The organism is Paenibacillus sp. CFBP 13594 (assembly GCF_014842675.1).
GTDB classification, from domain to species: domain Bacteria; phylum Bacillota; class Bacilli; order Paenibacillales; family Paenibacillaceae; genus Paenibacillus; species Paenibacillus amylolyticus_B.
This window is the reverse complement of sequence record NZ_JACYVQ010000001.1, coordinates 114,873-172,086: the sequence shown is the minus strand read 5'-3', so window position 1 is coordinate 172,086 and position 57,214 is coordinate 114,873. Positions and strand designations below refer to the sequence as shown.

Below are 57,214 nucleotides of genomic sequence, written 5' to 3'. Positions count from 1 at the left end.
TCTGCTCCGGCGTGAAGCCGGTAACACCCATGACAGGTCTGACTCCATGACGGATCGCGATCTCAGTATGTGCAAACGCAAATTGTGGTACTGTAAAATCAACCATAACCTGCGGTTTTGTTTCGGCAAAAGCCATTTCGATATCATCAGTCACCAGCACCCCACACTCTGGCAAACCAACAAGGGTTCCTGCATCCGTGCCTGCTCCGGAGCGGTTGACAGCCGCTGCAAGCTCCAATTCCGGGTCCTGAAGTACCAATTTCACAACTTCACGGCCCATACGGCCAGCCGCTCCGATCACGGCAACTCTGATTACTTCACTCATATTGACTGCATCTCCTCGCTATGTTGGATCATATCGTTGAATCCATTTCTACTCAAAAGAAATCTTTGCAAAATGAATTCTTATTGAATGGATTTCATACGTTGCTTGATTTCCTGTAACATCTGATGCAGTTGCCCATTCTGCGGATCCATCAAAATCGCCTCACGCAGCGCCTGAATTGCATATTCAAATTCATTCAAATCACTGTAAGCCAGCGCAAGCATAACATGAGCTTCCACTGAGAGCGGATCAAGTTGGACCGCTTCTTGCAGAAGCGTAGACGCTTCCACATAGCGCTCCTGTGTTGCAGTACCCGCCTGCTCCAACAGCAACTTCGCTCTGGAGGTCAATTGTTTTGCTTCCAACGTCTGCAGATGCAAAATATACTCTTCTGTTCCTGGCGACAATTCAACCGACTTGCGTGCATATTCAAGCGCCGGAACCAGATGTTTGCTGCGGGCGTGTGTAATGGAACAGCGATAATATAACTCCGCATGTTTTGGATAAGCGTGAATGGCTGACTCGAACCAACGAATCGCCTGCTCAAAATCATTTTGTAATATACAGCGATAAGCCTGCTGCATATATTCTTCCGGTTTCATCATTAAGCTGACCCTCCCCGATCGGGTGATGGTACAGCATATGTAATCTACGCCTAATCGGTGTTTTTGGGAGTCCACCGATTGGCATCGCGGGTGTTAAATTTATGCATGACTTTATCGTGCGCCTCAGCCAGATCAATTCCCAGTGAGTTCGCAAAACAAATCGTGATAAATAAAATATCTCCAAGCTCAAGTTCAATGGAATTGGCTGCTTCGGAAGATTTCTTCGGCTTCTCGCCGAATTCATGATTCACTTCTCTGGCGAGCTCCCCAACCTCTTCAGACATCCGGGCCAACATGGCCAGAGGACTGAAATACCCCTCCTTGAACTGGGAGATATACTGATCAACCTCACGCTGCATTTCTGCGATGCTTTTCTCCATGAGAACGGATTCTCCTTTTGAAATGATGTCGTATTTGTTCCTAATAATATCAGTTATTTAGATTCACTTCCACCATCATCATCTACAAATCATTTTTAAAGAATCAATAAACAGGTATACTAGATGGGAATGATTGCTTCTTCATTCTAATTTATCTACAGCGAGGGATCTTATGAGCACTGCCAAAACCTGGATTCAAGTTAAACTGGTTCTTCCCATCGTGCTGGGTACAACCTTATATGCCTTTGGGCTCCTCTATTTTATTATCCCCAATCAGCTTATGGAAGGCGGCCTTACTGGGGTTACGGTGCTGATCAATTACGCTTTTGGCATCTCACCTTCACTTACAACCTTGATTCTGAATGTTCCCCTCTTTCTGATCGGGCTCAAAATTTTGGGCGGCAGACAGATGATCTATACGGGTATCGGAATCGGGGCACTAACCGTTTTTCTATGGTTGTTTGAGAAGTTGATTCATCTGGGCTGGATTGAACCATTACATACCGAGAATGACTTACTGTTAGCTGCACTATATGCAGGTGTCACCCTTGGAGCCGGTCTTGGCATTGTATTCCGTTGGGGTGGAACGACGGGCGGTTCAGACATCATCGCTCGTATTCTCAACCGCAAGTATGGATGGAGTATGGGCCGAGTATTACTGGGCATCGACTTCGTCATTATCGGGCTCTCTCTCATCTACATCCCCAAAGAAAAAATTCTGTACACGCTCGTAGCTGTATTTATCGCCTCTAAAGTCATCGACTTTATTCAGGAAGGTGCATATTCTGCCCGGGCATTTATGATCATTAGTGACCATGCGCCCGAGATTGCTGAGCAGATCACACGGGATATGGATCGTGGCGTTACCCTCATTCCAGCCATTGGCGCGTACTCTAAACAGGCCAAACACATGGCCTACTGTGTGATCTCCAGGCAAGAGTTCAGGCGTCTGCAGACCATTGTACGTGCCATTGACCCCAGAGCTTTTGTCATCATCAGCGATGTTCACGATGTACATGGAGAAGGTTTCAAAGAAAGCTGATATAACACAGAAACTACAAGAAAACCTCTTTTTACATGAAGAGCCGTTAGCGTGGCTGTTCATGTGGAAAGAGGTCTTTTTTTATATACCACTTATAGACCAGGATCAAGTTCATATCCGATTAGCGCCGAAAAGGAAAAATCCCCTGCTGCTGCGCACGATATTTTCGATATCCGGCGTAACTTAACGTCGCCACAATGACCGAACTAATGAGCAGTCCGGCTGCCCTGCGATCAGGGCCTTGTACAAAAGGTACAAAGGCACTCTCGTCCTTCTCGCGACCAAATAACTGGTTTACCAGTTCCTCCCCATGGCCCACCATGCTCTTTAACTGAGCCAGATCAGGTTGCTTGGCAGCGGTAAGGCCTTTGGTATGAGATAACCAGGCGTCCATCTGAGCAATCTCATACGGTTCACGGCGAATCAGTGCGGCAGGACGAATCGTCTCATAATGCTCCTCCAGAACGGTGTAACGGTTTGCCAGTACGGCCGCAGTTTGCCCTTGATTTGTAGCAGCGGATAAAGCGTCCAGATCGTTTTTCACAATTTTATAATACTGAAGCCATAAAGGCTTGGTTGGATTCGCGAGACTATCTGCTGCAAGTCTGAGTTTGGCAGAGGACTGCTGAAGAGAAGCATCGTCATTTTTCACCTTCACAACGGCTTGTTTCACTTCAACAATGGTTTCGGACAAGGCGTGAATGCCCTCAACTGTCGTTTGTCCCTCAAAGGAAATATGCTCCAGACTTTTACTGATACGCAGAATGCTGCCTCGCACTTCTTCAATATTATTCTCGAGCGCCTGTCGATACAATATGGCTGCTTCCTCATTCAGTTGTGCAATTGAATTGCTTGTGGACACTTGCTGATCTGAATTCAAATTCAATGCTTCACTTTGCGCGGATACACGATATGCTAAGTTCGTCCAAAGCAACAGAGCCATGAACGATACCACCAGTAAGCCAGTTTTGATCCCAAACGTTCTCTTCATGGACATCCCTCCCACCACCAATGTATGGCGGGGGACAGTTCATTAGAACAAGCTCAAGATCGGATATTAGGTTCGTTTCGCTTGTCTTAAAGCCAGCCACGCGCACAGAATGCTTACCAGTGTCAGTCCGAATGTGAAATTACGCACACCATCTACATGATCATAGAGGGATGCGGGTAACCAAGGGTAAATATCATATGTATAATCCATCGTATCATTCAATAGTGTCCAGAGACCTGCAACGACAAGGGAAGCCCAGCGGAAGCCGAAAAAGCGTACATAAATAAGAGCTTCAATGGCCATCGCACTATGCGAAGCAATCAACATCCAGTCTTGCCAGTGCTGTGTACCACCTTGCATCCAGCCAGCGAAAATAATGGATACGGCCCACACGCCATATTTCACAGATGTGACCACGGCAAGCGCCTGAATCACATGTCCGATCCGTTTGATAATGATGGACCGTGGTGGGTACAAGACCCATAACAATGCTAAAGTAAAAAACAAACTCGCTGTTGGACTATCTGGCACAAATACGATCTGCCACACCGGCTGCTCCGCCAGCGTCAATTTCATTTGCTCCCCGTACCAGATGTATCCGTATACCGTTCCTACCGCATTACACCAAAATAATAGCCACAGGAAATAACGATTGGTCAGAAATTCCCTACTCCAGAAATACGATAAAGCCACATTCCCTGCCCCTTCCTTGATCATATATTGCGCACGATACAGTGCTGTCCAAAAAAACACTTCAAAAAAACCTGACCGCATAAACGATCAGGTTTCATTGGTTATTTCGATTTTACTGTTCTGCTTTCTGTTTCGCAAGCCATTCGGTCAGATGAGTAATCTCTTCATCCGTTACACCTTGAGCAATCGCTTGATCGTACATCGCAGGCATCTCGTTATAACCTTCTTTGATAATAGTCAGAATCTCTTCCTGACTGTGCTTGTCACCCACACCCCGAAGTGAAGGTCCACTTGCGCCCTTCATATCAGCCGCATGGCAGCCAATACAACCGGCCTTCTTGTACGTTTCCATTGCAGGATCATCCTGCTCCACGATCGCAACTTCCTCTTGCTGTCCGGGTGCGTTGGAAACTGGTGGGAGCCCCTGTTCACGCCTCTCCAGTGCTTCTTCTTCACGTTGAATATGCTCAGGCTTCTGTCCACTTGCTTCCAACTCATGCTCGTAATGTGTCCACGCTACATTCGTCAGATAGAATACAGAAATGACCGACAAAATCATCAGTGATGAAGCAATGGGGCGTTTATAGAAACGCCTCTCCTTACCTGTGTCCAGGAATGGTGCCAGCAGCAAAGCTCCAAAAGCGACTCCGCTGACTCCCAGTACCCCGAGCAGAACGTAATCGCCCGATGCGTATGGATACTTCAAGTACTGATACAGAAAAAGGAAGTACCAGTCCGGCATGGGTATAACGGATGCGCTTGGATTGGCCGGATACCCCAAAGGTGCAGGTTCTGAGATCGTTAGTACCAGAATCCCCACCAATACAACGACACCAACCATCCATTCTTTCAGCAGGAAGTTGGGAATAAAGGCTTCTGATTTGCCGGGATACGCCGTGTAATCAGGCGGGGTAATAAATCCCGCCCCTTTACGGACCCGTGAATCACCGACAAAGATAACCTTTTCCTCATCATCCTTCTTATGTCCGTGAGCCATTGCGATTCCTCCCTTCTCAGTTTATAGTGGTCCCGAAATGCCCTGTCTGCGGATCATGATAAAGTGTCCGACCAGAAGCACCAGAAGCACAGCGGGGAGGAAGAATACGTGCAGGGCAAAGAATCGGGTTAGTGTCTGTGCACCAACAATCGTACCGCCTTGCAGGAATTCTTTAATAATCGGTCCCAGCCAAGGAACCGTATTGGCAATCTCCAGTGTTACTTTTGTTGCAAAATAGGCTTTGTTATCCCATGGCAACAAGTACCCTGTCAGCCCCAGGCCCAACATGACGAAAAAGATCAGCATGCCGACAACCCAGTTCATTTCACGCGGTGCCTTGTAAGAGCCTGTAAAGAACACACGCATCGTATGTAAGAACATCATTACGATAACCAGACTGGCTCCCCAGTGGTGCATGCCGCGAACAATTTGGCCGAAGGCTACTTTGGTCTGCAGATACTCCACACTTGCGTAGGCATTGATAATATCAGGTACGTAATACATGGTCAGGAACATGCCTGACAAAATCTGAATAACAGTAATAAAGAACGTCAATCCACCAAAGCAGTACACGAATGCGGAAAAGTGATGAGCCGGATTTACATGCTCTGGAACTTCATGATCCGCAACGTCCCGCCAGATTGGCGTGATGTCGAGACGCTCGTCAATCCAGTCATAGACATTTTTAAACATCTGCGTTCACGCCTCCTAATTCACTCGGGTGTTCGGAACAATGTCGCCCAGATATACCCAACCCTGCTCTTCCTTGACTACGTACTCATCCAGCGGTTTGGGGGCTACGGCAAGATTCTTCCCTTCCTTGTCATAGTGCGCGCCATGGCAGGGGCAATGATACTCGTCAGGGTACTGCTTGTCACTATTCCAGCCTACTGTACATCCCAGATGTTTACAGATAGGTGAGAGTGCATAAATTTTACCCTGCTCGTCTTTGCGAATCCACGCCACTAACGATGCATTACTCAGATACCAACCATCCTGTTGTTTAAGTTCAAAGGTGAATTCTTGAGGCTCATTCGTAATTTTGCTGATTTCAGCTACTTTGACAGAGGTGCCTTCTCCCTTATGTTGCAAAATCGGGTCCACCGCAAAACGGACCATAGGAAGGATTGCACCGGCGGCCATGTAGGCTGTAGCTCCACCAAGCGTGTACGTCAAGAACTGCCTGCGTGACATCTCCATGCGGCTTGGCAATTTCAATGAAGCTTCGTGGTCATGCTCACTGCTCATACTGTCTCCAACCCCCTTTTTCAGCCAACTCTCTCAAACGTTTTCATTTTCATAAATTCCACGACTTACTAGAACATACATAATCATATAGTAGCCCTAGAACACCGTCAAGAATTTGTCACACATTTTTAAGGTTCAATTGTAAGCGTTATTAAAAAATTGTTGGTAAATTGTCACATTTGTCGCTAAAAACTATTTTTTCCACAACTCTCGTATCTTTTCCCCTACAAATCTCGCAATCCCTTCTTCTCCAACCTCATGAGTTAAGACGGACCGACTCAAAACCAGATCAGCAGCTGGAATGTCCATGCCATCTAAATGACCATCTGATGTCATAATAACCACATATTTGAATCCTGAAGATTTAAGCTGTGCGGACAAGGAATTTAATGTCATTGACAATTCCGAATTAGCATAATGAAAGGCTGGATAAGTCATGATTCTCCCTTTGAAAGGAATTTCGACCAGATCCAGAAAATCTCTCAGCCGCTCCAATGCCTCGGTAGCTTCAACTGGCGACTGCTCACCGCTAATAGCTGTGTATGGAATAAGGCATGTATCCAGATAGAGTTGCAGTTCAGCCCAGCTGTCTTGAGTCATCTCACTGAATTTCAATTCCCTATATCCCCTCTCTATCCATTTTATTCCCATATTATATATGACCATATCTTATAAATCCAGACATTCATTTCAGAGTTACACATATCAAAAAAGGAAATACGCCTCTGCGCATTCCCTTTTATCTCAGAAAGGATATATTTTGCCTATCAGTTTATGGCCCTCAGTTCATCCGTCAGACTCCGGAAAGCTACTTCGTCTCCGGTAGCTAACGCTTTATCGATTTCCAAATAGAGCTTCTCGCTGCGCTGTTTGCGAAGCGCTTCGTCCCAAACCATCTCAGCTGCCAGCCCCAACATGACTTCATACGTAACTTTCATTTTATCCAATAGGATGCACCTCCAAAACGGATTTAAGAGCTCCTATATTCTTTTCCTTTGGTAACATAACCCAGTGAAGTTCTGGACATCCGCTCCAGATCGGCATCAGTCAGCTCACGTATCACTTTGGCAGGTGTCCCCAAAGCAAGAGTATAGGGCGGAATTTTACTATTCTCAGTAACAACAGAACCGGCTCCAATCAGCGTATATTCGCCAATATCGGCTCCATTCAGCAGAATGGCGCCCATGCCGATTAATGATCCTGTTCCAATAGAACAACCATGAATGATCGCTGTATGTCCTACTGAGACATCATCTCCCACAATCAAAGGTTGATCAGTATTGACATGCCCGACAACGTTATCTTGAATATTACAGCGCTTTCCAATGATAATAGGAGCCAAATCAGCCCGCAGGACTGCATTGAACCAGACGGAAGACCCTTCTCCCATTCTCAAATCACCGATCAGTTTTGCACCTTCAGCCATATATACTGAAGGGTGTAACTGAGGTTGTAGACCTTTGTATGGAATTATCATTATTATCACTCCTTAATTTGGGAGTGATTTTAGCAACTTGTCCTTCACTTGTCAAACATAATAGGCGTAATGTCTCCTGAGATGGAGCGACAGGATGCAGCAAGACGTGTGCCCCAGGCTGTCATTTGTATCGTCCGGCCTTCCTCATGTTCCCCAATACGGACCATGCCAAGATGCAACATCATTTTAACAATTCTGTTATCATAAATGGCCTCGGCCGTATCATAGTAAAACGGCTGAATGAACGGACCGATCTGACGAAACAGCGACTCGGCGGTTGACCATTCCTGGGCACATTCGCCTGTCCAATACACAATAGAGGACAGATTGGGAATAGCACCTTTATACAATCTTAACCAAAACCTAAATAGCTGTATCATTTCGGCTGTTTTCTCAGCTGCCAGCTTGTCTTCTCCAGCTGGTGATAACTTCAGCGTGCCTTGCTCCTCACGAACCAGCCGATGGTGAAATGCATAGTCGTAGAGAAGTGCGAAACGGTCCGGGTAATCCTTGAAGGAACGGCCATATCCGAATCTCCATCCACCTTTGCCCACCAATTCCTCACTAATGTGAAGATGCTCCATAATCTGCTGTTGAGAGCGACGGTACATCATGCCTTCGGCGTTAAGGGCAATTTCGTGCTGCTGGACATACTGCAGGAACAACTTGAGATCATCCGCTAAGAGATGATATTCATCCCGATACATGGGTGGTTCCGTTGTTTTGGTAATCCCTGCTCGCAGATGTGTGGATAACACATCCCTGAATCTTAATTTCAGATCCTGGGGTACCTGATACAAATACCTGGTCTGCTGCGTTGTCCCATTGAACAACCATCCACTCTTATTAAAGCGAACGATGAGATCACGTGGACTCGCGCCAGCCTCACTCTCCTTTTTGTCCATCGATTGACGGGCTATGGCAATGAGTTCTTCCATACCATAATACTGGCGAGGATCAAACAACAAGTTGTTCAAAAAGCGCTGATCTGCTTGATTCAGTTGACGTACCTGCTGCTCAAAAAAGGGTCTGCTGCCCAATGTAGTGAGAATACTCTGGATGAGTTCATGTTTGGAATTGGGCTTGCATTCACATTGGTAATAGTCTGCTATTCGATTAAGCTGGCCAATATCGGCAAAAGTAAGCATATCCGCTAGATTCATGGGTCCATCGCCTCGCCCGTTAACTACTTCGACTGTTAATTCGGAGCCTGAAATAGTTTGGTTTTGTAAACATCGTTGACGGAATTCCCATAATCTAAACCTCTTTTTGGAAATCTTTTATGTTTTAAACCATACTATGCCCCGAGTTGGTCAATCAGAAGAAAAATGAGAGGTTTGAAATCATATAAAGTCTTTATTTCCCCATAAAACGCAAAAAAACAACCCAAGTTGGATTACTTAGGTTGTTTCGCTGTGTCCAAAGACAGATGTCGTGTGCAATTATACAACAGCGGACTCCAGTCATCACGTTCCTTTTCCAGGATCGTCAGTGACAGGTTTCCAATCCGTTCTGTATACCGATCTTTAAACAAGGCTGTTAACAGGTTGGCTAAGAAAGCTCCGTGAGTGACAATGAGTACGTTTTGGTCCGGATAGGCAGACCATAGATCTTCCAGAAACGCCAGTGCACGAATCTGGATATCCGCTATCTGCTCCTGTCCCAAGTCCAATGTCTCCCAGGCTTGGCCCCAACGGGCAACCCGTTCTTCTGAAGTCAGACCTTCAATCTGACCAAAAGCCCTTTCTTTCAACCGTGCGTCCGGCTCAAGCAAAGGTACATTCAACAGCTTGGAGATAATCTCCCCTGTTTCCTGTGCCCGCGATAATCCACTTGTGATGATATAGTCCCATTGGTATTCTTCCTTCAGCAGACGTCTTCCCAGGCGCTCTGCCTGTTCACGACCTTCTCCATTCAGAGGAATATCCGTCTGACCCTGTATACGGCCCGCCGCATTCCAGTCTGTAAGACCGTGACGAATAAGCCCGATTCGCACTTACATCCCTCATTTCTCCACACGGCGAATGAAAGGTTATTACCTATGCACTCGCACCTTGTTTGCGTTTATTCGTTGTTCGATGCATACGTCCAAGAGAAAATAACGCCATTCCTATTGCAAGTAAAGAGAGTGCCATCCAATACTGCGGATAAGCGGGTCCCATGCTCACAACAAAAGGTTCTATGATACTTCCTCTGTCCGCTCCAGTCATGTTGTAATGATACATTCCAGAGGACGATGGTCCGCTTCCGGCAACCCCTGTCTCCAGAATACCCGTAGTAACAACTTTGGTTTGCTCAGCTTCTGATACGTCTGGCTTAAACATTGCCATATACAGAAAGCTGCATAAAAAAATAGCCAGGAACGCGGCAATCCACAAAGACATATGCTTGCGGATCACAGCAGAGAAACGATTAACCTTTACCTCTTCCGGCAGTAACCATGGAGACTCCGCGTAGATCCGGTCCATCACGTTACGGTTCACTCTCTCTGCTTGTTGTTCTGTCACTGGAACCGGAATGCTGTGCAGCAAGATCTGAGCTTCTTCCCAGACCTCAAACTGCTCGGAGCACTCTTCACAACCAGCGAGATGAGCATGAAATGCAATCCGCTGAGGATGAGTTTCCGGCAAGTCCCAGACCAGTGCAAACAGTTCCTGGGCTTCATTGCAATTCATCGGTTCTTCATCCCTTCATATGGCTCGTACACCGGTTCGAAGAAATAAGGTTCCAATTGAGTTTTTACGCTTGATCTTGCTCTGAATAATAGCGATTTCACAGAACTGACGCTCTGCCCAAGAATATTCGCAATCTCTTGGTAGTCTAGTTGATCATACTCACGGAGTATAATCGCAGAACGCTGCTTCTCCGGTAAATTGTTAATCGCATCCCTAACCAGCATCACCCGCTCGCTGCGTAGTACAGCATACTCCGGTGTATTCTCCGAAGGAGCAACGGGAACAATCCCGCTCTCTTCAAGTGGGACATTTCCGCTGCGCTGTTTGCGAAGCTCACTCAGTACCGTATTTCTCGCAATGGTATATAACCAGGTTGAGAATGAGGCATCCACCTCACGGAAAGAGTGCAGACTGCGGAACGCCTTATAGAAAGTCTCAGAACAGAGATCTTCCGCAAGCAGCTCCATATTGGAACTTTTCAACATATGATATACGAAAGCCAGTATTTTACGCTGATAACGACTCATCAGCTCGGAATATAACTCCAGGTTACCTTCCTTGATCTCTCGAATCAACTGGGAATCCGTCATTTGAGTGCGACCCCTCCTCGCCCATCCATGTGCTTCTCCCCGTTCGACTCTATCCATGTATTACCGAACAGGCACAAAAAAGTTGCGGTTCTCACCGCATATAAAAAGCGTTCAGCGCCATAACTGGCCTTCCCGCCAAATTCCCCTATGTAATGGCAATTTCCCCAACGTTTCTACATTAACAGTATTTATTGTACAACGGTCTGCATCATCCTGGCAAATCCATTGGTATTCACAAAACCCGACCTGTCATTCATATGCGGTCATTTTCACGTTCATGACTTCATTTTGAGCCTTTTTGGTAAGCCTTGCTTATATAGACGGACAACATACCGAAAAGGTTACAAAAATGTGATATTTATTTGATCTAAGGTATCCTAACAGATTAAGGAGGGAGATGTAAATAGAGGATGTAAGTTTAAATGTAACTTTTAACATATCAATACCTTTCCCATAACTTTTTAAGACAAAAAAAAGACCGCTTACATAAGCGGCCATTGCTCACGTGGAGCAATACAGTTATTGGATAGGAGTGGAGAGAAACCATACTGTACCCTTATTATATGTATACGTTTTCATTTTGTCAACACTTTCAGTAAAATTGTTTGAATTAATTATATCTTTCGGTAATTCAGGATAATACATCCTTTTTTTCTGTGACTGAAAATCAAATAAGAACTCCTATATAACCTTACAAAAAAGAGGGCTTTCGCCCTCTTTCTCGTCTTATATCCACACTTGATAGCCTAAGGAATCCAATAACGTCTTGGCTCGTTCCATATCTTCTTCCTGACGGAAAGACAGACGCATAATGCCCGGCACATCCACCCGGTTTTCGATAATCTCCAAGTTGCTCAAGTTGATATCATTTGCTCCAAGCTCAGTTGCGATCTTACCGATCATACCCGGTGCATCCTGAACATCAGTATACAGATCAAATAACGGCGATATCATGCCTTTGCGTCGTTCTGGTAATATACTGCGGAACTCGCGGGCCTGACGGAATGCCTCCTCTATACCTTCACCGTTCTTATGCTCCAGCATATCCGTAAAGGCCGTCATCTGGCTATTCCAGTCCTTAAGCAAGCCCAGCAGTACATCACGGTTGCTAAGCAAGATATCTCTCCACACAATCGCATCACTGGACGCAATCCGGGTGATATCCCGGAAACCACCTGCAGCCAGCATTTTATACAGTGGATTCGACTCATTATATTCACGCACCTGATTCACCAGCGCAACAGCAATAACATGTGGCAGATGACTAATCGCCCCCACGATGTCATCGTGCAGCAGAGGCTCCACACGCACGATCTGTGCCCGCGTATACGCAAGCAGCTCAGACAACCTGCTATAGGCTTCCTCAGGTACATGTTCTGAAGGAGTCAAGACATAGTATGCATTCTCAAATAACACGGCTGAGGCCGCATCTACGCCTGCGCGCTCCGACCCCGCCATAGGGTGACCACCAATGAAGTAAGCGTCAGTCAACCTCACATGCTCGGCACAAGCGGCAATGGAAGCTTTAGTGCTTCCTACGTCCGTGATGATACATCCTTTTTTCAATGGCAGCTTGGAGAGCTTTTCGAAATAGGATTCAAGCAAACCTACGGGAACGCACAAAAAAATAAAGTCGGCATCCTCTACCGCTTCTTCCAGAGAGAGCGTAGCATCATCCACTACACCGCTCGCTATGTACTTGTCCTTCAGTTCATCCAAGTGGGCGTAGCCCATCACGGTTACACCTGGCTTGCCTTTGAAGCAGAGCGCCAGTGAACCGCCGATGAGTCCTACACCAATCATTGCAATTTTTAGTTTCATGGGTCCTCACTCTTTCATCGCCAGTATTAAGGGCGTGTTACCGCCTTCTCAGCCAGCGTGTTCTCCAGTGCCGTGACAAATGCACGGTTCTGTTCTGATGTTCCGACGGACACACGAATGTAAGTTGGATATACGTGGAATCCTGAGCGAACGATAATGCCTTGTTTGAGCAAAGATTGGAACGCAATTGCCGAAGGCATATTCAGATCAACCATAATGAAATTACCCTGTGAAGGGAAATACGACAATCCGAGCCGTGTAAATTCATTTTGCAGGTAATCCCGATCCGTTGCATTCCGCTTCGAGCACTCTTGAACAAAATCCTGATCCAGTAGTGCAGCGGTTGCAGCAACCTGTCCAAAACGTGAGGTGTTAAACGGTTCACGTACACGGTTAATCAAATCAATAATTTCGGGACGTGCAATACCATATCCGATCCGAAGCGAAGCCAAACCGTAAATTTTGGAGAATGTCCGCAGGATGACCAAGTTCGGATACCGTTCGATCAATGGTATACTTTGCGGGTATGCTTCATCGGTTACGAATTCATAATAAGCTTCGTCCAGTATGACCATCACATGAGCAGGCACACGGTCCATAAAGGCTGTAAGTTCCTGCTCGGAGATAATCGTACCTGTTGGATTATTTGGATTACACACCCATACTGCTTTGGTTTTGTCGTTAATTTGCGCGAGCATCGCGCTCAGATCATGCGTGCCATCTTTCAGAGGTACTTCGATGGACACGGCACCCTCAATATCTGCATTGCTTTTATATACAGAAAATGTCTGATCTGCCATGATGGTCTCGTCACCCGGCAAGAAGAAAGCTCTCGTGATCAAAGCAATAATCTCATCGGAACCACAACCAAATATTAAGTTGTTCCGTTCAACGCCAAGATGCTTGGCAAGAACTCCCGTCAGCTCAACTGAGCTACCGTCTGGGTATATGCTTATATTAGTCATTTCTTTCGTAATGGCTTCCAGGGCGGCAGGAGAACTGCCGTACGGGTTTTCGTTGGAGGCCAGCTTGATGACTTGTTCAAGCCCCAGTTCACGTTTCACTTCTTCAATCGGTTTGCCCGGCTGGTACACAGGCAGATTGACAATCTGGGATTTCGGTTTCAACCCGACCGCCTCCTGTTATTGAAATAATGTTAGACACGAATCAGCCTGCACCTCATGTGTCCAAAAGATGTCCTTCAGGACATCTCTATCCCTTTAATTGTGCCACAAAGTTGCGAATTTGCAACAGTCCCGTTGCACGCGTATCCGGATTTTCAAGCAGAGGAATCGCATCTTCCACTTGACGAACAATGGCACTACCTACAACAACGCCATCGCAGATGCGGGAGAAATGTGCCACCTGCTCATGACTGGAGATACCAAAACCTACCGCTACAGGGAGGTCTGTCAGACTTTTCACCGTCTCAATGAAGCTTTCAACGCCATCAAAGAAGGAAGCTCTCTCTCCGGTTACGCCAAGAGAAGATACACAATAGATAAAGCCACTCGCTCCCGTTACAATCCGCTCAATCCGGGCATTAGATGTAGGTGCAACAAGCGGCACCAGATGCACACCAGCACGATTTGCGCGTTCTCGCATCTCTTCCGCTTCCTCAATCGGCAGGTCCGGAATGATCATGCCACTAATATCGTGTTTGACCAATTCATCAAAGAATACATCCAGTCCTGTCTGCAATACCGGATTATAATAGGTGAACAGTACAAACGGCAGTTTCACACCTGCCTTACGAGCCTTTGCAGCGGTTTCCATAACAGTACGAATGGTAATCTGGCTTTTCAGCGCACGTTCGGAAGCACGCTGAATGACTGGGCCATCCGCAAGCGGATCGGAATAGGGAACGCCCAATTCCAAAATATCCGCTCCTGCCTGTTCAAGCTCCTTGATGATATCAATCGTTGTGTCCACATCCGGGTCTCCCACGGTTAAGAATGGAATAAGTGCCGTACGCTTCTGTTCCTTCAATTGCTGGAAGGTCTGGTCCATCAGATTCATCCCAAGTCACCTCCCGTGTATTTCATGATGGATTCAACATCCTTGTCTCCACGTCCCGACAGACAAATGACTACAATATCATCTGCTGTTAGTTCAGGCGCCAGTTTGACAACTTGGGCTACCGCATGTGCAGACTCCAGAGCAGGAATGATTCCCTCCGTCCGACATAGGAGTTGCAGGGCATCCAGTGCTTCCTGATCCGTGATCGGTACATATTTTGCCCGTTCAATATCCTTGAGATAGGAATGCTCCGGACCAACACCCGGATAATCAAGTCCGGCCGAGATGGAATGCGCTGGCTGAACCTGTCCATACTCATCCTGCAGCAGGTAACTCATAGATCCCTGGAATACACCATGCGTACCTTTGGTCATCGTCGCCGCATGATACTCGGTTTCGACCCCTTTGCCTGCGGCTTCAACACCAACAAGTTTCACATCCTCATCGCCGATAAATGGATAGAACATACCGATCGCATTACTTCCGCCACCGACAGCGGCTACAATCACATCCGGCAAACGTCCTTCGATCTCCTGAATCTGACGACGGGTCTCATCACCAATCACACGCTGGAAATTCCGCACCATCATCGGATATGGATGAGGACCAACCACTGATCCGAGCACATAGAACGTATCCTCCACATTGCTGACCCAGTAACGAAGAGCTTCATTACCAGCATCCTTCAGTGTCCGTGTTCCGGACGTCACCGGAATCACTTCTGCTCCGAGCAGTTTCATCCGAAATACGTTTAACTGCTGACGCTCTGTATCTTCTTCGCCCATAAATACTTTGCATTCCAGTCCAAGCAATGCGGCTACGGTTGCCGTTGCAACGCCATGTTGACCTGCACCTGTTTCGGCAATAACTTTCTTTTTGCCCATCCGTTTGGCTAACAAACCTTGTCCAATGGCGTTATTAATTTTGTGCGCGCCTGTATGATTGAGATCTTCACGTTTCAGATAAATTTTCGGTCCGCCCAATCGGCGTGACAATTGCTCTGCATGATACAATGGCGTTTCACGTCCAGAATACTCGCTTAGCAGATAGTTCAGTTCCTTGTTGAATTCCTCATCTTCAGAGAAGTGGCTATATGCCTCCTCCAACTCTATGAGTGCGTTCATTAGTGTCTCAGGTACAAAGCGGCCTCCGAAGTGACCGAAACGCCCGTGTTGATCCGGCAATTGATGTGTCATGCCTGCTTCACCCTTTCTACGAATGCTGTAATTTTGGCAATATCCTTCACACCTTCAGTCTCCACGCCGCTGGATACATCGACGCCGAAAGGTGCATATGTCTGTATTAGTTGTTGTACATTGTCTGGCTGCAAACCTCCTGCAACGAACAGAGCAATTTCGCGACTTTTTGCCCATTCAGCATAGGCAGGGATTCGCTCCCAGGCAAACGTCTTCCCGGAGCCCCCTCCATATAGAGGATCATGGGTATCAAGCAATATCGCATCCACGAATTTATCATAAGTATCAAGAGCCCTTATGGCTGCATCATCAGCTTCCGGTCCCGTTTCATCTTTGGGAAAAGAAAAAACTTTGAACACTTTGGCATTCCACCGTTGCTTCACCTGCTGGCAAAATTCCGCAGTCTCCTGTCCATGCAGCTGAATAACATCCAGGTGAGCAATGTCCATAATGTGTTCCAGTTCATCAAGCGTAGGATTCACAAATACACCCGCAAGCTTCGGCCGATCATAGGCAGACCATTCGAACAACACCGTTCTTAATGCAGCAGCCTGCTCGGGTTCGATTCGGCGGCGTGATTTGGCAAAAACAACACCAATGTAATCCACAGGCAAGTTTATCATCGATTTTAGCACTTCAACGTCCTGAAGTCCACATATTTTTACGGCCGCTGGCAGCGGGTTTCTCCGTTCTGACATACTGTCGCCTGTGCCATCGTGTATGGAAGTATTCATCATTTAGGTCCCATCAGATCATATACAGCCGCCTCGACATCATCCTTGCGCATGAGATGCTCACCTACGAGAATACCATGAACACCGGCCTGGATCAGAGGTACTGTTGATTCTGGTCCGTCAATACCACTTTCGCTAATCAAGGTAACGCCACTTGGAATCAATTCCATCAAATCCAGTGTCGTGTTCAGACTGGTTTCGAATGTTTTCAAATTCCGATTGTTGATGCCCACTAGTGTTGCCTGCGGAATCTCCAATACCTGCTCCAGTTCTGTTCGGTCGTGGACTTCAATCAAGGCATCCAGCCCCAAACTTTTGGCAAATTCCAGATATTGACGAATCTGTTCAGGTGTCAGAATACTGGCAATCAGCAGTATCGCATCCGCACCCAGTAATCTTGCCTCGGCAATCTGTCGTTCATCTATAATAAAATCCTTGCGTAATAGCGGAATATTCACCGCTTGATGGATCGCCTGCAAGTACTCATTGCTCCCTTGAAAATACGACACATCCGTTAATACGGAGATGCAATCTGCACCTGCTCGCTCATAAGCAGCAGCAATCTCTACCGGATGAAAATCCGGGCGAATCAACCCTTTGGATGGCGAAGCTTTCTTCACTTCAGCAATAAGGCCGAGTTTGCGATTGCGTCCACTTGATAGTGCTTGTTCAAACCCCCGGGTTGCGGGTAGTTGTTCGATTTTTTGGATAGCCTCATCCATACGAAATGTCTGTGCCAATACTTCAACTTCTTTATGTTTGGTTGCAACGATTCGATCAAGATACATGACTGTACGCCTCCGTTGTATGAATTAACTGTTCAAGCTTCCCGGCAGCTTTGCCCGAATCTACCGCTTCTGCGGCAAGTGTGACTCCTTCAGCAATGCTATCTGCAAGACCGGATACATAGATGCACGCTCCGGCGTTCAACAGAACAACATCGCGATAGGCACTCTGCTCACCCTGGAAGATCCTCTTAATAATTTCGGCATTCTGTGCCGCATCTCCTCCAAGCACCGCTTCGAGCGGATGCATGGACAAGCCCATATCACGTGGATCAATATCATAGGTATGCACTTCACCATTGCGAAGTTCAGATACCTGAGTCGGTGCCGAGATACTGATTTCATCCAGACCATCATGGCTGGCCACAACCAACGCTCTTTTGAGACCAAGGCGATTCAGTACTTCAGCAATCATCGGCGTCCGGGAACGATCATACAGGCCAAGCAATTGGCGATCTGCTCCCGCAGGATTGGTTAATGGTCCGAGCATATTGAAAATGGTACGAACACCCAGCTCTTTTCTTGGTCCTGCCGCATGTCGCATGGAAGGGTGATATACCTGGGCAAAACAGAAGCAGATTCCGATATCATCCAGACATTGTCTGGCCTGCTCCCCGTTCAGATGGATATTTACACCGAGTGCCTCTAATACATCTGCACTACCCGCTTTGCCTGAAGCTGAACGGTTGCCATGTTTGGCGACCCGAACCGAGACGGCCGAAGCAATAATGGCGGATGCTGTGGAAATATTGAATTTGTGAATACCCGATCCACCTGTTCCACACGTATCCAGCAAGCCGCTACCATCCGTTAGAATTCGTCCGCCCTGACCACGCATGGCTTCAGCAAAACCGGTGATCTCATCCACCGTTTCCCCCTTCATCCGCAGTGCCATCAGCAAACCTCCGATTTGAGCCGGCGTTGCTTCACCTCTCATAATCGAGTACATCAAATCTCTTGCTTCTGCTTGCTCCAGATGGCTGCCCTCTAGAATCTTCGCCAGGCCATTCTTCATGCCTTCCTCACGAGTGATCTCAGCAATGGGGGTTCCAGGGTTCTCATTCATTATTGGGTTTATGTTCATCTCCGGTCTCTCCTCTCTCAGTTCTTAGCGGCCGCTGGTGTGACAAAGTAGTCTGCATTGGCCAGTCTCAACGTGCTGTCCTTTTCTTTGGCAGGAAACATTGCTTCTGCTGTTCGAATCGCTTTGAGCAATGCTTTAGCTTTGTTAACCGTTTCCTCATATTCATTCTCAGGCACAGAATCCCATACGATTCCGGCTCCGGCCTGTACATATGCTTTTCCTTTTTTGAAAATAATCGTACGAATCGTAATACAGGAGTCCATGTTACCCGAGAAACCAAGGTATCCGATTGCTCCTGCATAAGCACCCCGTGCCTCTTTCTCCAGTTCCGCGATAATCTCCATTGCTCGCAGTTTCGGTGCACCGGATACGGTACCCGCTGGCAAGCAAGAGAGGAATGCATCGAAGAAATCCTTATCTTCTCTAAGCTCGCCCGTAACGTTGGATACCATGTGCATCACGTGAGAATACCGTTCAATCTCCATGAACATGTCACACTTCACACTGCCAAAGCTGGATACCCGGCCCAGATCGTTACGCCCCAGATCAACCAGCATCAGATGCTCCGCGCGTTCCTTCTCATCCTGGAGCAGATCAGCAGCGAGTGCACGATCTTCCGCTTCGGTTGCCCCCCTTGGACGTGTGCCTGCAATCGGTCGTGTCTCCACACGATTCCCGTCCACCTTGACCAGCGCTTCAGGCGAAGTACCCACGATAATCTCATCATCCATTTTGAGGTAGTACATATAAGGTGATGGATTCAGGGTCCGAAGCACACGATACACGTGAAGCGGAGAAACTTCCGTATCAATGTGGAAACGCTGGGATAATACCACTTGAAAAATATCACCTGCGCGAATGTAATCTTTGGCTTGCTCCACATTACCGATAAACTGCTCTTTCGTGAGGTTCGAGCGGATGTCACCCAGTTCAATGTCTCCCGGAATGGAACGCGGATTCAGGTTCTCCCCTGGTCCTTGCTGCTGCAAACGTTCTGCGGCCTGCTCCAGCTTCTCCGAAGTCACTGCATACGCTTGACGTATCTCGTCATCCGTTGCACCGTCCTTGACGTGTACATTACCAACGAGCAACATCTGCTGCTTCACATGGTCAAACACGATAATCTGGTCACAGAACATAAAACGGATGTCATCCATATTCAGATCATCCAGCGCGTGGGCTGGAAGCTTCTCATAATAGGACAGCAGATCATATCCGAAGAAACCAATTGCCCCACCTGTGAATGGTGGCAGTTCATCATCTTTTGGACTGCGGTACTTACGCAGCAGTGCTTTCAGTTCTTCGATCGGTTTGCCTGGCAATTCACGAGTCTTCCCTGCTTCTTCTACAACAATCCGGCCCTTCTTGGCCGAAATCATCAGGAACGGATCTGTACCGATGAACGAGTATCTCGCCCATTGAATACCACCCTCTACACTTTCCAGCAGGAATGCCCGGTCGTTGTCAGCATAACGGCGGAATATACGAATCGGAGTCTCCATATCTGCCAGAATCCGTTTGACTACCGGAATCAGATTATACTCATTCGACATTTTCAGTACTTGATTAACGTTTGGCGTTATCATCAAATCACGTCCTTTCAGATTTATATAAGTTCAACTAGAGAGGTTTACACTGAACACTCCGATGACAGAACAACCTTCCGATCGCTGTTATCCCCAGATTTTTTTGACTCCCTTTCTAAAGGGAAAATCCGGTGATAGCGTATGCTTCCGATGTAGCTTTCTTTCAGAAAGCTTTTAGGCGAACGCTCCGCTTCAACAGGTTATTTCTGTCCTCTCCGTTTGTGTAAAAAGTTTAGTTGAACCTATAAGGGTAGAAGAAAAGGTTATATGTAAAAAAAACCTCTACCATCAGGTAGAGGTTTGGTTATAAGCTGTATTCAACAGGGTGATGCTTCATAAATAACAAGTCCCTATACTTCGCCGTCGGATTATTCACAGGTCGCTGAATTAATGCATCTCACATCATCCAATTCGGGAAAATATATCAGTTATAACACTTCAACTACTCATTCCAATATTTCGTAAAATATAGGAAAGTGCATTGATTGTGTTTATACCAAAATAATATATCAAAATAAAGATGTCCAATGACACGTTTATTTTCCCTGTTCCTGTTACCTATTCCGTAGCACGACGTACCGTGAATCAGTTGACCGGTTTCTGTTGCCCCGGTTACCACCCACTGGACTCTGCTAATACTCCACTAGCTCAGCTGCTCTCAGCTCAATCTCTACTCTACTCAACTGGTTCTCACTATACATCATTATGATCGGTTTGACAACCCACTACTTAAGAGCCAGAAGGTGTTGCCAAATCCGGACGTAATGCCTGTGCACCGTTTAGATACACATGGTTGATTTCATTCTGAGCTTTGTTTGTATTGACATGCACCATGAAACGAATGCACTGCGCCAAGGCATCTTTAACAGGAACCTCCAGTGCACACATTAGTGGTACGAGTTCCCAGCCATCCAGTTGGCGAATAGCTTTTGCCGGGAATGCAGCATCCAGATCCCCAGTTAACGTAATCCACACACTGCAGATATCTTCCGGTTGGATCTCATTGCGATCCACGATCTCCTGCAACAATACAGCCGTTTCCTTCAAAATCTGTTCTTCGTTGTTCTGCGTGACCGTTGTAGCCCCGCGAATTCCCCGTGTGACCATTGCTGTCATTCTCCCTTCCTGAGCATTTCAATGACGTCCCGAACTGCCGACACAGGTACGTCCTTCACAATTCTTGCAGCCCCAATCCGATCAGGAATGATAAACACCATATGACCTTCACGGAACTTTTTGTCATGCATCATCGCTTCCATTAGTGCATCCGTGTCGAGATGCGCAGGCATCGTTGTTGGAAGGCGAAGTGAACGCAACATGCGGACTGTATCTTCATAGAGCCCTGCTGGCGCACCAAGCTTCTCACCAAGCAATGCTGATCCAGCCATACCGATCGAGATCGCTTCTCCGTGCAGGAATTCTCCATAACCGGCAATCGCTTCAATGGCATGACCAATCGTATGTCCCAGGTTCAACAGCGCACGTTCACCATTTTCCCGTTCGTCTCTGGATACAATCTCTGCCTTAATGCCACATCCACGCTCCAAGCCGTATCCAAGTGCTTCCGGATTAAGCGCAAGCAGTTCTTCCGCATGTTCCTCACACCAATGTGCAAAAGCCTCATCACGGATCAGTCCGTGCTTCAACATCTCTGACAACCCCGCCGATACATCTCGCGACGGCAAGGATTGAAGTGTGTCCACATCATAGAGTACAAGCTCGGGCTGGTGAAATGCACCGATCATATTTTTGGCCAGCGGATGATTGACAGCCACCTTGCCGCCTACACTGCTGTCATGCGCCAAAATCGTTGTAGGTACTTGAACAAACTTGATTCCACGCATATATGTAGCGGCAACAAAGCCAGCCAGATCACCTACGACACCACCACCTAGGGCCAGAATCGCAGAACTCCGATCCAGTTTGCCTTCGATCGCAACGGTCATCATATCCTGATACACCGAAAGGGATTTCGATGTTTCACCAGCGGGCACAACCGCCGATACGACTGTATAACCAGCCGTACGCAGCGTTTGCTCCAAACCTGACAAGTATTTGGGAGCCACATTTTCATCTGTAATGATGAGTAGAGGACTTTTTTTGGTCAAGCCATATTGCTCAAAATATTGAGGGGCTTGTGCCAATAGGCCGCTACCAATCAGAATCGGATATGAGCGTTCCTCCAACTGTACCGTCAGCTGACGCATATTAGTAATTCTCCAGTTGAGCGTTATAATTAGCAACATTGGCACGGATCTCTTCCATGGAATCCCCGCCGAATTTCTCCAGGAATGCCTTGGCAATTTCCCACGCTACAACATGCTCCATAACCACACTCGCTGCTGGTACAGCACAAGCATCCGAGCGCTCAACCTGAGCCGTAAATGCTTCTTTTGTATCAATATCGACACTTTGCAGTGGCTTATACAACGTTGGAATCGGCTTCATCACACCACGTACAACGACTGGCATACCGTTTGTCATACCACCTTCGAACCCACCCAGACGGTTGGTTGCCCGGTGGTAGCCGCGCTCGTCCGTATGCATGATTTCATCATGCACCTGTGATCCCCGAATGACTCCAGCTTCGAATCCGATACCAATCTCTACACCTTTGAATGCATTAATGGACATTACGCCTTGAGCGATTCGTGCATCCAGCTTGCGATCGTATTGAACATAACTACCAAGACCAATAGGTACACCTTCAACGATACATTCCACTATTCCTCCGATGGAATCGCCTTCTTGTTTAATCTGGTCGATGTAGGCTTCCATCTTCTTCTCTGTCTCAGCATCCGTAACACGTACAGAGGAAGCTTCTGTCACTGCGATCAGTTCATCAATCGGAAGGTCCTGATATGGAGCTTCGATCTCTCCAATACGAAGTACACGTCCAGCTACCTTGATTCCGAATTCAGCCAGGAATTGACGTGCAATGGCACCACATGCCACACGTACCGTTGTCTCACGTGCACTGGAGCGCTCCAGTACGTTACGCAAGTCTTTGAGATTATACTTGAGTCCACCGTTCAGATCAGCGTGCCCTGGACGTGGACGATGAACGCGACGTTTTTCTTCGTCACTGCCTTCAATCGGCTCAATATTCATAATATTCTGCCAATGTTTCCAGTCGTTATTTTGAACAACCAGCGCTACCGGAGCACCTGTTGTATATCCGTGACGGATACCACCAACGAAATTCGCCTGATCCTTCTCGATCTGCATCCGGCGTCCACGGCCATATCCCTTTTGGCGGCGGTGAAGCTGGAAATTCAGTTCTTCAAAATCAATCGTCAAATTACTTGGCAATCCTTCAATAATAGCGGTCAATTGGGGTCCGTGCGTCTCCCCTGCGGTTAAATAGCGTAAACTCATAATACGTTCCCCCTTTAAACTGTTAAACTTCACATTGCTAAAATCCCATAATTTCTTTGCTTATTATAGTATAGCTGACCGGCTTTGACAAGAAAGTCGGCTCTTTCTTGTACTTGGTATACAAATAACCGCCTGAACACATGTACATGTGCTTCAGACGGCTGAACAACCATTATCATTATTTTTTCCGATAGAAGAATGTCTCTGCTGTCTCCAGACCATATTGTCCCGGGGAGAAGATCTGCTCCGTACTACCCACAAACAAAATACCGCCTGGACGCAAACTTGCTGCAAATTTATGATACAACAGATTTTTGGCTTCCTCGGTAAAATAGATCATGACATTTCGGCACACAATCAGATCGTACCCATCGTCAAAACGGTCCACCAGCAAATTTTGTTTCATGAACTTGATCGAATTTTTGAGTTGCTCATCAATACGGTATACCAAGCCATCCTGCTTGAAGTAACGGTTCGCCGTTTCCTTTGGCACATCCTTAAGTGAGCGTTCCATATAACGCCCTTCCTTGGCTTTGGCCAATGCGCCTTCATCCAGATCACTTGCCGTAATGGAGCTGTCCTTCAAAAGGCCCATCGTGTCCAGAATCATGGCGAGTGTATAAGGTTCTTCACCTGTTGAACAGGCTGCACTCCAAACTTTAGCACGACGCTTGGACCCCAGCAGCTCAGGCAGAATTTCGTCCCGCAGCACTTCCCAACGATTGGGATTACGCCAGAATTCCGACACGTTAATCGTCATACGATCAAGGAACTCGTAGAACAATGATTTATCTTTCTGCATAGCTTCAAAAAAGTTAGAAAATGTATGAAACCCGTTTTTGTTGCGAAGTGTGGTCAGCCTTCTTTTCATCTGGCCTTCCTTGTATTGAGCAAGATCAATGCCTGTGCTCTCTTTGATTTTACGAATGAATCCGGTGTAATCCGGGTCTAGTAGTTGTTCTTGCTCCAGCATCGTGTATCACCCTTTTGGCTAATAATTACAACCAGGCTGCGATGCTCTTGTCGTATACCACCAGTTCATCTGAAGCAAAGAAATTTGCTGCTTCACGGGAAGCACTTTCCGGTGAATCTGCCCCATGAATCAGATTATGTGGTGTGTGGCTGGCGAAGTCTCCGCGAATGGTACCCGGAGCTGCTTCCTTCACATTGGTTTTTCCGATGACGATGCGCGCAAGCGCCACAATATCGTCGCCTTCCCACACCATGGCAAATACAGGCCCAGATGTGATAAAACGAACCAAATCATCGAAAAACGGTTTACCCTCATGTTCAGCATAATGGCGTTTTGCCTGATCCTCAGACATCTGTACCAATTTGCCTGCCACCAACTTAAATCCTTTGTCTTCCAGACGGCTAATAATTCGACCGATCAATCCACGCTGCACACCATCCGGCTTCACCATCAAAAATGTACGATCCATCAGCTCACTCCTCACTCACGGTTCAAAGTTAATCACTATGTAAACGCAATCCCTCTGATTGTAACATACATGTCCAAATCCTCCCAATGAGGAATCTCACAGTTCTGTTCATCTTTGGGTATGAGTAATACGAGAGTTGAAGGTCATACATTGTTTAATGCGTACGTTTAACCACAAAATGAGCGATATCACGCAGGTTTTTGGTCGTCTTGATGTTAGGTAGCTGATCGAGAGCATCGAGCGCTTTCTTCATATATCGGTCAGCAAGGGCTTCTGCTTTAGCAATTCCTTGACTTTGGCGAATCATTCCAATTGCATCCCATGCACTTGCCCGTCCTTCTTCATGCTGGACACGGGAAATCTCCTTAAGCAAAGGTTCCCGCAGATTGGATTCTTCTAGGGCATAAAGTACAGGAAGAGTGATATTTCCTTGCTTCATGTCACTGCCAGGTGGCTTGCCAAGTTGTTTCTCGGTACCTACCAGATCAAGTACATCATCTTGGATCTGGAAAGCCATCCCCACATTGTATCCGTACGTATACAGCAGGGAAGAAACATGCTCAGGCGCACGTGTAGCCAATGCCCCTAACTGACAGCTAACGGCAATCAGAAGTGCTGTTTTGCGGCGAATCCGCAGCAGATAGTTACGAACACTTTGTCCCGTATTGAAAAAATCGCGAATTTGCTCCATCTCACCAATGGACATCTGTACCATAGCTTTGGCAAGGATACGATGAATAGCTGGATCGGATAATCCGGCAGTCATTTCAAGTGCCTTACCGTAGATATAGTCTCCTGTGTACATGGCAATCCGATTATCCCATTTTGACTTCACCGTGGGTTTGCCACGGCGTGTCTCCGCATTATCAATGACATCATCGTGAACGAGGGATGCCGAATGAATGAGTTCCAGCGGAACCGCAACCAGCTTCAGACGTTCAATGTCGTATGTACCAAATTTCCCACCAAGTAACACAAAAACAGGCCGTAACCGTTTTCCTCCTGCTTTGAGCAAATGAAGTGACGTTTCACTCAGCAGCTTCTGTTCTCCTCGAACACTGCGATACAACTCTTTCTCAATGTAATCCATGTCCTTTTTTAACAACCCGAAAATATCCAATAGTTTCATTCGTTCACCCGTATCAGCGTATTGTCAGTCCATAAATTCATGCTTACCTTCCCCTCCAGCAAGTCGGGCCTGCAGGCATTACGAAAAACCCGGCTTACCGTTCTTGCTTGTGTTGTTCTATAAGGTAATCTAACGTGTTTTTCTTCTCCGAATGTCATAGCCGACACCCGAAAATTAAACTCTGCGACTTGTTCTGAAACAAAATACAGAAGTTGCCGGAGCATGGGTCAAGACTGTGGTTCATGAAGACTCACCATCAGTGCTCACCAATACCCCGGGATTCGGGGGACAAATAAACCGAGCAACACTTTGGCAAAAAACAGCCTTGTATCGAACTCAGTCGTTATCCCCGTTCATCCGGTTCTCCCCATCTTGTAAACAGTTGATGTGGGATGCGCAAGCTATCCAGCACTTTCCCCACCAAAAACAGAATCAACTCATCCATAGTCTGAGGTTTGTAATAAAAAGCAGGCATAGCCGGTATCATTCGCACACCAAGACGAGAAAGCTTCAGCATGTTCTCCAGATGGATTGCATGAAGAGGCGTCTCACGTGGTACGAGGATCAATGTTCTTCCCTCTTTCATCATAACATCGGCTGCGCGAGACATCAGATTATCCGACGATCCCTGCGCGATGGACGAAAGAGTTCCCATCGAACATGGCATGATAATCATGCCATCGGCCAGATAAGAACCACTTGCAATGGAGGCCCCTATATCACTCACAGGATGATAGATCAGAGAACCGGCACGGTTGCCGAATTTTTCTTCCAGCACTGCGTCCCGATTCGTCACATCCCAATCCAATTCTTCTTTCAGTACACGCCACCCTGCATTGGATATGACCAGATGAACGTTATATTCCAAATCAAGCAGCGTTTCAATTAATCGAATGCCATATATGCTGCCACTCGCTCCGGTAATTCCGACAACCAGTCGTTTATTGTCCGGCTGCTGTACCATTTATTTCACCGCCAGATCAATCAGAGTGAACGTAAATACGATTAAACTAAGCAAACTGTTCATGGTAAAAAACGCCGTTTGAACACGGCTCATATCATTAGGCGATACAATATAGTGTTGATAGAACAGAATTCCATACGTCACCAACATGCCTGCGCCATACCACCAGCTCAGATCTGTCATCAACAATAACGCAAGAAAACCAATTGCAGTAATCACATGGAAGAACTTGGCGATCTGCAAGGATTTAACCAGGCCAAAACGCGAAGGTATGGAGTGAAGACCCTCTCCCTGATCGAATTCCAGATCCTGACATGCATAGATAATATCAAAGCCCGCTGTCCAGAACACAATCGTAACGTACAGCACAATCGCTGTCCAATCCATCGTTCCTGTTACAGCTACCCAGCCACCAAGTGGTGCCAAACCAATCGTCATTCCGAGAACGACGTGGCATAACCATGTGAATCGTTTGGTGTACGAATACAATACCAACATAAACACAGCAATAGGCAACAGCTGCATGGATAATACATTAAGATTGGATGAGGCCCAGAATAACAATACAAATGAGATAATGACAAATATAACAACTTCCCCATTTTTCAACAGTCCTGCCGGGATGGCTCTCATCGCGGTACGCGGGTTTTTACCATCAATCGCTTGGTCAATAATTCGGTTCAAACCAAAAGCCGCACTACGTGCGCCGACCATCGCAAGCAATACCCACATGATCTGCATCCAGCTTGGGAAGGTATTATTCACTACCATGGAGCCGAGAATGGCCCCCATAAATGCAAAAGGTAAAGCAAAAAGCGTGTGTTCAATCTTGATCATTTCTAAAAAGATGCGAATTTTCCTAAACATGCTGATTCTCCTTGGTTCCAATATGCAGTGCCGCGATACCTCCGGTCAGAGGGTAGGCCTGCACTTGTTGTAATCCAGTTTCTGCAAAAATGTCTGCCAGTTCCTGCCTTCCTGGGAAAATGGCCAGTGAGTCCGGCAGCCATTTGTACTGCTCAAAACTTTTAGCAAACACTTTGGCAAGATTCGGTAAAACCTTCTCAAAATAAAAATAATAAATGCCTTTAAACGGCTGCCATGTTGGCTTGGACAATTCCAGGCACACAACCATACCGCCCGGTTTGACCACACGTTTCATTTCAGACAACACTTGCCTGAGATCAGGTACATTGCGCAGCCCGAACCCAATCGTCACATAATCAAATGAATTGTCTTCGAAAGGAAGTGACATGGCATTTCCCTGTGTCAGGGTAATCTGCTTCTGACGTTGCACCGCATTGATCTTTGTCTGGCCAACCTCCAGCATGTTGCTGCTAAAATCAAGTCCGTGCATGTGCCCCGTTTCACTTGCCTCTGCCATAGCAAGCGTCCAGTCACATGTGCCGCAGCACAAATCAAGACCGGTATCGCCTTTGGACATATTCATCTTTTTCATGGTGAATTTACGCCAAGCCTTATGCCTGCGGAAACTCAGAATATCATTCATGACATCATATTTTCCGGCTATACTCTGAAAAACCGAATGGACATATTCTTCTTTCGGTTTGGTCTCTCCGCTCCCCATTCGTCTGTCTCCCCCTCAATCTTCCCTTACTGCCGCATGTGAAGGCTGCAAATATGCCAAGTAAGGCTCTAGAATTGCATGTATCTCATGCAAGCCCATCCGCCCTTCCTCGTCTTGCAACAACAGTTGAATGCGGTGTGTACACTCGCGAAGCTTGTCCAGCAAAACCTCGCCAACCCTATGCTTCAGCACCATAGCGTTCCATGCACGTGCATCCGGTTCAGAGTGACGCAACACATTGCGCTCATCGTCATTACCATGCTCGTATATGTGCCAATATGCATAGCTATGAAGATATTGTTTTGCGTCATTCATCCGCTTCAGTTCTTCCACGATCGTTTCGCAGGAGCTGAATTCGGTCAACAGGCTGTTCCATAATGACTCTTCGTTATGTTGAATCATGCCTGTAAATGAAAGAAACAGCTGCATCCTCAGCTGTACCGTTTCACGCAAGTATTCATCAGCCGAAACGAGAAGCTTCTTCATCCGTTCATACAGCGTCATCTTGCGTGCGTTCACTCCGGATACAGCACCACTGAGTTTGCCAATCATTTCAATTCTGCCCGCTTGGGCAAGCAATTGATAAAAACGGCTACTTAAATAATCCCCGGCGAGTACATTCAACTGACGTGAACGCATCTCCTGCTCTTTCCGCTCACCGGAAATGGTATCGATTCGATCATGCGTATCCATGGCCAACTGAACGAGCGAAGTTGCAAGAGCATATAACTCTTGATGCACCTTTTCGTCTGTGCGGCCCACAAATACCTGCAACAGACGTGCCCGGCTATCCGGAAATGATGGGATTTCCGTATGTTGTCGAATCATGTCGTAATCCGTATATTTCTTTGCTAGTTGGGGTACGCGATATGAATTCATTCTCAGCCTCCGAGCCTTAACATTGTTAAACCATTTCTGCACTACAATCTTATATATTATAGCATATGTTGAACGGGCACGCACTGAATCCTGCTATTCTATTACCCCTGACTTGTCATTTCGAATTGCTTCTTCCAGAGTTCGGTCTCCATCAAATGAAACCAGTCCTTTAATTCATCTGAAAAGGCCGCACTTTTCCAGTTCCGTAATGTTTCAATCGCATACAGAGGCCACTCTCCACGCCGAATATCAGCAGCAAGCAACAGATGTCGTTTATGCATCCATTCATCTTCTGCCATCACACGCAGCAGCACCTGATCCACGTTATCCAGACTCCGAAAGCCCAGATCCGCCACAGTTGCCATGTTCTCATAGATTTCAGTGTAACTTGTACCCGTTCCTTTAACTTTGAGGTCCAGTGTCAAAATGGACTGTTTCCATTCCACTCTTGCAATGGGAGTTGATAGCTGCATGGAGCTTAGCACATCAACCAGATTGTCATTCGTTAGCTGAACTGGATGATGTGATGCAGAGGCAGTCTGTACGTTGTCCCCGCCCCATGTACGCATATGTAAGGTTTGTATCGCAACAAGCAGAAAGACCGCCGCAACCGTTGCCAGTATTGAAGCAGTAACAATCATCCGCGGTTTCATATACGCCTCCCTGCCTTTACCTGTTAGTGTAGTCTGTCCGGTAAAGGCTCATACCTCATTGTACAATGAAAAAAAGCAGGCTATGCCTGCAATCTTCATTTGAATGTATTCAATCTGTCATTACTCCGATTCAATCTGTCCATGCTTGGTAATCAGCGTGGCTTTGCCCCGGATTTTAATAGCTGAAGTATGGGTGGTAAATTGGGCAAACATCACTTCACCCTTGTCCAATTTCTCGGTGTGGTGAAAACGTGTATCCTGACCTCGGGTTAATCCGATCACCTGGACACCATTTTCCTCTGCCTTAATTACAATATAATCATTGCCGGTTGGATGATCCATCACGCATGTCCCCTTCTTTAGTTCGATAGCGTTAATGATGATTAAGATTGTTTCATTTGTCAACCTGCGCCTTATACGAATGACCGTAAGAATCGGCTACCCTCGGGTCATACTACAGTTGTACAGCCACAGAAAGGAGAATCTGTATGAAGTACACCCCTGCCGCACTTACAGACGAGCATATTCATCAGTTAAAAGAAATCGAACAGCATCTGTCTGCAGCTGCTGGCGAAGAACTCATTCTGGTTGCTTATACCGGGCAACCGGAGGATCCTGAGCACTCGGATAACCGCAAGAATCATCGTTAAAGGGCAAAAGAAAAGGCCGTGAACAAGTCACGGTCTTTTTGTCGACATATGGAATATGTAGAAATCTTATTTAATTCCGTCTTTGAGCGCTTTACCTGGTTTGAATGCAGGAATTTTGCTCGCAGGAATTTCGATTTCTTCACCTGTTTGCGGGTTGCGTCCTTTACGTGCAGAGCGCTCGCGAACTTCGAAGTTCCCAAAACCAACCAATTGTACTTTATCTCCGCTTTGAAGAGCCTCAGAGATTGCTTCGAATACGGCATCAACCGCTTTCGTTACATCTTTCTTGGACAATTCAGTCGCTTCAGATACGTGTGTAATCAAGTCTGATTTGTTCATTTGTTTTTCACCTCCTGTATCAATGTCCTGAATGTTATACTGTGTTTCCGTTTTATAGCGAAATATACGTTCATACGCAAAAAATCTACGTACATCTTGAGCGCTGAACACAAATCTCCGCCTGCGGTCAACAGTCATTTTCGGCAGAATGTCGCCTGAAACCACAGGGATTTCAGACGCCGAACAAATTTCATACTAATACAGACAGCCCACAATTTCAAGTCCGGTTGCGGTTTAAGACGTAAAATGTAACCGCCAGGGCAAGTACGAGTACCCCACCTTTTACAATATCATGTGTGAAATACTGTACGTTCATCATCGTCAACCCGTTCACAAGAACACCAATCAGAACCGACCCAATGAAGGTTCCGATGACATTTGGTTTACCCGCACCAAACACAGAGAAACCGACAAATACTGCAGCTACGGATTCCATTAACAACGGTGATCCCGCATCGATTTGCCCAGATCCTACTTTGGAAGCATAGATGATACCCCCGATTGCTGCAAACACTCCAGCGGCTACATAGGCGAGTGTACGCACCTTTTTCACCTTGATTCCAGACAACCGTGCAGCTTCCTCATTACCCCCTGTAATGTACATCTGGCGACCATATTTCGTATACGTCAAAAAGATATGCACACCTATTACCGCAATAAGTAGCATGATAACCGATATCGGCATACCAAGCCATTTACCCTGCCCAATAAGCAGGAATGTCGGGTCCATCTCTCCCGCAGCTTTGCTCCCGTCAGGGAACTGCATGTGATTGTAAATGGTATATCCCTGTGCATACGTTTTGTGAATACCTCCGATGATGTACATCGTGGCAAGGGTGGCGAGCAAATCCGGAATACGCAATTTTACAATGAGCAAAGCGTTCAGTAAACCAATAACAGCGCCAATGATTAGAGGCACAATAATTACAATTGCCAGTGGTTGTTGATACCAAATCATTAACGAAGCAGTAACGACGGTCGTCAATGAGACAGTCGCCCCTACCGAGAGATCAAATCCATCAACAATGAGAGATAACGTAACACCGATCGCTACAAACGTAACGATAGAGATCGAGCCCAAAATATCGGTCAAGTTACTGTACGTAAAGAAATAAGGCAATTTAATGCCGAAAAATGCAATAACACCTATGATGACTATAATCGCCCCGTAACGGAACGCAAAATCCAGTGATTTATCCTTCATGATTGCACCTCTTGTCCACCGCTTGCATAGTATAGCAGCTGTTCTTGGTTAGTCTCGCCTCGTTTGAACTCTTTTACGATAACACCTTCGCACATGACAGCGATTCGGTCACCAATTCCCATGCCTTCATCCAGTTCACAGGTGAAATAGATTACCCCCTTACCCGCCAAAGCCAGTTCATTGATGATGCGAAAAATGTCACTTTTTGCCCCAATATCTACGCCTTTGGTTGGCTCATCAAATATAAATACATCCGCTTCCGCATTAAGCCATTTACCAATGGCTACCTTTTGCTGATTACCACCGCTTAGATATTTCACTTCCTGTTTCACGGACGATGTTTTAATTCCAAGCTGTTTCACCAATGACTCTGCATTCAGACGTTCCCGCTTGCGGCTTACGAAACCTAATGTACTAAGACGACTAAGCAAAGGCAGGCTCAAATTCCGTTCCACGTTCTCCTGAATCAAGATTCCTTGTTTACGTCGCTCCTCCGGTACAGAAACAATCCCCAGAGCCGCCGCATCCGCAGGCTGAGACAGGCGGAGATTACGGTTGTTAAGCCGGATCTCGCCTCCCTCCAGCCGATCTGCACCAATCAGCAAACGAGAGCTTTCCGTTTTACCCGCGCCTACCAGACCCACCACAGCGAGGACTTCACCTCGGCTTACAGAGAGGTTAACACCTTTGACCTTCACTCCACGACGAAGCCCACGCGCCTCCAACAGCAGTTCCCCCACGGGCGCTTCCGTCTTCGGAAACTCTTCTTCGAATGGTTTGCCCAGCATCTGTGTAACCAAATCGTTGATCGTCAGTCCCTTTGCTTCACCGGTAAATACGTGTTGCCCATCTCTCATAACCGTAACGCGATCACAGTGACCCGTCACTTCAGCAAGACGATGGGTAATGAAAATGCAGGCTACGCCCCGATCCTTCAGGAGATGAACAATTCGGAAAAATGCATCCGTTTCTTCCTGGCTCAGCGGTGCAGTCGGTTCATCAAAAATGATGACTTTGGCATCCTGGATCAAAATCCGTGCCAGCAGTATCATCTGTTTCTCTGCAAGTGTCAGATCGGCCACTTTTTGGTGAACGGATATGTCCGTCCCTAATTGCTTCAACGCCTCAACCGCGCGCTGTTGCAGCTTCCGTGGACTTTTCCACCAACCTCCAGCAGATGAGGCCAACTGATCCAGCATAATGTTCTCCGCAGCCGTCAGCTGTGGTACCAGTGCCGCATCCACTTCCTGATAGACACAGTGAATCCCACTTGCCTTAGCGTCTCCCGGAGAACTTAAATGAAGCGCTTGTCCACTCAATTGAATCGTCCCCTGATCCAATGGATAGGCACCCGACAAAATCTTCATTAACGTGCTCTTCCCGGCACCATTGGCACCCAGCAGCGCATGAATCTCCCCGCCTTTTACAGAGAAATCCACATCCTTCAGTGCAGGTATACCTGAAAACTGCTTGTGGATGTGTTCCATTTGAAGCAGAATCGGTGCAGTGCTCATGATGTTAACCTCCAATCGTTCCCTTCCGGGAGCATCCCTTTTTTCATCCAGACCATACATATCTTCATTTGTTTGAAAAAAGCGCGCCTTGCGGCGCGCTTCCCATACGCTGCTTATTTAGCAGTAATTCCGTATTCGCTCATCCAGTCCTTGATTCCTTGTGTGCTGCCACCCCATCCTTCAACGAACTCTGACAGCTCCGAAGTGGAGATTTGTTTATCTGGCAGAGCTTCACGTTGAACATAGACCGGGTTAAGCACAACTGCATCTTCCGTCTCGTCCCCGTTCAGTTTTTGATAAGCATAACGTACCTGGACGCGACCAATATCCGTTGGATCAACAGCCGCAGAAGCAACCCAAGGATTTTTCGGGTCCTGAATCATTTGCAGATCCTCGTCACTCATATCGATACCATACACTTTGATCTCGTCACGTCCAGCTTGTTGAACCGCACGCGCTGCACCTTTGGCGAACTCATCCCATGCAGTCCATACAGCTGTAATCTCACCTTTTGGATATTGCTTGAGAATAGCTTCCATTTTGGCTTGAGTATCCAGCGCCGGGTTCTGTGCAGAACCGAATGTAGCTATTTCCTTGATGTCCGGATTTGCTTTCATGAATTCACCATATGCTATCTGACGGCGTTCCATCGGTGCAAAACCAGCTACCCATACTTTGACAATATTGCCTTGTCCATTGATATCTTTTTTCATTTGCTCCAGCGTCAGCTCAGCCATCTTCTGGTCATCCTGCGACAGGACTGTAGCTCCTGGAACACTGATAGCTGCGTCAAACACGACCACTGGTATTTTCTGTTCTACTGCCTTCTTCACGCCTGGCTCTAATAGGGAATCCCCATGATCCGTGAGAATGGCATCGAATTTTTGGTTAATAGCGCTATCAAGCAAGGATACCATCTTTGCTTTGTCATTATCGGCAACAAACGTTGTCAGTTCTCCACCGAATTTTTCGATTTCTTCTTTTACACCCTGCACATATTGCTGCGAGAAAGTACCTGTATTGAATTCCATAATAAGTGCAATCCGCTTGCCGCTAAGTGGGCCTGTGACCGCTTCCGTTTTTGGTTTATCATCTGATGCACCCGAAGCCGGAGTGGCTGCCGGTTCTTTTTTGATTCCGCAAGCGGACAGCGCCAATGTAAATACTAATAACACACTCAACCATACCCATTTTGTCTCTTTTCTTTTCATCTCTGTATCCCCCTGTCCACTCTCTGTGATCTCAATCACAATAGTTGAATATTAATATAACGGCTAATCCCTAGTATGTAAATGGGTTTTAGCAATTTAAAGCTAAAACTCGCTAAGTTTTTTCGAAAGTACTATTCTTCCTATCCATTTCATCCAAAATAAAGAAATCACATAAAAAAGACCGCGAGGGGATGCCCCCTTACGGTCTTTTGATGTTTTACAGAATGATAGCGATCAAGCCGCCCGAACCTTCGTTAATGATTCTTCCCAGCGTCTCTTGCAATTTGTATCTTGCATTATCCGGCATCATGGCAATCTTGCCCTGGATACCTTCTCGCACAATGGAGTGCAGCGAACGACCAAACATGTCTGAATCCCATACCTTGATCGGGTCGTTCTCGAAATCCTGCATCAGGTATCTCACCAGTTCCTCACTTTGTTTCTCCGTACCGATGATTGGAGCGAACTCCGATTCCACATCAACCCGGATCATGTGAATGGACGGTGCCGTTGCTTTCAGACGTACGCCAAATTTGGTGCCCTGACGTATGAGCTCAGGTTCATCCAGAGCCATCTCTGCAAGAGATGGAGCAGCAATGCCGTATCCGGTCGTTTTGACCATCTCCAGCGCTTCTGCGAAGCGGTCGTATTCTCTCTTCGCATGCGAGAATTCCTGCATTAATTGTAGCAGATGATCCTTACCGCGAATCTCGATGCCAACCACTTCCACGAGAATCTGATCATACAGTTCATCCGGCGCGTACAGGTCAATTTCGGCTACACCCTGCCCCATATTCATGCCACTCAGGCCTGCGCGATCAATGAATTCATATTCCATGAACTGAGCGACAACCCGATCCACATCACGAAGTCTTCGAATATCCTTAACGGTATCCCGTACGGAGTTTTCGTAGTTGCTACGCAGCCAGTGAGTCTCATTGAGTACCATAACCCAGCTCGGCAAGTTTACATTCACTTCATGCACAGGGAACTCATAGAGCACTTCACGAAGTACACCCGTCACATCATCTTCCGTCATGGTCGCTGCACTGAGTGTCATCACCGGAATGTCGTATTTGGCAGCAAGCTCACTACGCAATTGCAGGGCTTCTTCACTGCGAGGACGAGTGGAGTTGATGACCAAGACAAACGGTTTACCCACTTCTTTTAATTCCGCAATGACCCGTTCTTCAGATTCCACATAGGAACTGCGGGCAATTTCGGCGATTGTGCCGTCTGTTGTTACCACAACACCCAGTGTAGAATGCTCCTGAATAACTTTGCGAGTACCAATCTCGGCAGCTTCCTGGAACGGAATTGGTTCCTCGAACCAAGGCGTGGAGATCATGCGTGGACCATTCTCATCCTCGTATCCCTTGGCTCCTTCCACCGCGTAACCCACACAATCCACCAAACGTACATTGACATCGAGTCCTTCGGCCACCTTGATCTGGACTGCGTTATTCGGTACAAATTTTGGCTCGGTTGTCATGATGGTTTTGCCTGCCGCACTTTGTGGAAGTTCATCCACTGCACGGGCACGATCAGCCTCGCTTGTGATGTTAGGCAATACGATCGTTTCCATGAATCGTTTAATAAATGTTGATTTTCCCGTCCGGACTGCGCCGACAACCCCGAGATAAATATCCCCTCCGGTCCGCTCAGCTATGTCCTTAAAAATGTCCACTTTCTCCAATGAAATCCCCTCCCTAAATTACTCCGAAGGAAAAATGCTAAAGAGCATCCGCTTCGTTTTTTCAATCAGAAGACTGAAATCCCTGCAACGGTAGAGCCGCCTTTGTGAGTGCCCGGAAGTCGTCCGCCGCCGAACGTTGCATTCTGATGAAACCGGCGAGAGCGGCGTTAACTCGTACATGCAATTGGACTAGTATCATCTTATGTATCCGTATGCGGCAATATGACGCGTATTTTTGTTTTTTTATCTTATGGTGATGACATTAGGAGAATCCCCCGATCTCGGACTGCGCGTCTTTATTTCAATCTACTTTATGAGATCCATGAAGCTTTTATGACGGTTATTGCTCATACGGTCAAAAGAAAAAAGAGATATCCCTTATTTGGAATATCTCTTTTTGAAACCATTAGTGCCATGGTGGTAATACAGCTAAATCATTTGAATTGCAACCATGCTTATTTTATTGGCTGGGCAACCGGCGCATTATTTTTCCAATTGTAGAAAACGGATTTTACAGGTACGAAGTAGGAGTGTTCCACCAGCAAATCCCGAACATCTTCAGTCTCTGCTGGAGACACGTCAGACTTTTCCACTGCCTGCATAATATCAAAAGCATAATCTACATAGACCTTGCCTTTGTCATCCATCATAAAAGGTAACGCCTGACCTGAATATACACTATTCAGCGTAATGGAAGGTGTGCCCGCCTGTGCAGCCTGCTCCATATCCACAGCATATAACCCCGGATACAGTTCTTCCCCGCTTGGTAGCTTATTGTTATGTACGGACATATATTGATTAACCATTCGTTGCACATCGTTTACTTTCTGTACGGTCAGAAGATCCATCACTTTAACGGTCGGATTCACTTCTTCGTCCTGAATAAGGAAGTAAGCGCTCCCACCACTTTCAAAAGCAGTCCCAGGTATTTCATCCAGATACCCCAGTTGTTTCAACTTGGGCAGATCTACTCTGAACTTTTCATATTTTGGCGTTTCCATATCTGCATTGATGATTGGCAAAATTCCCTCATCTTGCTGGAATGCCTCGACCGCACTCTGAATACGGCTCACGCTTTCCCGATAGGCTATCTTAGGGTCCGAATTGCTCTGGGATGGATACATACAACCACTTGCTGTAAAAGCAAACAACAGGAATAACAGCAGACCGCCCGTCTGTTGTTTCAGACGCTGCCGTCTGCTTCCTTCCACACATTTTGCCTTGTTCCTAATCATTCGTGTCCTCCTTGAATAACTCATTAGAGAATCAATGTCATAACGCTCAGAACCAGTCGTCTTCCTCTTGTTGACGTTCCAGTTGTTTCCGAATGGCTGCCTTCAGCGGATCCTCTGGAACATGAACCGATAGAGATCCACACACCTTGGCCTGACAGGACAGTCGTGTACCTGCTTCCAACAGTGAACCCAGCTTGCGCTTTTCTGCATCTGTTGGTGGATACAGTTCCGCCCGATGTTCTTCATCCACATTCACTTTGCACATCAGGCAAGCCGCTTTACCATCACATCGGGTCGTAATCTTGACTCCAGCACGTCGTGCTGCATGCAGAAGTGTTGCCCCTGGTTTGAGCGCTATCGATTTGTTCATAGGTAAAAAAGTAACTTTATAGTCCATTATGTTCCTCCCTACTGTGACCATGCAAAGCCAACAAGCTCTTCCACTTCGGCTATGAAGCGGCTTGTCCATACATTTTGTTGACTTAAAAGCATCATTATAGGTTGATGGGCATGTGGTTGCTGTCGCATCTGTGTCGCAATGGGGACATAACGATCTTCACGACCTCGTAGCAGATTAAACAACAGCTCATGCGCAAGCGGCATCAGTCGCAGGGTATATGAACCCACTTGTGCTACTGGTGCATGCGGAGCAAGTACATGTTCAATCTCGATGCGGTACCAACTTTTGCGAGCCCATATTTCGAAACCACCAACCAGTTCCAGCGCACATTCACCCACCTGATAGTGGCTCAGCAGAGAAGCATACGGTCCCGTCTTGTCCACTGTAGGCTCGTCAAGCATTTCCCCTGGAGCGCTACGGTGGAGTTCTTTAGCAGCAGCGACATCCGCATAGATATCAATATCTCTCGGAGCCTGTTGCAACTCCACCCCTTGAAGCAGCAACCCACAACTTCCTCCAAGTAACCATGTCTGTGGCTGTGTGTTCCAGGCTTTGGCCGTTTCCAGCAAAGCCGCGTGTAATTCCGGATAATGCTCTGTCCGACCCTCCGTATCATGCGGCCCCATAGGCTCACACTCCCCTCATCCGTGTTCATTGTGTCAGTTCTTATGATGCGCTTATGCGGATGTTATCTTTCAGGCATGGGAAATCAGGTCAGAGAAGCGATTCCACCGAAAAAGCCAATCAGCATAATCAAAAATGCAATCAGAGAAAGAATCCCCCGTACAATACCTTTTGTTTTGGCACGAGCAAACGTAATCAGGAATACAGATAGTCCCATAATGAGGATGGCCACCAATGACAGCCACATCTTGTCCATTGCGCTCATAATCCAGCAGTCTCCCCTTCAGTCCGATATTCATCACTGACACTGTGACAATTGCAACCATTATAACACGAAATTCAGCTCAACTTTCCAAAAAAAAGACAAAAAAGCAAGCCGGCAGAAGCCGACTCGTCTTTTTGTCTTACTGGATCACCTGTACATGCAGGTGTGATCTATTATTTTTTCATCATCATTTTCATTAACGATTCCATACTGCTCGGATTTAATCCGCTTTTCTTGACCGCACTCACAATATCCTTAACCGTATCCTCAGATACCGGAACTTTCGCCATGGCGGATACTTGTTTGATCAACTGGCGCAACTGAGCTTCATTCTGAATCGTCGTTGGTTTCACCGTGCTTGCCAATTTCTTAACGGCACCTTCAGTTATCGTTTTACCCGTTTTCTTGTTGATTGCATTCAGTGCATCTTTCGAAATGTTGTTACCCATTCGTCTCCCCTCCTCCGGCAATACTCATGTGTATAGTATGAGTCTGCTACAGAAAAGGTGAATAAGCTTCTTATTTCACAAGGTACCCTTAGGCTGATTACAATCAGGAATGCCATTGCTCCCAGGTTTCAAGTTTCATGACTTCCATTTCAGTCTTCGGGTCACGTCCCATCAAGGCTTCAACCGCATCACGCGGCTGTCTCTCCTGGAATAAAACGTGATATAACTGGTCCGCAATTGGCATTTGCACACCGTATTTTTGGGAGATGAAGTAGGCAGCTTGTGTAGTTCGAATGCCTTCTACAACCATGCCCATGGACTTCAGAACATCATCCAGCTTCTGTCCCTGGCCCAACATGGAACCTGCTCTCCAGTTCCGACTGTGCTGACTTGTAGCCGTTACAACCAGATCCCCGATTCCAGCAAGTCCCGAAAACGTTAGCGGATTTGCTCCCATCTCAACACCAATACGTGTGATCTCTGCCAAACCGCGTGTTAGCAAAGCGGCTTTGGCATTATCACCAAATTGAAGACCATCCGACATGCCTGCACCAAGAGCAATGATATTTTTGAATGCACCCGCCAGCTCAACACCAATCATGTCACGATTCGTGTAAACCCGGAAATAGGCATTCATAAACAAAGCTTGGGCAGACTCGGCAGATGACTTATCCAGTGAAGCTACAACCACTGTCGTTGGACAACGCTTCACCACTTCTTCCGCATGGCTTGGGCCAGAAAGAACAACAACACGTCCTTCTTCACATTCAAGCTCTTCTGAAATGACTGTGGACATCCGTTTAAGGCTTTCTGTCTCAAAACCTTTGGTTGCATGAATGACTAACATCTCAGGCTTGTAATAAGCCTTAAGCTGGTTCGTAACTGCACGCATGGCTGATGAAGGCGCAACAATTAACACAGCTATAGCGCCTTCCACCGCAGCTTCCATATCAGTTGTTGCTTGAATCCGTGGTGAAAGCTCCGCATCCGGAAGATAGCGTGTATTGGTGTGCTTGTTATTGATTTCGTTAGCCTGGTCTTCACCACGTGTCCACATCATCACATCCAACTGATTGGCAGCGAGTACACTGGCCAGAGCCGTTCCCCAGCTTCCAGCGACCAGAACAGCAACTTTTTTAGACAACTCGTTTACCCCCTCCAGGGTTTTTCGATCCCAATTTATTTTCCTGTCCTTTGGCGAGCTTCGCAATATTGGTACGATGTCTCCAGAACGCAAACAGACAAATAATCAGACTCCCCCAGAAGATATTCATTGAATATCCGGGTAATACCAGAATAAAGATGGGTGTAAATGCTACAAAAATCAGAGACCCCAATGAAACATAGCGTGTCAATATAATAGACAGAATGGCGATCACCCCAGCACATAACGCAGGTAGGAAAGCAAGACTCACCAGAACACCAATGGCTGTGGCAATGCCTTTTCCTCCACGAAAATGGAAGTAAAGCGGCCAGTTATGTCCTGCAATGGCTGCTATACCACTGAGTGCAGGAATCCAGGCAGAACCGTCGCTCAGCCAGATTCCTATCCATACAGCTGCAACACCCTTAAGTACATCAAGTAACAGAACAGCAATTGCCGGTCCTTTACCCAAAATACGCAATGTATTGGTAGCTCCCGCATTTCCGCTTCCGTGCTGACGAATATCGATCCCCCGTATCGCTTTGGCAAGGAGGACACTAAAGCTGATCGAACCGAGCAAATAGCTCAGTACAATCGCTGCGATTTGTAAAATCACACACTTCTCCCCTAACTTTCGTCGGACTTCTTCCGAGTAAATATGCGAATTGGTGTTCCTTCGAAATCAAACGCTGCACGGATTTTATTCTCCAGATAGCGCTCATATGAGAAGTGCATCAACTCAGGGTCGTTCACGAAAATAACCATGGTCGGCGGTTTAACTGCAACCTGAGTCACATAGTTAATTCTCATTCTCCGTCCTTTATCTGTTGGCGGAGGATTAATCGCAACCGCATCAGACACCACATCGTTAAGCAGATGTGTCTGCACACGTAACGAGTGTTGCTCTGCTACACGTTGCACAACCGGCAACAGTTTTTGTAAGCGTTGTTTTGTGAGGGCTGACAAGAATACGACCGGAGCATAAGTCATAAACAGGAAGTGATCCCGAATTTTTCTCTCAAACTCTTTCATCGTTTTGTCATGCTTCTCTACTACGTCCCATTTGTTCACAACAAACAATGATGCTTTACCAGCTTCGAATGCATATCCTGCAATATGCTTGTCCTGTTCAATAATGCCTTCTTCACCATTAATGACAATCAGAACAACATCTGCACGCTCAATCGCACGCATAGCCCGCATTACACTGTATTTCTCAGTTGTTTCATATACTTTACCACGCTTACGCATACCTGCTGTATCAATCAGCACGTAACGTTGGCCGTCTTTTTCAAAAGGTGTATCAATTGCATCCCGAGTCGTTCCAGCCACGTCACTTACAATGACACGCTCTTCACCCAGAATAGCGTTAACCAGTGAAGATTTACCCACATTAGGACGTCCGATCAGAGCTACACGAATGACATCTTCATCGTAAGTCTCTTCCTCAAGTTCTGGCAACTTCTCCACAATTGCATCAAGCAAATCACCTACACCTGTACCGTGACTTCCGGATACGCCGATGGGATCACCGAAACCAAATCCATAAAACTCATAAATGAGCTCACTTCGTCCGATATTATCCACTTTGTTAACGGCTACAACAATAGGCTTGCCTGAGCGGTAGAGCATCTCTGCTACCTCTTCATCCGATTGCGTAATACCTGCTTTTGCATCACACATGAATACAATAACATCCGCTTCTTCAATAGCGAGCTCTGCTTGCATCCGAATCGATTTTAAAATTACATCTTCACCATCAATTTCGATACCACCTGTATCAATGATACTAAATGGTTTACCGTTCCATTCACCGATTCCATATATGCGGTCACGGGTAATGCCCGGCTTGTCTTCCACAATGGCCAGTCTGTCGCCGATGATCCGATTGAAAATGGTGGATTTACCCACGTTCGGTCGTCCGACAATTGCCACAACGGGTCTTGCCATACATTCCACTCCTCCTGTCCATACTTACGATACTCATCATAGCAAAAAAGAAATGTCTTGGCTAACGTTTCATGCCAAATTACTCGCAATAAAAACAATCGGCGAACCCGCCTGGGGCTCGCCGATCTTGCTTTTGTTATTCAGCAAAATATGCAGTATATAACTTAGAACCATGCATTGTTAACTTATTTGAATTTGCTGAGTTTGTCTCCAAACAGTTCGCCAAGCGTAGTGCTCATACCTTGATTGTTCAAGGAAACGTTTGGATTGTTGATTTCTTCACGCGGAGCGTTGTTTCTTGAAGGTCTTTCTGATTTTTGTGGTTGAGCTGGAGCTTCTTCTGTTTCTTTGATGCTCAAGCTTACACGTTGCTCAGAAGGGTTCATGTCCAAGATTTTAACTTGAACTTCCTGTCCTTCTTTCAGCACTTCATGAGGAGTGCCGATGTGTTTGTGGGAGATTTGCGAGATATGCACAAGTCCCTCAACACCAGGAGCGATTTCAACAAATGCACCGAAGTCTACCAGACGTTTTACAACACCTGTTACGATATCGCTGGAATTGAATTTTTCGCTTGCTGTTTCCCAAGGACCTGGTTGAACAGCTTTCATGCTCAGGCTGATTTTGCCTTTTTCAGGGTCAACTTTCAGCACTTTCACACTAACTTTATCACCTTCAGACAGTACGTCGGATGGTTTTTCAACGTGTGTCCAAGCCAGCTCGGATACGTGAACCAAACCGTCAACTCCGCCCACATCAACGAATGCACCGAATTGAGTCAAACGTTGTACTGTACCTTCGATCACTTGACCTTCTTGCAAACCAGCCATTACTGTAGCTTTGTTTGCTTCGAATTCTTGCTCCAGTACGTCTTTTTGGGAAAGGATCACTTTGTTGTTCTCACGGTCGATCTCTTTCACTTTAACACGCAGTGTGCGTCCTTTGTAGTCGCTGAAGTCTTCAACGAAATGGCGTTCAACCATGGAAGCCGGGATAAATCCACGTACGCCCACGTCTGCTACCAGACCGCCTTTAACAACATCACCTACAACAACTTCGAATACGTCTTGGTCTTCAAAATGCTTTTGCAATTGATCCCATGCGTTTTCGCTGTCGATTGCACGTTTGGACAGAACGAGTTTTTCTTTCTCGTCGTCGATGCTAAGAACTTTAGCTTCAACTTCTTGTCCAACTTCTACTGCGTCAGACGCGCTGTCAACATGTAATGAAGACAGTTCACGAATTGGAATGACACCGTCATATTTATATCCAATGCTCACATAGGCTTGGTTATCTTCCAATTTGACGATGGTTCCTTTTACGGTATCTCCTTTTTTCAAGGAAACGAATTGATCCAACTCATCTTGGGTTGCTTCTTGATTTTTCATTTCTTCCGACATGTCAAATACCCTCCTCAATTCAAAAACCCCATTATATTCAAACCTGCCTGTAGCAGAGTTCAAAACACTTTCATCACTGAGTGCTCAAACTTTAGTCTCCCTCAAAAATATGGAAACATGCACTCAGCTACCGACGAAGCCATTACTTGCTTGGCACGCCCGTTTGCACCATTTCGTTAATCTTGGACATAATCTTTTCAGTCGCCTTCTCCAGAGCTTCTCCAGATGGGTCTTCCTTGAACTCGTCCAAACTTACTGGTGCTCCATATACAACTTTCATCTTACGAAAAACTTTGTAGTTACCGATAATAGCAGTAGGAATAACTGTAGCGCCACTGCGGAGAGCAAAACTCGCTGCCCCTTTTTTGCCGATACCTCCATCATTGTGACGGCTTCCCGAGGGGAAGATTCCAAGCACTTGACCATCACGCAAAATATTGAGTGAGGTTTTGATGGATTCCTTGCTGACACCTCCACGTTTAACGGGGAAAGCGCCCACGGCTTTAATAATTCGGCCGAGTACCGGAATTTCAAACAATTCGCTTTTGGCCATGAAACGCACCTGACGGCGAATTTTGATACCAACGGTTGGAGGATCGAGGTTACTAATATGATTGGAACATAAAAGTACGCCGCCTTCTTTCGGAATATTCTCCCGTCCAACGGCCTCCAATCGGAAAAGAATGGTATAAATGATCCGCAGTAATGTGCTGCAAAATGTGTAAATCATAGACCGATCTCTCCTCTGACCATTGTGCAATAAGATACGATTTTGTCAACCACTTCATGAATGTTCATCTCCGTTGTATCAAGGACGATAGCATCCTCAGCACAACGCAATGGGGAAATTTCCCGATTCTCATCCAATCTGTCACGGGTGGCAATATCTCGCTCCAGCTGTTGCAACGTCAGTCCTTCAGAGGGGTCCAGTTCTTTGAAGCGGCGAAGTGCACGCTCTTCGACACTGGCAGTCATGAAGATTTTCACTTCCGCATCGGGCAGTACTGTCGTTCCGATATCGCGTCCATCCATGACGACGCCCTTGCGCAAAGCCATTTGCCGCTGAGTATCCACTAATTGCGTACGCAGCCCCTCGATTTGCGCATATCGGGACACGATTCCCGTCACTTCACGGGAGCGGATTTCCGAGGTTACTTCTTCCCCATTACAGAACACTTTCTGTCCGTCGGGATCCGGTTGTAAATCAATGACCAGCTTTTGGGCTTCCTGAAGTACCTGTGCCACTTCTTCCGGCGCAATATCTTTCCGAAGCATGTGCAAGGTTACCGCACGGTACATTGCGCCTGTATCGACGTATACATACGCGAGCGCCTCTGCAACCAATCGGGCCACCGTGCTTTTCCCGGCACCGGCAGGTCCGTCAATTGCAACGTTCATTTTCCCGTTCTCTGATGTGTTCTGGCTTGCCAACGGGGCATTCCTCCTCAAACGATAAACCTCAATAAAAAAACAGGCATTGCCTGCATCGTGAAAATTATACCACACTCTACACATGGATGCAAAAACAGACAAATCAACGATGTTCGTAATCATTCATCGTTTGCACTTCAATTGGCGTTCCTTCCAGGCGGTCAATGGTGGTCAAATTCTTTTTGAAGCCTGGTACCAACAGCAGCAATTGATATACCACAAGCAGGATTAGAAGGACTGTAATCAGAATCGTAACCTTTCGTTCCATTCGCCTGGAGAAAACATAATAAAGTCGTTCATATCTGCGGGTTGCCTGACGATGATTCATGGCAATGCCTCCGTTTTTTCATTACGGTACCCGCAGTCCCTTCTTCTTATGCCACAACATTCCTATTTCGTACGGTAGTCCAATTGTCGTTCGAAACAAAACTTGATAATTTTCTGGCGCTCCGAATCTGAAATCTGCACAAATTTCAGCATGCATAGCTGTCTACCGGTTTCCAGGGTTTTGATCCGCACAACTTCAGCTTCAAAATTCACATGTTCAATGGTTGAATTCCGGTAGGGAACCAGCAACCAGCATTTCAGTTTTTGACCTTCAGCTATTGAAAACCCCGTTTCGCCGTAGATGGACAATCCACCGCCACCAATATCTTCAGTCAATCCGACGGCACGGGTCAGATCTTCACTCTGGATGGCCAATTCGAGGTTTGCATGAACACGAAGAAAGCTGCGCCGTTGTATTTTGGATATATCGCTCGGAAGCGGTTTGCGGATACGGACAAGACGGACCACATCTTCCTCAAATCCCGTGACATAGGTATTAAAATAATGCCGGACCCCATCCTCCGTAATATATGAAATGGACAATTCCTCTCCGAAAAAGAGCCTTTTCAGACGGCTGCTTCCTTGTTGCATCGGGACCTCAATCAGAAAACTGCTGTCATCCATATCTGCAATGCGTGATTTGTATTCTTTGTGTTCCTCTTTTTCATCTGCAGAAGCAATCTGGATGTATAAAATTTCATTTATTTTCGGAAACAAGCTGTTCACCGCCACTTTATGTATTTATCTTCGTATGTACAAGGACTATTATACCATGACCTTTCTCACATTGAACAAGAAAAAACAGACCACATTGTGGTCTGCCGCAGTTATTCGCACAGCTTAAAATTCAGATTATCCATCTTTTTATGAGGTTGCATTGACCGGTTTGATCTCTTCAACCGCTTCTTCCATTCCTGTATTCGCATTAATGTATATCCGGTAACGAGAACCGTTAATTTTCCCTCCGAATTCATAACACAACACTTCTTTGCTGTAATCATTCTCAATCAGGGATTTGCGAACATAATTTTCTTCGAACTCCGAATTAAGCTTTTTCCGCGCCTGTTGCTCCGTAAGAGTTGCTTTCGGAATTTTGCGCTTGTCATTATGTTCGTACACAAAGTCACTCGCCTGGAAGCCGGTTACTTCGCCTGTATCCAGTCCTACACGAACTGACATTTTCTCAGGATAAATCAAAGTGTCCCCTTGCTTACGCACATAAGTAAGGTTACCCAAATTACCAAATTCATCGTAATTTACAGCTTTCATATCTTTGTAACCTTTGTTCATTAGAAATTGATCTGCTTTAGCCATGGCATTCTGACGAGACACTTTTTTGGTTCCGATTGGACGCGTATCACTGTAAGAGATCAGCATTCCGCCATTACGAGTGAAATCCATCATCAGTTTGCCATTGTTGGCATGATCAATCGTGGCAGTGTAGGACTCCCAGTCTGTTCCTTTACCGTTCTCCTGCACTTGGATTTTGCTACGATCCGCATCAGAGAATTTTGCAGCCTTGCTCTGAATCTGTTCTTTGGTCACCGGTAAGCCGCCCAGTTTCTTGACTGATCGTTTTGCATAGATATTGGATACGGAAGGACCCCAATCAAGCTCCGGGTATTCCTGTACCTTTTTGTTCACTGTACGAAAACCATCAACAATCGTGTTGTCCATGGTTTGCTCTTGTGTTGCCATGGCAGTCTCTGCATCCATCCAGCGCAATCGGTCCGTCAGCACTTTTTGCTGCACATCCTGCAGATTCTTGGTAATCTCGGATGAATTCTGATACAGCTTTTTCAGGTTGCCCATTTCCTTCTCACTTAGTGGTTCGTTCGTCAAGTCACGCATCGACGCCCGATAGGCAAAGTTGGAAATACGCGAGAGAAACTCCTCTGTCTCGTTAAATGGCAGCATGGTGAGTGGCAGTTGGTTGATCTCATTCTGCGCTTCACTGGTGAGTCGCCATACATTCATCAAACCTTTGCGATGCATCCCCTGTGATGTAGAGTGAACCGCCAAGGTGTTGCCAATCTCCGAATGCAATTTGTCCATATGAAAAGATAAATCGTGAAAGGCACGCTGATATTGATTCTCTGCCTTGATCAGAATTGCATTCTTCTCCTGATTCTCCTGATAGCCCCACACGAGCGCACCGACCAGCAGAACCGCAAATATCGGAAACATAACTGAACTTAATCGTTTATACATCGGTAGAGTCTCCTTTCTTCTAAACCACTACCTCTATTGTGGATCGAAGAAAGATCTCTTATGCATGCGATTTCCAGTCCTTACACAAGCAGGCTGCTAAAGTACCGTTTGGGTCCTCCTTTTAATTCAGCTGAATCCCAGTTGCCATGCCCTCTTCTTCAATTTCGAACTGGTCTCTGTTATCACAGAGGCACTGCTTGAATCCCGTCTCAATTCGGCCCCGTTCTTTCTTGCCTCGTAATGTAAATCGCTCACCGCATTGTTTGCATCTGATTTTAATTTTAATTCTCATCACAACGATCTCCGTTTCTGTTGGTCATTCCCCGGGAGTTTATCTGTAAAAATAAAAACACACCGGAGCCATAGGCGCAATATGCGCTTTATGTCCACCAGTGTGTCCGTATTTTTATAATTTAACCTCTTCCTCCCGCTTCACAAAACGAAAAGGAGAACGGTTATTAGCTCGTGTGATTTTACCCATTGCCCCATACCACAGGCCCGCCATTAGCGGCGCTATAAACCACAACCAATGATTCACCATGGTGTTCATGATGACGTCGTACAATGCATGCCAGAAAAAAGGTAACACCAGAGAAAGAACCAGATACCACCGCTTTTTCTTACCACCGATAAACTTGGCTTTACCCATATAATAACCCATGATTACCGCAAACATAGCGTGCCCTGAAACAGGGAGCAGTGCCCGAAGGAACATGGCTGAGACGGATGCATTCCCCGCAAAGGCATACAACACATTCTCAACAGTGGCAAATCCAAGTGAAACAGCGACTGCATATAAGATGCCGTCATACGGCTCATCAAATTCGGTGTGATTATAGATGATATGATAAAGTACGAACCATTTAACAAATTCCTCCACACCACCTGAGATCATAATGGCCTCAAGATAAGGATTATCCCCGAGCCACATCATCATGCCACGCTGAATAATCATCACAGGCAGTACCATCAGTATCCCCATGAGGAAAACCCGCAATACCATATGAAGTGGCTCATAATCATAACGGTCTTTCAGGTAAAAGTATGTTAACAAGGCGAGACCCGGAGCAACTGCTGCCGCTAAGACCGAAAACAAAAGCACCGAAATTCCCTCCTCTGACTAAAGACGCGATTACAACTAGAGATTAATCCTGGCGTTTGAAGTGGGTGCAGATAACATCAATCGCTTGTGCAGGAATAACAACCTTACCATACTCTTCCATAACTGCCGGAGTAACTGAGGAGCCTTCGCCAAATTCAGCAAGCAAGGCAATCAATGCCGCATGTTTGGTGGAATCTACCTCATCTGGCTCCAAATGCAAGAACCACTTGTCTTTATAAGAATAAAGTCTCCCAGCATCCGTAACATGCTGACGCAACATATGTGCAGCTTCAATGAGCACTTCAAAGTCCTTGAATGCATAAACGATGGAATCGCTTTGCTCGAGTGTAACTTCCATTTCATATACTTCTTCAGGAAGATCATCTTCATGACCTGAACCATATTGTTGCGGATCATATTTTCCACGTGTGACAATGACAACCATCCCTTGAGCGGGAAGTGCGAATACTTCGACAGCGAGTGGACCTGTGGCATCAAATCCAAGTTCGGAATAGGCCTGATCCATCATTTCAGTGAACAGTTCATGAACCTTAGGTATTTCCTGCCACATATCTTCTTTTTGTATTCCGCGCTCGCTCAGATCGTCAAAGGTCAGGAAAATCCGTATCTTATCGTGACTTAGTCGTTCTATTTTCATACAGGATCTCCCCTTTATAAGCAAGTCTTATAACAGATTATGAAGCACAAAACAATATGTGCTGAAAATAAATCTATGTAGTTATGTTATCATTTTATACCTCTAAATGCACGAAGTAAAATCGACAAAAAAAGAATCATTCCACAGCCAATCCAGACTGTGGATGATTCTAATTGGAGGTTTTGGTTTATAAACCCGGTACTGTTGTGTTTGTTTGACTTAAAATTTGCTCAACTTCATGCTTCACATCCGGATTGGTGCGAATAAAATCTTTGAGCATGCTCATATTCGCTTCTTTTTCCTGCGGTGTGATTGCTCTTGCAGTCTTTGCTGCCGGATTTTTGTGGGATTCACCATGTTGATTTTGCTTGCTTGTGAACCCGTCCATACCCGGGAAAGTCATCTCCATCATCTTATGTTTTGCCTGATCCATCATATTTCGTGATGAACCCGATGACATCATGGGCAATTTGCCTTTGGACAGCCATGAACTGGCTGCAACACCAATGACAATGCCCCAAAAAAAGGATGACGTCTTCATTACACCAACCTCCTTCAAGTGTTAAAATCATATTTAGTGTTTGCGGTAGTGAGCAATCTCATTCCGTATAAATACAGGAAAGCGAGTTGAAATCATGTTTAGACATACCGCCGCATTGATCATTGCTGCAAGTTTGCTGCTGTCAGCTTGTGGGACAGCGGAAGAAAAAACATCTGATAATCCCACACCAGCGGGCGAATCAACTACCACGGTTCAAGAAGAGCAAGGTAACTCTAACCCAACTAAAACAGGAGAACCTGGAACTGGTGTGCCCGAGCCTTCAACGGAAGATTCAACTGCGACAGAAGAAGAACCTGAATCTTCGGAGAAGGTTTCAACAGAAAAGAAAGTGGAAAAGACGTATCATATGAATGAAAATTATTATATTAAACCAAACGTTGAAGCGAGCCCAAACAAAGTGGTCTTGTTAACTTTTGATGATGGACCCAAAGAAGAAAAAATGATTACTTCACTGATCGACACTTTAGATAAACATAACGCTAAAGCGATATTTTTCGTCAATGGATATCGGGTGAAAAGCCATCCGGAATTGCTCAAACTCATACATGAACGGGGTCAGATTGTAGGCAATCATGCCTGGGATCATGAGGATCTCAAAAAAATGTCCAACGCTGAGGCGGCAAAACAGGTTACAGATGTCCAAAAAATAGTGAAGGATACCATTGGTGAGGAACCGCAATTCTTCCGTCCACCTTTTGGGTCGGGAAATGATGCACTGAAGGCTGCTGTGAAGAAAAATGGTATGTTATATATGACTTGGTCTAATGGTTCGCTCGATTGGGATAAAAGCACCAAAGACAAACCTGAAAAAGTCATCCAAAATGTACTGGACCAGTTAAATCCCGGAAGCAATATTTTGATGCATGAGTTGCCATGGACGGTTGAAGCATTGGATGAGTTGCTGACCAAGCTAGAAAAAAAAGGCTATTCCTTTGTTGATCCGCGTGCAATTGAATTGGAAGCTCGTTAAATTGTAATTTTGCGCATTAAAATAAAACAGCCTTGATCCAGTGGATCAGGGCTGTTTCTCTGTGAGTGCTGTTTCTGCGGGCACTCTTAACGTGATGATATGCATCTCCGCAGGACAACCTAGTCGGAGTGGAAGATGATTTGTACCGTATCCTCTGCTAACAAGCATTTTGCCTTCTTGGTTAACGTCCTCCGGACTGCGCTTCAGGGAGTACCACCCGTTCGATACGGGATGATACGCTTTGCTCAGGAACACAGGTCCGAAAAATGGGATTACCAATTGTCCCCCATGTGTATGACCGCTTAAAATAAGATCTGCATTTTCTTCCAAACGAAGGGCCTGCAAAGGATCATGAACGATAGCAATTTTGCATAAACGGTTACCGATCTGCTGTAGTAATACATCGCCCTGTTTGGAACGATAGTCTATGCCGATCAGGCTCAATCTGTCGTTGCCCCTTTGTAGATATTCCACATCATCCTGAAGGAGCTTAACGTCCGATTCCCGAAGGACTCGCGCAAGTTGAGCGGTACCAGCCCTCTTGTCATGGTTGCCATACACCGTAAATGAAGGAGCAATGTTCGATAAAATTTTCATGTTATGTCTAACTATAGACCATGAGATTCCTTTTTCCGCAACATCCCCGCCGATGAGAACCCAGTCCACCTTGTTTTTTACGTTTTCCAAATCCTTCTGCTTCAGCTTGCGCTTGTGAGTATCGGATACATACAAAATCATAGCCCCGTCAAAGGATGTTGGCAGATGAGGCACTTCAACCTCTTCTTCAATCATTTGATGAATATGGGCTTCTCGCCACATATGAAAAAGCAGTAAAACTCCCATCAAAATGATTAAACCTGCGAGTAAAAACATTACCACGGCAAGGGAAGGAACGTATTCAGAGCGGGTGCCCCTTCAACCCCCCACCAAACCAGACTAATCGTTAACATGACAAAAATAAAAATGAGTGAATTAACAAACCTCTTGCTCAATTTTAACCGACGTGAAGGATGTAATTCTGTCCGTGTAGGAAGCGAACCCGCTTCGGGGATCGATTCTTCCGTTGAATTTGGCGTTTTTTTGGAGCGTGATGGTGCCCTTTGAGGAAGTACTGGACTTTCCAGTTTTTCTGTATAAGGCTTGCGCTGTGATCTAGGTAAAGAAACGGAAGTAATTGGTGTGATTCCGCCAACCTCAGCAGCTGCTGCCGTTTCAGCAACGATGCTTACTTGAGAAGCCAACTGACGCTCGGATTTCTCTTTTTTATCCGATTGACGATGGCGCTGACTGCCATATGTCTTCATTCTACTTAATGGCTGATTCATGATCCCCTCCGAAAACGTATCGCTAATCCGGACACCAAATCAATAATAAAGTGACATAATATAGGCGCCCATAATGTGCCGGACTGCAAGTAAATCCAACCCAATCCATAACTTGAGACAAACACCCAGCCTGTTGGAATCCAGTGGCGCAAATAACGAATATGGATAACTGCAAATAAAATACTTGTCCAGTAAGGACCGATGGCATGTTGGATGGCTCCACGGAATAATAATTCCTCACACACAGCAACAATGGCTGCTATACATACAATGTGCCAGATCGGACGCCCACGGAACAGCATCTCGTTAATTCCACCGTCATCCATGCTTTCCTGAGGTATAACATACGACAGTACCAAGTCCATAACAAGCATTATTCCTGCAAGACCAAGACCCCACCATATAAATTGGTAATTGTCAGGCCATGCGAGTACATCTAACAAGTTTCGTTTCTGCAATAAGATCCACACAACTCCGATAATCAGTGTCAGACCTTGTGTAAAGTATAGATTGATTAAAAGCAAACGCTCGGTAAGCTGCTGTGGCTCAGCCTTCTGAATCTTGAACTTGGGAAACTTGAATTTTTTCATCGGATGCGTCTGTCCTCTTGAGTTAAATTTGATGGATAACAATTACGTTGTCCAATCGGATAGTATACTAAATGATAGCCAAAAAACCAATTAGGTTCAAGACCTGCCCCAAGTCCTGGTTAGATGTCATTGCCATTACTTCATTAAAGCAGTAAAATTTAGTTCACCAAACAGCTTACTTTCCATCTTCTTGTGGTAGGTATATTAACTATTGTATTACTTATGGTGACTCTGTTTATGTGTGAATCTAAAGACATCTGCAAAACATTTTAAAACATTTAAGCCTATTGACATGCTCATGTCAGCCATGATACATTATGAAAAAATTAGTCACGTTAAACACGATGATGGAAAAAAGACGTTGCTTCGTCTTACAGAGAGCCGATGGTAGGTGTGAATCGGTGGCAGGCAAATGGTCTTGAGCGCTCCTGAGTTATTGCATTGAAATTGGAGTAGGTGCAATCGGTTTAGACCCGTTATCCTCTTCGGTCTTCATTGACCGCTAAGACTGTCGTTGCGAAACGGCGGTGAATTAGGGTGGTACCACGACAACTCTCGTCCCTTATTGCGCAAGCAGTATGTGGATTGAGAGTTTTTTGATTTATTTTAAAGGATATCTGTGGGATCACTCTATTTGCTTCACCTTCCCCCTCTGTTGCGACACCGCGTTGTTGGGCGGAAGAATCAACCTGGTTTTAAGGAATACCTCTTCGCTGAGGTCAGTTCCTTGACGATATAGATACACATACCTAAGGAGGAAGAAACCATGTACAAAGTGTTAGTGTCGGACCCAATCAGTGATCTGGGGATCCAGCAACTGGTGGATGCAAATGATGTTGTTGTTGAGAAGAAAACCGGTCTTAGTGAAGATGAACTTGTTGCCATTATTGGTGAATATGATGCCCTCTTGGTTCGCAGCCAGACTCGTGTTACAGATCGTATTATGACGGCTGGTACCAACCTCAAGGTGATCGGACGTGCAGGTGTTGGTGTAGATAACATTGATCTGGAAGCTGCTACACAGCGCGGTATCATCGTTATTAATGCACCTGATGGCAATACCATCACAACCTGTGAGCACACGTTTGCCATGATGATGGCATTGGCACGACACATTCCTCAGGCATACGCCAAGACAATTCAGGGTACGTGGGATCGCAAAACCTTCCTGGGTGTCGAATTAAGAAACAAAACGCTCGGTGTACTGGGCATGGGACGGATCGGTAGTGAAGTTGCCAAGCGCGCCAAAGCATTTGGAATGGACATTCTTGCTTACGACCCGTTCCTCACGGAGGAGCGTGCCGAGAAGCTGCAAGTGAAGCTGGCTAGTGTAGATGATATCATTCGCAATGCGGACTTCATGACCGTTCACACGCCATTAACACCGGAAACACGGCATATGATTTCACGTCCACAATTCGAAGTGATGAAAAAAGGCATGCGTATCATTAACTGTGCTCGTGGTGGTGTAGTTGACGAGATGGCACTTGTCGAAGCCATTGATCAGGGTATTGTTGCTGGTGCAGCATTTGACGTATTCGAAAGCGAGCCGCCAGCCGCTGATCACCCGTTCCTGAATCACCCAAGCATTATCGTTACGCCTCACCTTGGTGCGTCCACAGTAGAAGCACAAGAGAACGTGGCTATCGATGTATCGGAACAAGTTCTTCATATTCTGCGCAACGAACCGTTCAAGAACGCAGTTAACATGCCTGCTGTTGCACCAACCGTGATGAACAAATTGCAGCCGTATTTCAAACTGGGTGAAACGTTGGGTAGTTTTGCAGCACAGATTACACAAAATGCAGTGCAGGAGATTCGTATCGACTATGCTGGTGAACTTTCTGAAGTAGATACTTCTCCTCTCACACGTTACATTGTGAAAGGGATTCTCGCCAGACATTTGGGTGGGGAAGCCAACATCGTTAACTCCATGCATCTGGCCAAAATCCGTGATCTGAATGTGGTTGTAAGCCAAACCTCAACAACTAAAGGATTTACTAACCTGATTACCGTAACATTGGTTACAACTCAGGATGCTGAGGAACGCCGTGTAGCGGGTACACTCCTTGCAGGTTATGGAGAGCGTATCGTTCGTCTGGATAAATTCCCGGTAGATATCGCTCCAGAAAGTCATCAAATCTTGATCTCACATAACGATAAACCAGGTATTATCGGTCGTGTAGGCACACTGCTTGGACAAAACGATGTCAACATCGCATCCATGCAGGTTGGACGTAAAATTATTGGTGGTGCAGCGATCATGATTCTGACCGTAGATAAAGCTGTTCCAAAAGATGTGCTTGTGCAGCTTGCTGCGCTGCCTGAGATTAATACTGCTGTTGAAATCGTGCTGGAATAATCATACGTATTGTAAATGTATAAGAAAAGACAGGACCCTCTTGGTTCCGTCTTTTTTTGTCGCGAAGTAAATTACGTATTCATTTCAATTTTAAAGTAATTCTAATGATGGTGAGTGATACTTCTGGCCGTGCGGAACTTACTCTTTCGGTCGCCCCAAGCACCTAATATTGGATTGACCCACTATCTGGAAAGAAAGAGAAACCCAAGATCTAAAAATGATCTGGGTTTCTCGACAATCTGATGCACTAATCCCATAAGAGTTCCATTTCATTTGCCCATTAGGGAAATAGTCTTAATACGTTATCGAACTATTAACTTAACTGAATAATGTTTAGTGTAGATCCCGGAGGAGAAAGAATAGCTGTGCCAACAAGCCCGAATAATTGTAACTGTATTGTTGAACCAGCGGTAACGGTAACCATAAAGTCAGACTGCAGCTGACTGAGAGAAAGCACTGGAGATACTACACTCGCTGGAATAGCTGTACCGTTAAGTAAAACCCGAGATTGGATAGCAAGTGCAGCTGTCAGATTTATTTTGTATGAGATATAGTAACGACCTGCATTGGCAAGCGTGAAGGTGTCATTTGTCCCATTGACGGTTATACCTGTGCCAATATTTTGGTTATTCGGTAATGGAACGAGTGTACCACCCAATATTACAACAATCGTACCATTAGTGTTCTCAGCAAAAGCCGAGTTAGATGTTACAGATGTTCCCGTTGCTCCTGTAACTCCAGTTGTCCCTGTTGCCCCCGTACTTCCCGTTACGCCAACTCCGGTGGCCCCGGTAATACCTGTCGCTCCTGTTTCCCCAGTCGCACCAGTTGCCCCCGTGCTTCCCGTTACGCCGACTCCTGTGGCTCCGGTTATACCTGTCGCTCCTGTTCCCCCAGTCGCACTAGTTGCTCCGGTACTTCCTGTTACGCCGACTCCCGTGGCCCCGGTTATGCCTGTCGCTCCTGTTTCACCAGTCACACCAGTAACTCCGGTACTTCCCGTTACGCCAACTCCTGTGGCTCCGGTTATACCTGTTGCTCCTGTTTCACCAGTGGCACCAGTTGCTCCGGTACTTCCTGTTACGCCGACTCCCGTGGCTCCGGTTATACCTGTCGCTCCTGTTCCCCCAGTCACACCCGTTGCCCCCGTGCTTCCCGTTACGCCGACTCCCGTGGCTCCGGTTATACCTGTCGCTCCTGTTTCCCCAGTCGCACCAGTTGCCCCCGTGCTTCCCGTTACGCCGACTCCTGTGGCTCCGGTTATACCTGTCGCTCCTGTTTCCCCAGTCGCACCAGTTGCCCCCGTGCTTCCCG

66 protein-coding genes and 1 other annotated feature (2 of these 67 only partly in view) are annotated in these 57,214 nt (G+C 46.3%); of the genes, 4 read left to right on the top strand and 62 right to left on the bottom strand.

Annotated elements, in window-relative coordinates:
* From dapB to IFU39_RS01035, 3 genes are all read right to left on the bottom strand, one after another.
* On the bottom strand, positions 1-325 hold the start of the coding sequence (gene dapB, locus IFU39_RS01045) for a 4-hydroxy-tetrahydrodipicolinate reductase (protein WP_036607633.1). Its footprint begins 479 nt before the window's first position; only the first 325 of its 804 coding nucleotides appear in the window; the start codon lies at positions 323-325; its stop codon lies off the left edge, out of view.
* A gap of 80 nt (positions 326-405) precedes the next feature.
* On the bottom strand, positions 406-930 hold the full coding sequence (locus tag IFU39_RS01040) for a tetratricopeptide repeat protein (RefSeq protein WP_105599390.1): 525 nt from the start codon (positions 928-930) through the stop codon (positions 406-408).
* A gap of 50 nt (positions 931-980) precedes the next feature.
* On the bottom strand, positions 981-1,310 hold the full coding sequence (locus tag IFU39_RS01035; protein ID WP_017687732.1) for a nucleotide pyrophosphohydrolase: 330 nt from the start codon (positions 1,308-1,310) through the stop codon (positions 981-983).
* 172 nt (positions 1,311-1,482) lie between these two features.
* Between IFU39_RS01035 and IFU39_RS01030 the strand changes: the two genes are divergently transcribed.
* The gene (locus IFU39_RS01030) at positions 1,483-2,352 is read left to right on the top strand and encodes a YitT family protein (RefSeq protein WP_105599392.1); all 870 of its coding nucleotides are present in this window, start codon (positions 1,483-1,485) and stop codon (positions 2,350-2,352) included.
* A 121-nt stretch (positions 2,353-2,473) separates the two neighbouring features.
* Here the strand turns inward: IFU39_RS01030 and IFU39_RS01025 are convergent, their stop codons facing one another.
* The 32 genes from IFU39_RS01025 to mtrB all read right to left on the bottom strand — a co-directional run bounded on the left by IFU39_RS01025 (position 2,474) and on the right by mtrB (position 30,623).
* A complete protein-coding gene (locus IFU39_RS01025; protein ID WP_179198573.1) occupies positions 2,474-3,343 on the bottom strand; it encodes a sporulation protein YpjB in 870 nt (289 codons plus the stop codon).
* A 66-nt stretch (positions 3,344-3,409) separates the two neighbouring features.
* Positions 3,410-4,036, bottom strand: a complete 627-nt coding sequence (locus tag IFU39_RS01020) for a DUF1405 domain-containing protein (RefSeq protein ID WP_091018277.1) — start codon at positions 4,034-4,036, stop codon at positions 3,410-3,412.
* Between the two features lie 112 nt (positions 4,037-4,148).
* Positions 4,149-5,033, bottom strand: a complete 885-nt coding sequence (locus IFU39_RS01015) for a menaquinol-cytochrome c reductase cytochrome b/c subunit (protein ID WP_091018012.1) — start codon at positions 5,031-5,033, stop codon at positions 4,149-4,151.
* Positions 5,034-5,054: 21 nt separating this feature from the next.
* Complete coding sequence (gene qcrB / locus IFU39_RS01010) at positions 5,055-5,726, bottom strand: menaquinol-cytochrome c reductase cytochrome b subunit (protein ID WP_017687726.1); 672 nt, start codon at positions 5,724-5,726, stop codon at positions 5,055-5,057.
* Between the two features lie 15 nt (positions 5,727-5,741).
* Positions 5,742-6,281, bottom strand: a complete 540-nt coding sequence (locus IFU39_RS01005; protein ID WP_036607648.1) for a QcrA and Rieske domain-containing protein — start codon at positions 6,279-6,281, stop codon at positions 5,742-5,744.
* Positions 6,282-6,473: 192 nt separating this feature from the next.
* The gene (locus tag IFU39_RS01000) at positions 6,474-6,896 is read right to left on the bottom strand and encodes a DUF2487 family protein (protein ID WP_105599393.1); all 423 of its coding nucleotides are present in this window, start codon (positions 6,894-6,896) and stop codon (positions 6,474-6,476) included.
* Between the two features lie 152 nt (positions 6,897-7,048).
* A complete protein-coding gene (locus IFU39_RS00995) occupies positions 7,049-7,228 on the bottom strand; it encodes an IDEAL domain-containing protein (protein WP_105599395.1) in 180 nt (59 codons plus the stop codon).
* Between the two features lie 23 nt (positions 7,229-7,251).
* Positions 7,252-7,758, bottom strand: coding sequence for a gamma carbonic anhydrase family protein (locus IFU39_RS00990; protein WP_105599396.1), 507 nt, complete (start codon positions 7,756-7,758; stop codon positions 7,252-7,254).
* Between the two features lie 44 nt (positions 7,759-7,802).
* Entirely contained in the window at positions 7,803-8,921 is a 1,119-nt protein-coding gene (locus IFU39_RS00985; RefSeq protein WP_091018018.1) for a hypothetical protein, read from the bottom strand.
* 233 nt (positions 8,922-9,154) lie between these two features.
* Positions 9,155-9,754 (bottom strand): histidine phosphatase family protein, encoded by a 600-nt coding sequence (locus tag IFU39_RS00980; RefSeq protein ID WP_105599398.1) that lies wholly within the window; start codon positions 9,752-9,754, stop codon positions 9,155-9,157.
* A 43-nt stretch (positions 9,755-9,797) separates the two neighbouring features.
* Positions 9,798-10,433: an anti-sigma factor family protein gene (locus IFU39_RS00975; RefSeq protein ID WP_105599400.1), complete on the bottom strand. Its 636-nt coding sequence runs from the start codon at positions 10,431-10,433 to the stop codon at positions 9,798-9,800.
* On the bottom strand, positions 10,430-11,023 hold the full coding sequence (locus tag IFU39_RS00970) for an RNA polymerase sigma factor (RefSeq protein ID WP_036607662.1): 594 nt from the start codon (positions 11,021-11,023) through the stop codon (positions 10,430-10,432). Before IFU39_RS00970 ends, IFU39_RS00975 begins: the two co-directional genes overlap by 4 nt.
* Before the next feature lie 726 nt (positions 11,024-11,749).
* Positions 11,750-12,844: a prephenate dehydrogenase gene (locus tag IFU39_RS00965; RefSeq protein WP_074095636.1), complete on the bottom strand. Its 1,095-nt coding sequence runs from the start codon at positions 12,842-12,844 to the stop codon at positions 11,750-11,752.
* 26 nt (positions 12,845-12,870) lie between these two features.
* Entirely contained in the window at positions 12,871-13,971 is a 1,101-nt protein-coding gene (gene hisC, locus IFU39_RS00960; protein ID WP_091018022.1) for a histidinol-phosphate transaminase, read from the bottom strand.
* An 85-nt stretch (positions 13,972-14,056) separates the two neighbouring features.
* On the bottom strand, positions 14,057-14,863 hold the full coding sequence (gene trpA, locus IFU39_RS00955) for a tryptophan synthase subunit alpha (protein WP_091018024.1): 807 nt from the start codon (positions 14,861-14,863) through the stop codon (positions 14,057-14,059).
* Positions 14,860-16,059, bottom strand: a complete 1,200-nt coding sequence (gene trpB / locus IFU39_RS00950) for a tryptophan synthase subunit beta (RefSeq protein ID WP_091018026.1) — start codon at positions 16,057-16,059, stop codon at positions 14,860-14,862. Before trpB ends, trpA begins: the two co-directional genes overlap by 4 nt.
* Entirely contained in the window at positions 16,056-16,757 is a 702-nt protein-coding gene (locus IFU39_RS00945; RefSeq protein ID WP_091018278.1) for a phosphoribosylanthranilate isomerase, read from the bottom strand. The genes trpB and IFU39_RS00945 overlap by 4 nt, the downstream gene beginning before the upstream one ends.
* A 35-nt stretch (positions 16,758-16,792) precedes the next feature.
* Positions 16,793-17,581, bottom strand: a complete 789-nt coding sequence (gene trpC / locus IFU39_RS00940) for an indole-3-glycerol phosphate synthase TrpC (protein WP_076250003.1) — start codon at positions 17,579-17,581, stop codon at positions 16,793-16,795.
* Positions 17,571-18,611: an anthranilate phosphoribosyltransferase gene (gene trpD, locus IFU39_RS00935; RefSeq protein ID WP_091018280.1), complete on the bottom strand. Its 1,041-nt coding sequence runs from the start codon at positions 18,609-18,611 to the stop codon at positions 17,571-17,573. Before trpD ends, trpC begins: the two co-directional genes overlap by 11 nt.
* Before the next feature lie 68 nt (positions 18,612-18,679).
* Positions 18,680-20,248 carry an anthranilate synthase component I gene (gene trpE / locus IFU39_RS00930; RefSeq protein WP_091018030.1) on the bottom strand — a complete coding sequence of 523 codons (1,569 nt, stop codon included), beginning with the start codon at positions 20,246-20,248 and terminating at the stop codon, positions 18,680-18,682.
* A 729-nt stretch (positions 20,249-20,977) separates the two neighbouring features.
* Positions 20,978-21,355 (bottom strand): chorismate mutase, encoded by a 378-nt coding sequence (gene aroH, locus IFU39_RS00925; protein ID WP_105600000.1) that lies wholly within the window; start codon positions 21,353-21,355, stop codon positions 20,978-20,980.
* Positions 21,356-21,360: 5 nt separating this feature from the next.
* Positions 21,361-22,455 (bottom strand): 3-dehydroquinate synthase, encoded by a 1,095-nt coding sequence (gene aroB, locus IFU39_RS00920; RefSeq protein WP_105599405.1) that lies wholly within the window; start codon positions 22,453-22,455, stop codon positions 21,361-21,363.
* A gap of 1 nt (position 22,456) precedes the next feature.
* Positions 22,457-23,626, bottom strand: a complete 1,170-nt coding sequence (aroC, locus tag IFU39_RS00915; RefSeq protein ID WP_105599406.1) for a chorismate synthase — start codon at positions 23,624-23,626, stop codon at positions 22,457-22,459.
* Positions 23,627-23,804: 178 nt separating this feature from the next.
* Complete coding sequence (locus tag IFU39_RS00910) at positions 23,805-24,599, bottom strand: CheR family methyltransferase (RefSeq protein WP_192131014.1); 795 nt, start codon at positions 24,597-24,599, stop codon at positions 23,805-23,807.
* Between the two features lie 25 nt (positions 24,600-24,624).
* Positions 24,625-25,068: a nucleoside-diphosphate kinase gene (gene ndk / locus IFU39_RS00905; RefSeq protein WP_017687704.1), complete on the bottom strand. Its 444-nt coding sequence runs from the start codon at positions 25,066-25,068 to the stop codon at positions 24,625-24,627.
* A gap of 154 nt (positions 25,069-25,222) precedes the next feature.
* Entirely contained in the window at positions 25,223-26,197 is a 975-nt protein-coding gene (locus tag IFU39_RS00900; RefSeq protein WP_192131012.1) for a polyprenyl synthetase family protein, read from the bottom strand.
* Positions 26,198-26,540: 343 nt separating this feature from the next.
* A complete protein-coding gene (locus IFU39_RS00895) occupies positions 26,541-27,161 on the bottom strand; it encodes a UbiX family flavin prenyltransferase (RefSeq protein WP_017687702.1) in 621 nt (206 codons plus the stop codon).
* Positions 27,162-28,028 (bottom strand): UbiA-like polyprenyltransferase, encoded by an 867-nt coding sequence (locus tag IFU39_RS00890; protein ID WP_105599410.1) that lies wholly within the window; start codon positions 28,026-28,028, stop codon positions 27,162-27,164.
* On the bottom strand, positions 28,021-28,749 hold the full coding sequence (locus IFU39_RS00885) for a demethylmenaquinone methyltransferase (protein ID WP_036607690.1): 729 nt from the start codon (positions 28,747-28,749) through the stop codon (positions 28,021-28,023). Before IFU39_RS00885 ends, IFU39_RS00890 begins: the two co-directional genes overlap by 8 nt.
* 15 nt (positions 28,750-28,764) lie before the next feature.
* Positions 28,765-29,628 (bottom strand): heptaprenyl diphosphate synthase component 1, encoded by an 864-nt coding sequence (locus tag IFU39_RS00880; protein WP_105599411.1) that lies wholly within the window; start codon positions 29,626-29,628, stop codon positions 28,765-28,767.
* A 101-nt stretch (positions 29,629-29,729) separates the two neighbouring features.
* Positions 29,730-30,281 (bottom strand): hypothetical protein, encoded by a 552-nt coding sequence (locus IFU39_RS00875; RefSeq protein WP_105599413.1) that lies wholly within the window; start codon positions 30,279-30,281, stop codon positions 29,730-29,732.
* A 120-nt stretch (positions 30,282-30,401) separates the two neighbouring features.
* On the bottom strand, positions 30,402-30,623 hold the full coding sequence (mtrB, locus tag IFU39_RS00870; protein ID WP_017687697.1) for a trp RNA-binding attenuation protein MtrB: 222 nt from the start codon (positions 30,621-30,623) through the stop codon (positions 30,402-30,404).
* Between the two features lie 146 nt (positions 30,624-30,769).
* On the opposite strand from mtrB, the gene IFU39_RS00865 reads away from it, so the two are divergent.
* Positions 30,770-30,931, top strand: a complete 162-nt coding sequence (locus IFU39_RS00865) for a hypothetical protein (protein WP_179198574.1) — start codon at positions 30,770-30,772, stop codon at positions 30,929-30,931.
* Positions 30,932-30,997: 66 nt separating this feature from the next.
* Here the strand turns inward: IFU39_RS00865 and IFU39_RS00860 are convergent, their stop codons facing one another.
* The 23 genes from IFU39_RS00860 to IFU39_RS00750 all read right to left on the bottom strand — a co-directional run bounded on the left by IFU39_RS00860 (position 30,998) and on the right by IFU39_RS00750 (position 50,632).
* Positions 30,998-31,270 carry an HU family DNA-binding protein gene (locus IFU39_RS00860; RefSeq protein WP_024630670.1) on the bottom strand — a complete coding sequence of 91 codons (273 nt, stop codon included), beginning with the start codon at positions 31,268-31,270 and terminating at the stop codon, positions 30,998-31,000.
* Positions 31,271-31,487: 217 nt separating this feature from the next.
* Entirely contained in the window at positions 31,488-32,474 is a 987-nt protein-coding gene (locus tag IFU39_RS00855) for an ABC transporter permease (RefSeq protein ID WP_017687695.1), read from the bottom strand.
* Positions 32,471-33,988: a sugar ABC transporter ATP-binding protein gene (locus IFU39_RS00850; RefSeq protein WP_105599415.1), complete on the bottom strand. Its 1,518-nt coding sequence runs from the start codon at positions 33,986-33,988 to the stop codon at positions 32,471-32,473. The genes IFU39_RS00855 and IFU39_RS00850 overlap by 4 nt, the downstream gene beginning before the upstream one ends.
* Before the next feature lie 113 nt (positions 33,989-34,101).
* Complete coding sequence (locus tag IFU39_RS00845) at positions 34,102-35,199, bottom strand: sugar ABC transporter substrate-binding protein (protein ID WP_105599417.1); 1,098 nt, start codon at positions 35,197-35,199, stop codon at positions 34,102-34,104.
* A 217-nt stretch (positions 35,200-35,416) separates the two neighbouring features.
* Positions 35,417-36,895, bottom strand: coding sequence for a stage IV sporulation protein A (gene spoIVA / locus IFU39_RS00840; RefSeq protein WP_091018048.1), 1,479 nt, complete (start codon positions 36,893-36,895; stop codon positions 35,417-35,419).
* 455 nt (positions 36,896-37,350) lie between these two features.
* Complete coding sequence (locus tag IFU39_RS00835; protein ID WP_105599419.1) at positions 37,351-38,130, bottom strand: hypothetical protein; 780 nt, start codon at positions 38,128-38,130, stop codon at positions 37,351-37,353.
* A gap of 46 nt (positions 38,131-38,176) precedes the next feature.
* On the bottom strand, positions 38,177-38,527 hold the full coding sequence (locus IFU39_RS00830; RefSeq protein WP_105599420.1) for a 2Fe-2S iron-sulfur cluster-binding protein: 351 nt from the start codon (positions 38,525-38,527) through the stop codon (positions 38,177-38,179).
* A gap of 11 nt (positions 38,528-38,538) precedes the next feature.
* Positions 38,539-39,156 carry a hypothetical protein gene (locus tag IFU39_RS00825; RefSeq protein ID WP_105599422.1) on the bottom strand — a complete coding sequence of 206 codons (618 nt, stop codon included), beginning with the start codon at positions 39,154-39,156 and terminating at the stop codon, positions 38,539-38,541.
* Positions 39,157-39,239: 83 nt separating this feature from the next.
* Positions 39,240-39,419, bottom strand: a complete 180-nt coding sequence (locus tag IFU39_RS00820; protein WP_017687688.1) for a DUF2768 family protein — start codon at positions 39,417-39,419, stop codon at positions 39,240-39,242.
* Between the two features lie 173 nt (positions 39,420-39,592).
* Positions 39,593-39,868 carry a stage VI sporulation protein F gene (locus IFU39_RS00815; protein ID WP_017687687.1) on the bottom strand — a complete coding sequence of 92 codons (276 nt, stop codon included), beginning with the start codon at positions 39,866-39,868 and terminating at the stop codon, positions 39,593-39,595.
* Positions 39,869-39,971: 103 nt separating this feature from the next.
* Complete coding sequence (locus IFU39_RS00810; protein WP_091018053.1) at positions 39,972-41,012, bottom strand: NAD(P)H-dependent glycerol-3-phosphate dehydrogenase; 1,041 nt, start codon at positions 41,010-41,012, stop codon at positions 39,972-39,974.
* Positions 41,005-41,628, bottom strand: coding sequence for a glycerol-3-phosphate 1-O-acyltransferase PlsY (gene plsY / locus IFU39_RS00805; protein ID WP_091018054.1), 624 nt, complete (start codon positions 41,626-41,628; stop codon positions 41,005-41,007). The genes IFU39_RS00810 and plsY overlap by 8 nt, the downstream gene beginning before the upstream one ends.
* 11 nt (positions 41,629-41,639) lie before the next feature.
* The gene (gene der / locus IFU39_RS00800; RefSeq protein WP_076209907.1) at positions 41,640-42,962 is read right to left on the bottom strand and encodes a ribosome biogenesis GTPase Der; all 1,323 of its coding nucleotides are present in this window, start codon (positions 42,960-42,962) and stop codon (positions 41,640-41,642) included.
* Between the two features lie 185 nt (positions 42,963-43,147).
* Complete coding sequence (gene rpsA, locus IFU39_RS00795) at positions 43,148-44,362, bottom strand: 30S ribosomal protein S1 (protein ID WP_036607712.1); 1,215 nt, start codon at positions 44,360-44,362, stop codon at positions 43,148-43,150.
* Between the two features lie 142 nt (positions 44,363-44,504).
* Positions 44,505-45,092 (bottom strand): lysophospholipid acyltransferase family protein, encoded by a 588-nt coding sequence (locus tag IFU39_RS00790; protein ID WP_105599424.1) that lies wholly within the window; start codon positions 45,090-45,092, stop codon positions 44,505-44,507.
* The gene (gene cmk / locus IFU39_RS00785) at positions 45,089-45,793 is read right to left on the bottom strand and encodes a (d)CMP kinase (RefSeq protein ID WP_076209905.1); all 705 of its coding nucleotides are present in this window, start codon (positions 45,791-45,793) and stop codon (positions 45,089-45,091) included. The genes IFU39_RS00790 and cmk overlap by 4 nt, the downstream gene beginning before the upstream one ends.
* A 103-nt stretch (positions 45,794-45,896) precedes the next feature.
* Complete coding sequence (locus tag IFU39_RS00780; protein WP_105599426.1) at positions 45,897-46,121, bottom strand: hypothetical protein; 225 nt, start codon at positions 46,119-46,121, stop codon at positions 45,897-45,899.
* A gap of 62 nt (positions 46,122-46,183) precedes the next feature.
* Positions 46,184-46,837 (bottom strand): flagellar brake protein, encoded by a 654-nt coding sequence (locus IFU39_RS00775; protein WP_017687679.1) that lies wholly within the window; start codon positions 46,835-46,837, stop codon positions 46,184-46,186.
* A 147-nt stretch (positions 46,838-46,984) separates the two neighbouring features.
* Positions 46,985-48,331, bottom strand: coding sequence for a germination protein YpeB (ypeB, locus tag IFU39_RS00770; RefSeq protein WP_091018059.1), 1,347 nt, complete (start codon positions 48,329-48,331; stop codon positions 46,985-46,987).
* A gap of 121 nt (positions 48,332-48,452) precedes the next feature.
* Complete coding sequence (locus IFU39_RS00765; protein ID WP_165980215.1) at positions 48,453-48,623, bottom strand: hypothetical protein; 171 nt, start codon at positions 48,621-48,623, stop codon at positions 48,453-48,455.
* A 114-nt stretch (positions 48,624-48,737) separates the two neighbouring features.
* Positions 48,738-49,433 (bottom strand): glutamic-type intramembrane protease PrsW, encoded by a 696-nt coding sequence (prsW, locus tag IFU39_RS00760; RefSeq protein ID WP_017687676.1) that lies wholly within the window; start codon positions 49,431-49,433, stop codon positions 48,738-48,740.
* Between the two features lie 43 nt (positions 49,434-49,476).
* A complete protein-coding gene (locus IFU39_RS00755) occupies positions 49,477-50,091 on the bottom strand; it encodes a genetic competence negative regulator (protein WP_076209900.1) in 615 nt (204 codons plus the stop codon).
* Positions 50,092-50,278: 187 nt separating this feature from the next.
* Positions 50,279-50,632 carry a hypothetical protein gene (locus IFU39_RS00750; RefSeq protein ID WP_047843572.1) on the bottom strand — a complete coding sequence of 118 codons (354 nt, stop codon included), beginning with the start codon at positions 50,630-50,632 and terminating at the stop codon, positions 50,279-50,281.
* A gap of 94 nt (positions 50,633-50,726) precedes the next feature.
* Between IFU39_RS00750 and IFU39_RS00745 the strand changes: the two genes are divergently transcribed.
* On the top strand, positions 50,727-51,623 hold the full coding sequence (locus tag IFU39_RS00745; protein ID WP_105599427.1) for a polysaccharide deacetylase family protein: 897 nt from the start codon (positions 50,727-50,729) through the stop codon (positions 51,621-51,623).
* 45 nt (positions 51,624-51,668) lie between these two features.
* On the opposite strand, the gene IFU39_RS00740 is transcribed toward IFU39_RS00745, so the two are convergent.
* From IFU39_RS00740 to IFU39_RS00730, 3 genes are read right to left on the bottom strand one after another with little or no spacing between them, the layout of a single operon-like run.
* Positions 51,669-52,442, bottom strand: coding sequence for a metallophosphoesterase (locus IFU39_RS00740; protein WP_181155472.1), 774 nt, complete (start codon positions 52,440-52,442; stop codon positions 51,669-51,671).
* A gap of 53 nt (positions 52,443-52,495) precedes the next feature.
* Positions 52,496-52,948 carry a hypothetical protein gene (locus IFU39_RS00735; protein WP_105599430.1) on the bottom strand — a complete coding sequence of 151 codons (453 nt, stop codon included), beginning with the start codon at positions 52,946-52,948 and terminating at the stop codon, positions 52,496-52,498.
* On the bottom strand, positions 52,945-53,538 hold the full coding sequence (locus tag IFU39_RS00730; protein ID WP_036607728.1) for a CPBP family intramembrane glutamic endopeptidase: 594 nt from the start codon (positions 53,536-53,538) through the stop codon (positions 52,945-52,947). Before IFU39_RS00730 ends, IFU39_RS00735 begins: the two co-directional genes overlap by 4 nt.
* Positions 53,539-53,873: 335 nt before the next feature.
* Positions 53,874-54,104: a binding site (T-box leader), on the top strand.
* A gap of 200 nt (positions 54,105-54,304) precedes the next feature.
* On the opposite strand from IFU39_RS00730, the gene serA reads away from it, so the two are divergent.
* Positions 54,305-55,900, top strand: a complete 1,596-nt coding sequence (serA, locus tag IFU39_RS00725; protein ID WP_017687669.1) for a phosphoglycerate dehydrogenase — start codon at positions 54,305-54,307, stop codon at positions 55,898-55,900.
* A gap of 313 nt (positions 55,901-56,213) precedes the next feature.
* On the opposite strand, the gene IFU39_RS00720 is transcribed toward serA, so the two are convergent.
* A protein-coding gene (locus IFU39_RS00720; protein WP_149846721.1) for a BclA C-terminal domain-containing protein crosses the window boundary here: on the bottom strand, positions 56,214-57,214 show its 3' end. 3,712 nt of this gene lie beyond the right edge of the window; only the last 1,001 of its 4,713 coding nucleotides appear in the window; the start codon falls outside the window, past its right edge — the gene reads right to left on this strand; it ends in the stop codon at positions 56,214-56,216.

Coding starts and splice junctions, on each gene's coding strand:
- IFU39_RS00845 (WP_105599417.1), bottom strand. CDS start 35,199: ATGAAAAGAAAAGAGACAAAATGGGTATGGTTGAGTGTGTTATTAGTA.
- IFU39_RS00815 (WP_017687687.1), bottom strand. CDS start 39,868: ATGGGTAACAACATTTCGAAAGATGCACTGAATGCAATCAACAAGAAA.
- IFU39_RS00830 (WP_105599420.1), bottom strand. CDS start 38,527: ATGGACTATAAAGTTACTTTTTTACCTATGAACAAATCGATAGCGCTC.
- serA (WP_017687669.1), top strand. CDS start 54,305: ATGTACAAAGTGTTAGTGTCGGACCCAATCAGTGATCTGGGGATCCAG.
- IFU39_RS00735 (WP_105599430.1), bottom strand. CDS start 52,948: ATGAATCAGCCATTAAGTAGAATGAAGACATATGGCAGTCAGCGCCAT.
- IFU39_RS00740 (WP_181155472.1), bottom strand. CDS start 52,442: ATGTGGCGAGAAGCCCATATTCATCAAATGATTGAAGAAGAGGTTGAA.
- ypeB (WP_091018059.1), bottom strand. CDS start 48,331: ATGTATAAACGATTAAGTTCAGTTATGTTTCCGATATTTGCGGTTCTG.
- IFU39_RS01015 (WP_091018012.1), bottom strand. CDS start 5,033: ATGGCTCACGGACATAAGAAGGATGATGAGGAAAAGGTTATCTTTGTC.
- IFU39_RS00855 (WP_017687695.1), bottom strand. CDS start 32,474: ATGAAGGATAAATCACTGGATTTTGCGTTCCGTTACGGGGCGATTATA.
- ndk (WP_017687704.1), bottom strand. CDS start 25,068: ATGGATCGTACATTTTTGATGGTGAAGCCGGATGGTGTGCAGCGTGGA.
- IFU39_RS00910 (WP_192131014.1), bottom strand. CDS start 24,599: ATGCTGGAGCAAGAACAACTACTAGACCCGGATTACACCGGATTCATT.
- der (WP_076209907.1), bottom strand. CDS start 42,962: ATGGCAAGACCCGTTGTGGCAATTGTCGGACGACCGAACGTGGGTAAA.
- IFU39_RS00865 (WP_179198574.1), top strand. CDS start 30,770: ATGAAGTACACCCCTGCCGCACTTACAGACGAGCATATTCATCAGTTA.
- IFU39_RS00820 (WP_017687688.1), bottom strand. CDS start 39,419: ATGAGCGCAATGGACAAGATGTGGCTGTCATTGGTGGCCATCCTCATT.
- IFU39_RS00885 (WP_036607690.1), bottom strand. CDS start 28,749: ATGGGGAGCGGAGAGACCAAACCGAAAGAAGAATATGTCCATTCGGTT.
- IFU39_RS00965 (WP_074095636.1), bottom strand. CDS start 12,844: ATGAAACTAAAAATTGCAATGATTGGTGTAGGACTCATCGGCGGTTCA.
- IFU39_RS00880 (WP_105599411.1), bottom strand. CDS start 29,628: ATGAATTCATATCGCGTACCCCAACTAGCAAAGAAATATACGGATTAC.
- IFU39_RS00765 (WP_165980215.1), bottom strand. CDS start 48,623: ATGAGAATTAAAATTAAAATCAGATGCAAACAATGCGGTGAGCGATTT.
- aroC (WP_105599406.1), bottom strand. CDS start 23,626: ATGAGTTTACGCTATTTAACCGCAGGGGAGACGCACGGACCCCAATTG.
- IFU39_RS00825 (WP_105599422.1), bottom strand. CDS start 39,156: ATGGGGCCGCATGATACGGAGGGTCGGACAGAGCATTATCCGGAATTA.
- IFU39_RS00780 (WP_105599426.1), bottom strand. CDS start 46,121: ATGAATCATCGTCAGGCAACCCGCAGATATGAACGACTTTATTATGTT.
- aroB (WP_105599405.1), bottom strand. CDS start 22,455: ATGCGTCAGCTGACGGTACAGTTGGAGGAACGCTCATATCCGATTCTG.
- IFU39_RS00875 (WP_105599413.1), bottom strand. CDS start 30,281: ATGAAACCGCGGATGATTGTTACTGCTTCAATACTGGCAACGGTTGCG.
- trpB (WP_091018026.1), bottom strand. CDS start 16,059: ATGACACATCAATTGCCGGATCAACACGGGCGTTTCGGTCACTTCGGA.
- trpC (WP_076250003.1), bottom strand. CDS start 17,581: ATGTATCTTGATCGAATCGTTGCAACCAAACATAAAGAAGTTGAAGTA.
- trpA (WP_091018024.1), bottom strand. CDS start 14,863: ATGAATCTGATGGACCAGACCTTCCAGCAATTGAAGGAACAGAAGCGT.
- IFU39_RS00990 (WP_105599396.1), bottom strand. CDS start 7,758: ATGATAATTCCATACAAAGGTCTACAACCTCAGTTACACCCTTCAGTA.
- IFU39_RS01025 (WP_179198573.1), bottom strand. CDS start 3,343: ATGAAGAGAACGTTTGGGATCAAAACTGGCTTACTGGTGGTATCGTTC.
- aroH (WP_105600000.1), bottom strand. CDS start 21,355: ATGGTCACACGGGGAATTCGCGGGGCTACAACGGTCACGCAGAACAAC.
- IFU39_RS01005 (WP_036607648.1), bottom strand. CDS start 6,281: ATGAGCAGTGAGCATGACCACGAAGCTTCATTGAAATTGCCAAGCCGC.
- IFU39_RS00850 (WP_105599415.1), bottom strand. CDS start 33,988: ATGAGCACTGCACCGATTCTGCTTCAAATGGAACACATCCACAAGCAG.
- qcrB (WP_017687726.1), bottom strand. CDS start 5,726: ATGTTTAAAAATGTCTATGACTGGATTGACGAGCGTCTCGACATCACG.
- IFU39_RS00860 (WP_024630670.1), bottom strand. CDS start 31,270: ATGAACAAATCAGACTTGATTACACACGTATCTGAAGCGACTGAATTG.
- IFU39_RS00790 (WP_105599424.1), bottom strand. CDS start 45,092: ATGATTTACACATTTTGCAGCACATTACTGCGGATCATTTATACCATT.
- IFU39_RS00970 (WP_036607662.1), bottom strand. CDS start 11,023: ATGACGGATTCCCAGTTGATTCGAGAGATCAAGGAAGGTAACCTGGAG.
- IFU39_RS00985 (WP_091018018.1), bottom strand. CDS start 8,921: ATGAATCTAGCGGATATGCTTACTTTTGCCGATATTGGCCAGCTTAAT.
- IFU39_RS00975 (WP_105599400.1), bottom strand. CDS start 10,433: ATGAATTGCAATGAAGCCCAGGAACTGTTTGCACTGGTCTGGGACTTG.
- rpsA (WP_036607712.1), bottom strand. CDS start 44,362: ATGTCGGAAGAAATGAAAAATCAAGAAGCAACCCAAGATGAGTTGGAT.
- IFU39_RS00945 (WP_091018278.1), bottom strand. CDS start 16,757: ATGTCAGAACGGAGAAACCCGCTGCCAGCGGCCGTAAAAATATGTGGA.
- IFU39_RS01040 (WP_105599390.1), bottom strand. CDS start 930: ATGATGAAACCGGAAGAATATATGCAGCAGGCTTATCGCTGTATATTA.
- IFU39_RS00755 (WP_076209900.1), bottom strand. CDS start 50,091: ATGAAAATAGAACGACTAAGTCACGATAAGATACGGATTTTCCTGACC.
- IFU39_RS00900 (WP_192131012.1), bottom strand. CDS start 26,197: ATGAAACTATTGGATATTTTCGGGTTGTTAAAAAAGGACATGGATTAC.
- IFU39_RS00750 (WP_047843572.1), bottom strand. CDS start 50,632: ATGAAGACGTCATCCTTTTTTTGGGGCATTGTCATTGGTGTTGCAGCC.
- IFU39_RS01035 (WP_017687732.1), bottom strand. CDS start 1,310: ATGGAGAAAAGCATCGCAGAAATGCAGCGTGAGGTTGATCAGTATATC.
- mtrB (WP_017687697.1), bottom strand. CDS start 30,623: ATGGATCATCCAACCGGCAATGATTATATTGTAATTAAGGCAGAGGAA.
- IFU39_RS00895 (WP_017687702.1), bottom strand. CDS start 27,161: ATGGTACAGCAGCCGGACAATAAACGACTGGTTGTCGGAATTACCGGA.
- IFU39_RS00730 (WP_036607728.1), bottom strand. CDS start 53,538: ATGAAAAAATTCAAGTTTCCCAAGTTCAAGATTCAGAAGGCTGAGCCA.
- IFU39_RS01030 (WP_105599392.1), top strand. CDS start 1,483: ATGAGCACTGCCAAAACCTGGATTCAAGTTAAACTGGTTCTTCCCATC.
- trpE (WP_091018030.1), bottom strand. CDS start 20,248: ATGATAACGCCAAACGTTAATCAAGTACTGAAAATGTCGAATGAGTAT.
- IFU39_RS00890 (WP_105599410.1), bottom strand. CDS start 28,028: ATGTTTAGGAAAATTCGCATCTTTTTAGAAATGATCAAGATTGAACAC.
- IFU39_RS00745 (WP_105599427.1), top strand. CDS start 50,727: ATGTTTAGACATACCGCCGCATTGATCATTGCTGCAAGTTTGCTGCTG.
- IFU39_RS00835 (WP_105599419.1), bottom strand. CDS start 38,130: ATGATTAGGAACAAGGCAAAATGTGTGGAAGGAAGCAGACGGCAGCGT.